The sequence below is a fragment of the Fictibacillus sp. B-59209 genome (genome assembly GCF_036216745.1).
GTDB lineage: Bacteria > Bacillota > Bacilli > Bacillales > Fictibacillaceae > Fictibacillus_C > Fictibacillus_C marinisediminis.
The window spans coordinates 172,077-227,102 of the sequence record NZ_JARMMC010000008.1 but is presented as its reverse complement, the minus strand read 5'-3'; the positions used below and the strand labels follow the sequence as shown (position 1 = coordinate 227,102).

65 protein-coding genes, 2 pseudogenes and 2 riboswitches (2 of these 69 running past the window's edge) are annotated in these 55,026 nt (G+C 43.6%); of the genes and pseudogenes, 21 read left to right on the top strand and 46 right to left on the bottom strand.

Annotation, left to right across the window (positions count from 1 at the left end; genetic code table 11):
- On the bottom strand, window positions 1–623 hold the 5' portion of the coding sequence (locus P4361_RS06520) for an aminotransferase (protein ID WP_328088680.1). Its footprint begins 550 nt before the window's first position; 623 of the gene's 1,173 nt are visible here — the first part of the coding sequence; the start codon lies at window positions 621–623; its stop codon lies off the left edge, out of view.
- The gene (locus P4361_RS06515; protein ID WP_091006006.1) at window positions 620–1,114 is read right to left on the bottom strand and encodes an Lrp/AsnC family transcriptional regulator; all 495 of its coding nucleotides are present in this window, start codon (window positions 1,112–1,114) and stop codon (window positions 620–622) included. The genes P4361_RS06520 and P4361_RS06515 overlap by 4 nt, the downstream gene beginning before the upstream one ends.
- A gap of 188 nt (window positions 1,115–1,302) precedes the next feature.
- Between P4361_RS06515 and P4361_RS06510 the strand changes: the two genes are divergently transcribed.
- From P4361_RS06510 to P4361_RS06495, 4 genes are all read left to right on the top strand, one after another.
- Entirely contained in the window at window positions 1,303–2,001 is a 699-nt protein-coding gene (locus tag P4361_RS06510; RefSeq protein ID WP_053355021.1) for a response regulator transcription factor, read from the top strand.
- A complete protein-coding gene (locus P4361_RS06505) occupies window positions 1,998–2,969 on the top strand; it encodes a sensor histidine kinase (protein ID WP_328088679.1) in 972 nt (323 codons plus the stop codon). The genes P4361_RS06510 and P4361_RS06505 overlap by 4 nt, the downstream gene beginning before the upstream one ends.
- A gap of 96 nt (window positions 2,970–3,065) precedes the next feature.
- Complete coding sequence (locus P4361_RS06500; RefSeq protein ID WP_256225371.1) at window positions 3,066–3,836, top strand: ABC transporter ATP-binding protein; 771 nt, start codon at window positions 3,066–3,068, stop codon at window positions 3,834–3,836.
- Complete coding sequence (locus P4361_RS06495) at window positions 3,811–5,715, top strand: ABC transporter permease (RefSeq protein ID WP_328088678.1); 1,905 nt, start codon at window positions 3,811–3,813, stop codon at window positions 5,713–5,715. The genes P4361_RS06500 and P4361_RS06495 overlap by 26 nt, the downstream gene beginning before the upstream one ends.
- A gap of 53 nt (window positions 5,716–5,768) precedes the next feature.
- Here P4361_RS06495 and P4361_RS06490 read toward each other — a convergent pair whose 3' ends face one another.
- Window positions 5,769–7,094 (bottom strand): GntP family permease, encoded by a 1,326-nt coding sequence (locus tag P4361_RS06490; protein ID WP_062239719.1) that lies wholly within the window; start codon window positions 7,092–7,094, stop codon window positions 5,769–5,771.
- 157 nt (window positions 7,095–7,251) lie between these two features.
- A complete protein-coding gene (locus tag P4361_RS06485) occupies window positions 7,252–7,851 on the bottom strand; it encodes a GNAT family protein (protein WP_328088677.1) in 600 nt (199 codons plus the stop codon).
- A 128-nt stretch (window positions 7,852–7,979) separates the two neighbouring features.
- On the opposite strand from P4361_RS06485, the gene P4361_RS06480 reads away from it, so the two are divergent.
- Window positions 7,980–8,882, top strand: a complete 903-nt coding sequence (locus P4361_RS06480; RefSeq protein ID WP_328088676.1) for a DMT family transporter — start codon at window positions 7,980–7,982, stop codon at window positions 8,880–8,882.
- Between the two features lie 149 nt (window positions 8,883–9,031).
- Here P4361_RS06480 and P4361_RS06475 read toward each other — a convergent pair whose 3' ends face one another.
- Window positions 9,032–9,655 (bottom strand): CatB-related O-acetyltransferase, encoded by a 624-nt coding sequence (locus tag P4361_RS06475; RefSeq protein ID WP_062239713.1) that lies wholly within the window; start codon window positions 9,653–9,655, stop codon window positions 9,032–9,034.
- 211 nt (window positions 9,656–9,866) lie between these two features.
- Between P4361_RS06475 and P4361_RS06470 the strand changes: the two genes are divergently transcribed.
- Window positions 9,867–10,403 carry a DinB family protein gene (locus P4361_RS06470; RefSeq protein WP_328088675.1) on the top strand — a complete coding sequence of 179 codons (537 nt, stop codon included), beginning with the start codon at window positions 9,867–9,869 and terminating at the stop codon, window positions 10,401–10,403.
- Window positions 10,404–10,454: 51 nt separating this feature from the next.
- Here P4361_RS06470 and P4361_RS06465 read toward each other — a convergent pair whose 3' ends face one another.
- The 6 genes from P4361_RS06465 to P4361_RS06440 form a co-directional block, all read right to left on the bottom strand.
- Window positions 10,455–10,625, bottom strand: a complete 171-nt coding sequence (locus tag P4361_RS06465; protein WP_328088674.1) for a hypothetical protein — start codon at window positions 10,623–10,625, stop codon at window positions 10,455–10,457.
- Window positions 10,579–10,749 carry a LysR substrate-binding domain-containing protein gene (locus P4361_RS06460; RefSeq protein WP_425590228.1) on the bottom strand — a complete coding sequence of 57 codons (171 nt, stop codon included), beginning with the start codon at window positions 10,747–10,749 and terminating at the stop codon, window positions 10,579–10,581. Before P4361_RS06460 ends, P4361_RS06465 begins: the two co-directional genes overlap by 47 nt.
- A 161-nt stretch (window positions 10,750–10,910) precedes the next feature.
- Window positions 10,911–11,417: a GNAT family N-acetyltransferase gene (locus P4361_RS06455; RefSeq protein ID WP_328088673.1), complete on the bottom strand. Its 507-nt coding sequence runs from the start codon at window positions 11,415–11,417 to the stop codon at window positions 10,911–10,913.
- A complete protein-coding gene (locus P4361_RS06450; protein ID WP_328088672.1) occupies window positions 11,383–11,625 on the bottom strand; it encodes a GNAT family N-acetyltransferase in 243 nt (80 codons plus the stop codon). Before P4361_RS06450 ends, P4361_RS06455 begins: the two co-directional genes overlap by 35 nt.
- A complete protein-coding gene (locus P4361_RS06445) occupies window positions 11,615–11,779 on the bottom strand; it encodes a hypothetical protein (protein WP_328088671.1) in 165 nt (54 codons plus the stop codon). Before P4361_RS06445 ends, P4361_RS06450 begins: the two co-directional genes overlap by 11 nt.
- 36 nt (window positions 11,780–11,815) lie before the next feature.
- Window positions 11,816–12,352 (bottom strand): DUF1697 domain-containing protein, encoded by a 537-nt coding sequence (locus P4361_RS06440; protein WP_328088670.1) that lies wholly within the window; start codon window positions 12,350–12,352, stop codon window positions 11,816–11,818.
- Between the two features lie 165 nt (window positions 12,353–12,517).
- Between P4361_RS06440 and P4361_RS06435 the strand changes: the two are divergent.
- A pseudogene (locus tag P4361_RS06435) lies at window positions 12,518–12,765 on the top strand (hypothetical protein); the annotation flags it as partial.
- A gap of 24 nt (window positions 12,766–12,789) precedes the next feature.
- Window positions 12,790–13,185: a competence protein ComJ gene (gene comJ / locus P4361_RS06430; RefSeq protein WP_091005990.1), complete on the top strand. Its 396-nt coding sequence runs from the start codon at window positions 12,790–12,792 to the stop codon at window positions 13,183–13,185.
- A 335-nt stretch (window positions 13,186–13,520) separates the two neighbouring features.
- Here comJ and P4361_RS06425 read toward each other — a convergent pair whose 3' ends face one another.
- From P4361_RS06425 to P4361_RS06390, 8 genes and pseudogenes are all read right to left on the bottom strand, one after another.
- Entirely contained in the window at window positions 13,521–13,709 is a 189-nt protein-coding gene (locus P4361_RS06425; protein WP_328088669.1) for a hypothetical protein, read from the bottom strand.
- A gap of 110 nt (window positions 13,710–13,819) precedes the next feature.
- Window positions 13,820–14,833: an alcohol dehydrogenase AdhP gene (gene adhP / locus P4361_RS06420; protein WP_328088668.1), complete on the bottom strand. Its 1,014-nt coding sequence runs from the start codon at window positions 14,831–14,833 to the stop codon at window positions 13,820–13,822.
- A gap of 25 nt (window positions 14,834–14,858) precedes the next feature.
- On the bottom strand, window positions 14,859–15,302 hold the full coding sequence (locus tag P4361_RS06415) for a universal stress protein (protein ID WP_328088667.1): 444 nt from the start codon (window positions 15,300–15,302) through the stop codon (window positions 14,859–14,861).
- A 262-nt stretch (window positions 15,303–15,564) separates the two neighbouring features.
- Window positions 15,565–16,530 carry an aldo/keto reductase gene (locus tag P4361_RS06410; RefSeq protein WP_328088666.1) on the bottom strand — a complete coding sequence of 322 codons (966 nt, stop codon included), beginning with the start codon at window positions 16,528–16,530 and terminating at the stop codon, window positions 15,565–15,567.
- A 45-nt stretch (window positions 16,531–16,575) separates the two neighbouring features.
- Window positions 16,576–17,437 (bottom strand): annotated as a pseudogene (locus P4361_RS06405) (pentapeptide repeat-containing protein).
- 40 nt (window positions 17,438–17,477) lie between these two features.
- Window positions 17,478–18,332 carry an aminoglycoside 6-adenylyltransferase gene (locus P4361_RS06400; protein WP_053355036.1) on the bottom strand — a complete coding sequence of 285 codons (855 nt, stop codon included), beginning with the start codon at window positions 18,330–18,332 and terminating at the stop codon, window positions 17,478–17,480.
- 24 nt (window positions 18,333–18,356) lie between these two features.
- Window positions 18,357–18,611, bottom strand: a complete 255-nt coding sequence (locus P4361_RS06395) for a hypothetical protein (RefSeq protein ID WP_053355037.1) — start codon at window positions 18,609–18,611, stop codon at window positions 18,357–18,359.
- A 77-nt stretch (window positions 18,612–18,688) separates the two neighbouring features.
- The gene (locus P4361_RS06390; protein ID WP_328088665.1) at window positions 18,689–19,939 is read right to left on the bottom strand and encodes an MFS transporter; all 1,251 of its coding nucleotides are present in this window, start codon (window positions 19,937–19,939) and stop codon (window positions 18,689–18,691) included.
- 328 nt (window positions 19,940–20,267) lie between these two features.
- Between P4361_RS06390 and P4361_RS06385 the strand changes: the two genes are divergently transcribed.
- Window positions 20,268–20,921, top strand: coding sequence for a glycosyltransferase (locus P4361_RS06385; RefSeq protein ID WP_328088664.1), 654 nt, complete (start codon window positions 20,268–20,270; stop codon window positions 20,919–20,921).
- A 235-nt stretch (window positions 20,922–21,156) separates the two neighbouring features.
- On the opposite strand, the gene P4361_RS06380 is transcribed toward P4361_RS06385, so the two are convergent.
- The 3 genes from P4361_RS06380 to P4361_RS06370 form a co-directional block, all read right to left on the bottom strand.
- On the bottom strand, window positions 21,157–21,555 hold the full coding sequence (locus P4361_RS06380; RefSeq protein WP_053355046.1) for a hypothetical protein: 399 nt from the start codon (window positions 21,553–21,555) through the stop codon (window positions 21,157–21,159).
- 83 nt (window positions 21,556–21,638) lie between these two features.
- On the bottom strand, window positions 21,639–21,977 hold the full coding sequence (locus P4361_RS06375) for a hypothetical protein (protein WP_062239654.1): 339 nt from the start codon (window positions 21,975–21,977) through the stop codon (window positions 21,639–21,641).
- 253 nt (window positions 21,978–22,230) lie between these two features.
- Window positions 22,231–22,359 carry a hypothetical protein gene (locus P4361_RS06370; protein WP_255357618.1) on the bottom strand — a complete coding sequence of 43 codons (129 nt, stop codon included), beginning with the start codon at window positions 22,357–22,359 and terminating at the stop codon, window positions 22,231–22,233.
- Window positions 22,360–22,551: 192 nt separating this feature from the next.
- On the opposite strand from P4361_RS06370, the gene P4361_RS06365 reads away from it, so the two are divergent.
- A complete protein-coding gene (locus P4361_RS06365) occupies window positions 22,552–23,004 on the top strand; it encodes an SgcJ/EcaC family oxidoreductase (RefSeq protein ID WP_328088663.1) in 453 nt (150 codons plus the stop codon).
- Between the two features lie 82 nt (window positions 23,005–23,086).
- Here the strand turns inward: P4361_RS06365 and P4361_RS06360 are convergent, their stop codons facing one another.
- From P4361_RS06360 to P4361_RS06350, 3 genes are all read right to left on the bottom strand, one after another.
- The gene (locus tag P4361_RS06360) at window positions 23,087–23,446 is read right to left on the bottom strand and encodes an SET domain-containing protein (protein WP_053355049.1); all 360 of its coding nucleotides are present in this window, start codon (window positions 23,444–23,446) and stop codon (window positions 23,087–23,089) included.
- A gap of 186 nt (window positions 23,447–23,632) precedes the next feature.
- Window positions 23,633–24,154, bottom strand: coding sequence for a competence protein ComK (locus P4361_RS06355; protein ID WP_053355050.1), 522 nt, complete (start codon window positions 24,152–24,154; stop codon window positions 23,633–23,635).
- 305 nt (window positions 24,155–24,459) lie between these two features.
- Window positions 24,460–24,669 (bottom strand): hypothetical protein, encoded by a 210-nt coding sequence (locus tag P4361_RS06350; RefSeq protein ID WP_091005960.1) that lies wholly within the window; start codon window positions 24,667–24,669, stop codon window positions 24,460–24,462.
- A gap of 178 nt (window positions 24,670–24,847) precedes the next feature.
- On the opposite strand from P4361_RS06350, the gene P4361_RS06345 reads away from it, so the two are divergent.
- Window positions 24,848–25,147 carry a DUF5316 domain-containing protein gene (locus P4361_RS06345; protein WP_256225337.1) on the top strand — a complete coding sequence of 100 codons (300 nt, stop codon included), beginning with the start codon at window positions 24,848–24,850 and terminating at the stop codon, window positions 25,145–25,147.
- Window positions 25,148–25,361: 214 nt separating this feature from the next.
- On the opposite strand, the gene lsrB is transcribed toward P4361_RS06345, so the two are convergent.
- Genes lsrB through P4361_RS06325 form a run of 4 tightly spaced genes read right to left on the bottom strand, consistent with a single transcriptional unit; the run spans window position 25,362 to window position 29,953 of the window.
- Window positions 25,362–26,417 (bottom strand): autoinducer 2 ABC transporter substrate-binding protein LsrB, encoded by a 1,056-nt coding sequence (gene lsrB / locus P4361_RS06340; RefSeq protein WP_328088662.1) that lies wholly within the window; start codon window positions 26,415–26,417, stop codon window positions 25,362–25,364.
- Complete coding sequence (locus tag P4361_RS06335) at window positions 26,414–27,424, bottom strand: ABC transporter permease (protein WP_425590234.1); 1,011 nt, start codon at window positions 27,422–27,424, stop codon at window positions 26,414–26,416. The genes lsrB and P4361_RS06335 overlap by 4 nt, the downstream gene beginning before the upstream one ends.
- On the bottom strand, window positions 27,408–28,448 hold the full coding sequence (locus tag P4361_RS06330) for an ABC transporter permease subunit (RefSeq protein ID WP_425590227.1): 1,041 nt from the start codon (window positions 28,446–28,448) through the stop codon (window positions 27,408–27,410). Before P4361_RS06330 ends, P4361_RS06335 begins: the two co-directional genes overlap by 17 nt.
- On the bottom strand, window positions 28,445–29,953 hold the full coding sequence (locus P4361_RS06325; protein WP_328088660.1) for a sugar ABC transporter ATP-binding protein: 1,509 nt from the start codon (window positions 29,951–29,953) through the stop codon (window positions 28,445–28,447). The genes P4361_RS06330 and P4361_RS06325 overlap by 4 nt, the downstream gene beginning before the upstream one ends.
- 195 nt (window positions 29,954–30,148) lie before the next feature.
- Here P4361_RS06325 and P4361_RS06320 point away from each other — a divergent pair, with 195 nt between their 5' ends.
- The 4 genes from P4361_RS06320 to lsrF are packed head-to-tail and all read left to right on the top strand — an operon-like array spanning window position 30,149 to window position 33,854.
- The gene (locus P4361_RS06320) at window positions 30,149–31,111 is read left to right on the top strand and encodes a sugar-binding transcriptional regulator (RefSeq protein ID WP_328088783.1); all 963 of its coding nucleotides are present in this window, start codon (window positions 30,149–30,151) and stop codon (window positions 31,109–31,111) included.
- Window positions 31,096–32,658, top strand: coding sequence for an autoinducer-2 kinase (gene lsrK, locus P4361_RS06315; protein WP_328088659.1), 1,563 nt, complete (start codon window positions 31,096–31,098; stop codon window positions 32,656–32,658). Before P4361_RS06320 ends, lsrK begins: the two co-directional genes overlap by 16 nt.
- A 34-nt stretch (window positions 32,659–32,692) precedes the next feature.
- Window positions 32,693–33,055 (top strand): cupin domain-containing protein, encoded by a 363-nt coding sequence (locus P4361_RS06310; protein ID WP_265408020.1) that lies wholly within the window; start codon window positions 32,693–32,695, stop codon window positions 33,053–33,055.
- Window positions 33,056–33,059: 4 nt separating this feature from the next.
- Complete coding sequence (lsrF, locus tag P4361_RS06305) at window positions 33,060–33,854, top strand: 3-hydroxy-5-phosphonooxypentane-2,4-dione thiolase (protein ID WP_328088658.1); 795 nt, start codon at window positions 33,060–33,062, stop codon at window positions 33,852–33,854.
- Between the two features lie 262 nt (window positions 33,855–34,116).
- On the opposite strand, the gene dnaN is transcribed toward lsrF, so the two are convergent.
- Window positions 34,117–35,247 (bottom strand): DNA polymerase III subunit beta, encoded by a 1,131-nt coding sequence (dnaN, locus tag P4361_RS06300; RefSeq protein ID WP_328088657.1) that lies wholly within the window; start codon window positions 35,245–35,247, stop codon window positions 34,117–34,119.
- 170 nt (window positions 35,248–35,417) lie between these two features.
- On the opposite strand from dnaN, the gene P4361_RS06295 reads away from it, so the two are divergent.
- Window positions 35,418–36,311, top strand: coding sequence for a diacylglycerol kinase family protein (locus P4361_RS06295; protein WP_328088656.1), 894 nt, complete (start codon window positions 35,418–35,420; stop codon window positions 36,309–36,311).
- A gap of 60 nt (window positions 36,312–36,371) precedes the next feature.
- Here P4361_RS06295 and P4361_RS06290 read toward each other — a convergent pair whose 3' ends face one another.
- Window positions 36,372–37,121, bottom strand: a complete 750-nt coding sequence (locus P4361_RS06290) for a gamma-glutamyl-gamma-aminobutyrate hydrolase family protein (protein WP_328088655.1) — start codon at window positions 37,119–37,121, stop codon at window positions 36,372–36,374.
- Between the two features lie 373 nt (window positions 37,122–37,494).
- The gene (locus P4361_RS06285) at window positions 37,495–38,253 is read right to left on the bottom strand and encodes a TrmB family transcriptional regulator (protein ID WP_091009115.1); all 759 of its coding nucleotides are present in this window, start codon (window positions 38,251–38,253) and stop codon (window positions 37,495–37,497) included.
- A 143-nt stretch (window positions 38,254–38,396) separates the two neighbouring features.
- On the opposite strand from P4361_RS06285, the gene P4361_RS06280 reads away from it, so the two are divergent.
- Window positions 38,397–39,569, top strand: coding sequence for an MFS transporter (locus tag P4361_RS06280; protein WP_328088654.1), 1,173 nt, complete (start codon window positions 38,397–38,399; stop codon window positions 39,567–39,569).
- 54 nt (window positions 39,570–39,623) lie between these two features.
- Here the strand turns inward: P4361_RS06280 and P4361_RS06275 are convergent, their stop codons facing one another.
- The gene (locus tag P4361_RS06275; protein ID WP_053355066.1) at window positions 39,624–41,447 is read right to left on the bottom strand and encodes an APC family permease; all 1,824 of its coding nucleotides are present in this window, start codon (window positions 41,445–41,447) and stop codon (window positions 39,624–39,626) included.
- 109 nt (window positions 41,448–41,556) lie between these two features.
- Window positions 41,557–41,700, bottom strand: a riboswitch (cyclic di-AMP (ydaO/yuaA leader).
- A 144-nt stretch (window positions 41,701–41,844) separates the two neighbouring features.
- On the opposite strand from P4361_RS06275, the gene P4361_RS06270 reads away from it, so the two are divergent.
- Entirely contained in the window at window positions 41,845–41,982 is a 138-nt protein-coding gene (locus P4361_RS06270; RefSeq protein ID WP_139223431.1) for a hypothetical protein, read from the top strand.
- A 201-nt stretch (window positions 41,983–42,183) separates the two neighbouring features.
- Entirely contained in the window at window positions 42,184–42,747 is a 564-nt protein-coding gene (locus P4361_RS06265; protein ID WP_328088653.1) for a hypothetical protein, read from the top strand.
- A gap of 1 nt (window position 42,748) precedes the next feature.
- Here the strand turns inward: P4361_RS06265 and P4361_RS06260 are convergent, their stop codons facing one another.
- The 5 genes from P4361_RS06260 to P4361_RS06240 all read right to left on the bottom strand — a co-directional run bounded on the left by P4361_RS06260 (window position 42,749) and on the right by P4361_RS06240 (window position 45,822).
- Complete coding sequence (locus P4361_RS06260) at window positions 42,749–43,339, bottom strand: hypothetical protein (protein ID WP_328088652.1); 591 nt, start codon at window positions 43,337–43,339, stop codon at window positions 42,749–42,751.
- Window positions 43,340–43,432: 93 nt separating this feature from the next.
- On the bottom strand, window positions 43,433–43,609 hold the full coding sequence (locus P4361_RS06255) for a hypothetical protein (RefSeq protein WP_139223430.1): 177 nt from the start codon (window positions 43,607–43,609) through the stop codon (window positions 43,433–43,435).
- Window positions 43,610–43,743: 134 nt separating this feature from the next.
- Window positions 43,744–44,310 (bottom strand): hydrolase, encoded by a 567-nt coding sequence (locus P4361_RS06250; RefSeq protein ID WP_328088651.1) that lies wholly within the window; start codon window positions 44,308–44,310, stop codon window positions 43,744–43,746.
- A gap of 3 nt (window positions 44,311–44,313) precedes the next feature.
- The gene (locus tag P4361_RS06245; RefSeq protein WP_328088782.1) at window positions 44,314–45,159 is read right to left on the bottom strand and encodes a 1,4-dihydroxy-6-naphthoate synthase; all 846 of its coding nucleotides are present in this window, start codon (window positions 45,157–45,159) and stop codon (window positions 44,314–44,316) included.
- Window positions 45,160–45,168: 9 nt separating this feature from the next.
- Window positions 45,169–45,822 carry a futalosine hydrolase gene (locus P4361_RS06240; protein ID WP_328088650.1) on the bottom strand — a complete coding sequence of 218 codons (654 nt, stop codon included), beginning with the start codon at window positions 45,820–45,822 and terminating at the stop codon, window positions 45,169–45,171.
- A 151-nt stretch (window positions 45,823–45,973) separates the two neighbouring features.
- Here P4361_RS06240 and P4361_RS06235 point away from each other — a divergent pair, with 151 nt between their 5' ends.
- Window positions 45,974–46,840: an MBL fold metallo-hydrolase gene (locus P4361_RS06235; protein ID WP_328088649.1), complete on the top strand. Its 867-nt coding sequence runs from the start codon at window positions 45,974–45,976 to the stop codon at window positions 46,838–46,840.
- A gap of 114 nt (window positions 46,841–46,954) precedes the next feature.
- On the opposite strand, the gene P4361_RS06230 is transcribed toward P4361_RS06235, so the two are convergent.
- From P4361_RS06230 to P4361_RS06195, 8 genes are all read right to left on the bottom strand, one after another.
- Window positions 46,955–48,172 (bottom strand): MFS transporter, encoded by a 1,218-nt coding sequence (locus P4361_RS06230; RefSeq protein WP_328088648.1) that lies wholly within the window; start codon window positions 48,170–48,172, stop codon window positions 46,955–46,957.
- Window positions 48,169–49,206: an ArsR/SmtB family transcription factor gene (locus P4361_RS06225; RefSeq protein WP_328088647.1), complete on the bottom strand. Its 1,038-nt coding sequence runs from the start codon at window positions 49,204–49,206 to the stop codon at window positions 48,169–48,171. Before P4361_RS06225 ends, P4361_RS06230 begins: the two co-directional genes overlap by 4 nt.
- Window positions 49,207–49,338: 132 nt before the next feature.
- The gene (locus P4361_RS06220; RefSeq protein ID WP_425590233.1) at window positions 49,339–51,072 is read right to left on the bottom strand and encodes an alkaline phosphatase D family protein; all 1,734 of its coding nucleotides are present in this window, start codon (window positions 51,070–51,072) and stop codon (window positions 49,339–49,341) included.
- Window positions 51,073–51,493: 421 nt separating this feature from the next.
- Window positions 51,494–52,240: a twin-arginine translocase subunit TatC gene (gene tatC / locus P4361_RS06215; RefSeq protein ID WP_062239586.1), complete on the bottom strand. Its 747-nt coding sequence runs from the start codon at window positions 52,238–52,240 to the stop codon at window positions 51,494–51,496.
- Between the two features lie 60 nt (window positions 52,241–52,300).
- Window positions 52,301–52,483 carry a twin-arginine translocase TatA/TatE family subunit gene (locus P4361_RS06210; RefSeq protein WP_062239581.1) on the bottom strand — a complete coding sequence of 61 codons (183 nt, stop codon included), beginning with the start codon at window positions 52,481–52,483 and terminating at the stop codon, window positions 52,301–52,303.
- A gap of 122 nt (window positions 52,484–52,605) precedes the next feature.
- Window positions 52,606–53,241 (bottom strand): DUF1345 domain-containing protein, encoded by a 636-nt coding sequence (locus P4361_RS06205; protein ID WP_328088645.1) that lies wholly within the window; start codon window positions 53,239–53,241, stop codon window positions 52,606–52,608.
- Window positions 53,242–53,367: 126 nt separating this feature from the next.
- Window positions 53,368–53,832, bottom strand: coding sequence for a DinB family protein (locus P4361_RS06200; RefSeq protein ID WP_328088644.1), 465 nt, complete (start codon window positions 53,830–53,832; stop codon window positions 53,368–53,370).
- Window positions 53,833–53,889: 57 nt separating this feature from the next.
- Complete coding sequence (locus P4361_RS06195) at window positions 53,890–54,078, bottom strand: hypothetical protein (protein ID WP_062239573.1); 189 nt, start codon at window positions 54,076–54,078, stop codon at window positions 53,890–53,892.
- A 324-nt stretch (window positions 54,079–54,402) separates the two neighbouring features.
- Window positions 54,403–54,517, top strand: a riboswitch (SAM riboswitch).
- A 119-nt stretch (window positions 54,518–54,636) separates the two neighbouring features.
- Between P4361_RS06195 and P4361_RS06190 the strand changes: the two genes are divergently transcribed.
- Window positions 54,637–55,026, top strand: the start of a protein-coding gene (locus P4361_RS06190) for a MetQ/NlpA family ABC transporter substrate-binding protein (RefSeq protein ID WP_062239571.1). Its footprint extends 444 nt past the window's final position; 390 of the gene's 834 nt are visible here — the first part of the coding sequence; it begins with the start codon at window positions 54,637–54,639; the stop codon falls past the right edge of the window.

The window sequence follows — 55,026 nt, the reverse complement described above, 5'->3', positions numbered from 1 at the left end:
ATTTCATCTGAGATGACGAGCAGATCATGCTTCTCTACCACTTCTGCAATTTTTACTAGATCACTTTTGGACAAAACGGTTCCTGTAGGATTGTTCGGGCTGCATAACAGGATGGCTTTCGTTCTTTCAGTGACCGCTGCCTCAATATGCTCAGGCTGCAGCTTGAACTCATCTTTACTGTATGTATGAACCGGAACGGGTACACCGCCAGCCAGCGTTACGGTTGGAGCATACGAAACGAAGCTCGGCTCAACGACAATGACTTCCTCACCGGGATTTACGACGGCACGCAGCGCAATGTCGATCGCCTGTGAGGCACCCACCGTAACAACCATTTCATCCTCTGAACTATAGGTAACGCCAAAACGCCTCCTCATGTAGCGGGAGATTTCCTTTCTCAACTCGAGCAGCCCTGCATTCGCCGTATACGCTGTGTATCCTTGTTCAAGAGAATGATAGCTCGCTTCAATGACATTCCAGGGCGTCACAAAGTCCGGTTCACCAACCCCCAATGAAATAACATTTTCCATGGATGAAGCAAGATCAAAAAAACGGCGGATACCGGATGGCTGGATTGCCTGCACGTTATTCGATAAATATTTTGACGTCTGTTCTGTAATCATGGCGACACCACAATTCGTTTATCTTCCTCATTCTCACTGAATACAAGTCCGTCATGCTTGTATTTTTTCAAGATAAAATGGGTGGTCGTGGAAATAACAGAATCGATGGTTGATAGTTTTTCAGAGACAAATCTTCCGACTTCAGCCATTGTTTTTCCTTCAATGGAAACTGACAAATCGTAGACACCTGACATGAGATAGACCGCTTTCACTTCTGGAAAACGGTAGATCCGTTCAGCCACTTTATCAAACCCTACTCCGCGCTTAGGTGTGACCTTGACGTCGATCATCGCGGTGACTGCTCCCTCATCTGTCCCCTTTGTCCAATTGATGATGGCTGAATATCCGAGAATGACTTTTTCGTTTTCAAGCTTTCCAATAATCTGTTTCGTTTCCTCTTCTGATATGCCCATCAGTTTGGCAATCGTTGATGTTTCCAGGCGGCCGCTTTTTTCAATAAGCTGCAGCAATTCACGTTCCTTCGCATCCATTCCAATCACTCACTTTACGTAGAATATGATGAACATTATAACAAATCCAAAGACCTTGGCCACCTGGAAATTTATTTTTTAATGCAGATGTAATTTCCTTGCGCCCCAAATCAGTGGTACAGAGAGTATTGGAATTATTTGTTTCTTCTAGTACACTTTAAACCAAAGATTACTTAAGGAGAGTACAAATGTTTAAAATCTTTATCGTAGAAGATGACAGCCGCCTTGTCGAATTACTGGAAAACTTTTTGCAGAAGTATGGATTTGTAACGTTCGCAGTCAAAAACTTTGATGCTGTGACAGCAGATTTTCAAGCGTTCGATCCCCATATCGTTCTGCTGGATATAAACCTTCCGAAGTTTGATGGCTTCTATTGGTGCAGACAGATTCGCGTGGTATCCACATGCCCTGTCCTGTTCGTATCAGCAAGAGAAGGAAAGATGGATCAGGTGATGGCGCTCGAAAACGGAGCCGATGATTATATTACTAAACCCTTTGACTATGAAATCGTACTGGCCAAAATCAACAGTCTGCTCAGACGAGCCTATGGAACTTATGCCTCAAATCAAAACGGCCGAAATATTAATGTTCACAATCTCATCCTGGATGTTGAACGTTTATGCATCAGTTACGGAGAACAGCAGGCAGACCTCAGTTATACAGAAGCCAAAATTCTCGATGAGCTGATGAGAAAATCTGAACATGTCGTAAGCCGTGACCGTCTGCTTGAAAAGATATGGGACGACCAATCCTTTGTAGACGATAACACGCTTAATGTGTATGTTACGAGAGTTCGAAAAAAACTGGCTCAGCTTAAGATCACGGATGCCATTCAAACCGTCCGCGGACAGGGATACCGGCTGATGCCGAACTGGAGCAGCAGATGAAGCTTTTTATTCGTGAACAACTGCCGCTTGCTTTGATTTACATTCTTCAGCTTCTGGTCATTCTGTTAATCTATCGTTTGGACGGGCATACCGATTGGAAAATCAGCCTGTATGCGTGTCTTCTGAGCTCCTGTCTATTCGGTGGATATCTGGTTTACAGATATATAACCAACCGTTCTTTTTATCAAAAATTAACTACACCCCTTTCATCGTTGAATGATTTAAAGTTCAGCCCGCAGGATGCTCCTTTGCCTGAAAGCCTGGAACAGTTTCAAAAGGAGCTCATCCGGCATTATACAATGGACATCTACAATTACAAGCATAAGCTTGACCACCATATTCAGTTCATCAACCAATGGGTGCATCAGATGAAAACGCCGCTGTCGGTCATTCACCTTATGGTTCAGGACCGGGACGATGAATTTTCGCAGTCGGTGGAAGACGAATTGGACCGGCTGAAAAAAGGATTGGAAATGGTGTTATATACTGCACGGCTTGATACGTTTGACCGTGACTTTTATGCAGAGACCCTCGATCTTTCAGAACTCGTAAAAAAAGTGACGTCCAGTCAGAAGCGGCTGTTCATCCGTAACCGGATTTATCCGGAGCTGGCAATTGAAAAAGGCAGCAGCATTACCTCTGATGAAAAATGGGTTTCTTTCCTCATCACCCAGCTTATTACCAATGCGGTTCGCTACACAGAAACCCCTGGAGAAAAGGTAGTTTTCCGCTCCTTTATACAGGATGGAAAAACGGGATTGGAAGTGATCGATCATGGAGTAGGAATTCCTAAAAGCGATCTTCCAAGGGTGTTTGATCCTTATTTTACGGGTGAGAACGGCCGTCATTTTCAGGAATCTACAGGAATGGGCCTGTTTCTTGCCAAGCAGATCTGCGATAGACTTGGCCATCGGATTTTCATCGACTCGGTTTCCGGTTCAGGCACGACCGTCAGAATTCTCTTCTAACCTTACAAAACTGTAAGCTTTCTGTAAGATAACCGCATGGCAGCATCTCACATCTCCAAGCTACAATAAAGTTAGAAATAGACAGGAGTGATATAGATGCCCATCTTGAACGTAAAACACCTTACCAAAGTATACGACGGCAAAGCCTCCCATAAAGCATTGGAAAACATAAACTTTTCCATTGAAAAAGGAGAATTCGCAGGAATCATGGGACCTTCAGGCAGCGGTAAAACTACGCTGCTGAACCTCATTGCTACCATTGACTCTCCGACGTCCGGAGAAGTTATCATCAACAATCGCAATCCTCATCAATTAAACCGTAAAGAAACCTCACTCTTCAGGCGTCACGAGCTAGGTTTTGTATTTCAAAACTTTAATTTGCTCGATACGCTGACAGTGGAAGAAAACATTGTTCTCCCGCTTACCCTTGATGGTGAACCGGTAAAAGTGATGGAACAAAAACTGATGGCGGTAACAAAAAAATTAGGAATCGACTCCATCCTAAAAAAGAGAACGTATGAAATTTCAGGAGGACAGATGCAGCGGACGGCCATCGCCCGGGCGATCATTCACGAGCCTTCACTCATTTTGGCGGATGAGCCGACAGGAAATCTGGATTCCAAATCGTCTCGGGATGTGATGGAAACTCTCTCTGCTATCAACAAGAATGAAGGAGCCACCGCGTTAATGGTCACACATGATGCCGTTGCCGCAAGTTATTGCCATAGAGTCATCTTTATCAAGGATGGCCAGCTGTATAATGAGATCTACCGTGGTGATAACCGTCAGGCGTTCTTCCAGAAGATCATTGATATGCTTGCTTTGCTTGGAGGTGACAGCCATGACCTTTCCACAGTTCGCCTTTAAAAATGTGCTTCGTAACAAAAGAACCTATGCTGCCTATTTTCTGAGCAGTGCCTTTTCTGTCATGATTTTCTTTGTTTATGCCCTTTTTATCTTTCACCCAGGCATTAAAAAAGGCATCACTCAGAGCCTGGCGATTCAATTAATGATCACCGCCGAATTTGTCATGTACTTTTTCGCCTTTTTCTTTGTACTGTACTCCGTCAGTACGTTCCTTAAAACACGAAAAAGGGAATTCGGTATTCTGATGATGCACGGTATGACGAAAACTCAGCTCAACACGATGGTCTTTTTGGAAAACATGATCATCGGTTCAGGCGCAATCCTGATTGGAATCGGAGCTGGTATCCTGACTGCTAAATTATTTTTTATGATCGCTGCTCATTTGCTTGATATTCATTCACTTCCATTCTACATGTCATGGAAAGCGATCGCGTTGACGGTCGCGGCATTTCTCGGACTTTTCCTTGTGATCTCAATATTTACCGCTTTTCTAGTCCGGACAAACTCGCTTCTCAGCTTGTTTCAATCGGGTCAAAAGCCGAAGAAGGAACCTAAAGTATCCGTTCTCCTCTCTTTGTTGTCTGCGGTTCTGCTGCTTGCAAGCTATTATCTAGCAGGAACGGCTACTTTGAATTCCTTGTTGATCCGAATGCTGCCTGTTATCGCAATGACCATTGTGGGAACATACTTTTTCTTCTCGCAGCTTTCCGTCTTTATCATGAGAGCACTTCAGAAAAATCGCTTTCTGTTCTGGAAAAAAACCAACATCATTACCATTTCCAGCTTAGCCTACCGGCTGAAAGACAATGCCAGAATGTTTTTTATGGTTTGTATCGTCTCCACTGTGGCCTTTTGTGCTGTTGGATCTCTCTCATCGATGAAAATACTGTCAAAGCAATTTAATGAGGACTATGCCGCTGAAATCAGTTATATTGCCAGAGATCAGCAGCCCCTGCACCATGATAATCTAAATGAAATAAAAGATGAATTAAAGAAAAAGCAGCTCAAGTATTCTACCTACAGAACAACCCTTAAAATCTTGGATGTAAAAACATCCAATGATCGATTTTCACCCAAAACCATGCCGGTAATGTCTTTCAGTGCTTATAGAACTATTATTCAAAAAGCTGGCGGCAAAATCACCGAGCAGCCGCTCACCGGTATACAGGTGCTCAAGATGAAAACGTCTTCCACTGAAACGTTCTCCCCCCATATGTACATGTTTAAGCAAGGAAAACTTAGTGTGAATGCAGATGTCTCTACAGAGCACGTCGCCATGCCAAGGGAATTAATTGATAGTGAGGGAATCGTTGTCAGTGACGAACTTTTTAAAAATATTAGACCAGCATCCACACTAGAATTTACAGGCTTTTTTACTTCCCCTATGGAAGCAACGAACGGAATGCTAGATGAACTCGCTAAGGATGGAATTGTAAGATATTACGAAAAGACACCATACATGATGGCGGTAAGCGGAACACTGGCTGATCAAATGATGAAGCTGTACAGTGCGCTGCTATTTGTAGCCTTGCTGATCGGTGCCGTCTTTTTCGTGGCAGCAGGAAGTTTCCTGTATTTCCGGCTTTACGCAGATCTCGATTATGACACCCGCCTTTATTTAACCATTAAAAAAGTAGGTTTGACGGACAAAGAACTCAGCCGCATTGTTACAAGGCAGCTAGCTTTGCTTTTCTTCGTTCCGATCGCAGTGGCGTTCGTCCATAGTGCGTTTGCCTTCTCTGCCCTGCAAAGTTTTTTCACACTCTCAATTGCTGGACAGGTATCCATTGTACTTGCAGGCTTTCTTGTTGCTCAGGTGCTCTACTTTCTTTTCATCAGGCAGCGATATTTGCGCAACTTAAGAAAATCACTGATCTAAAAAAATCCAGTAAAAAAAGCATCGGAAAATCATTCCGATGCTTTTTTGCCATCTTATACAAACATATTCAGTATCAGTGCTCCCCCGAAAGCAGTGAAGGACAGGATAGTTTCAAGCACAGTCCATGTTTTAAAGGTCTCATTTACTGTTAAGCCAAGATATTCTTTTACCATCCAGAATCCGGCATCATTGACATGAGAGAACATAAGAGAGCCGGCACCCGTTGCAATAACAAGAAGTTCAAGGTTAACGCCAGACATATGTTCAATAATTGGAGAAACGATGCCAGCCGCTGTTGTTAAAGCGACGGTTGCAGACCCTGTTGCGATCCGGATCAGACCCGCAATTAAAAAGGCTAGGACGAGTGGAGAAAGCGATAAGTGCTGAGACATCTGCCCAATCGTATTCCCTACGCCGCTGTCAATTAGGATTTGCTTGAAACCTCCGCCAGCACCGATGATGAGTATGATGGAGCCAACAGGAAGCAGGCTTTCTTCAGAGAATTTTTTCAGCATATTCCTGTCCATTCCTTGACGGATACCAAGGAAATAAAATGCAGCAAACACCGCGATCAGCAAGGCAATAATCGGACTTCCGATAAACGCCATAATCTTTTCTGCCCCTTTGGAAATCGCCATATAAGGTGCGACTGCTGCCAATACCATCAATAGGACAGGCAATAAAATAATAAAGAATGAAAGTCCTGTATGAGGAAGTTTTTTATAATTGGTATTGAAGCGGATCAGCTCAGGCTCCCCCTGAGGCACAACACGTTTATGAACCCATTTTGCAAAAAGCGGTCCTGCAATTATGGCAGCTGGAATAGCGATGATCAGAGAGTAGATCAATACTGTACCCAGGTTCGCCTTGTAAATGCTAATCGCTGTCAATGCTCCAGGGTGCGGAGGCACAAGTCCGTGCACGATAGATAATCCTGCAATAACAGGCAACGCGATCAATAAGATATTTTGTTTTGTTGTCTTATGAATAGAAATAACAAGCGGCAATACGATCAGGATTCCGACTTCAAAGAATACAGGTATACCGATGATGAAACCTGAGAAAAGCATCGCCCATGGCAATTTCTTCACACCGAACTTTCGAACGAAGAAATCAGCAACCTGCATTCCAGCACCTGATTCAGCCATCATTTTTCCTAAAATTGTGCCTAGAGCCAGAATACCGACTAAATGGCCTAAGACTCCGCCGACCCCTGTTTCGTAGGCGCTTACAATTTTGTCAAGAGACAAACCTGTAGCGATGGCCAGAAATAAACTGGCCACAAGTAAACTAATAAAAGCATGCCACTTTAACCATGATACGCCAAGAATAACGATTACAATGGCTAGTAACGTGACGAGAAGCAAATAAGCGTCCAAAATCGTTCCACCTTTCTAGAAAACCCTTTCATTTACATTAAACATTATGCTGCTTGTTTCACAAGAAAGAAGCAACACTTAAAATTTAACACGCTTAATTTTATCAAAAAATTGCACAGTTTGCACAACTATTTGCTTATGGTCTTTTTTACCATTATCATGCCAAAGTTCCCTGCTGCTTAGCGTTCCTAAAATAAACAAGATGATCGGTCCATTCCCCAAACTCAAAAATAAAATCTCTCCTTACACATTCGAATTCCATACCAACAGATTCAGCCAATTTTATAGAGGCAGTATTGTCCATATTAATGTGGGCTTCAATCCTGTGGTATCCTAGCTGGGTAAAGGCCATATCCAGTACAGCTTTGACTGCTTCTTTTCCATAGCCATGCTCCCAGTATGTATTTAATATCGTATAGCCGATCCTTCCCCATTGAAATTCATTCCGCATCAAGGTTGATAGATCGATAACGCCGACATGTGCTCCATCGTCTTTTCTGAACACACCGAGGATATAGGCTACATCCTTATCCATTAATTGCTGGTGTTTGTTTACCATTTCATCAAACCAGGCTTCGGTATAATCAGACAAATCGATTTTGCCTTCATCAAACTTATTGCGCGCTGGATAACAATGAGAATAGTGAGTGTACCAATTTCTATAATCATTGGTTATATAAGGTCTGATCACAAGCCGTTCTGTTATTTCTTCAAGTTTTATTAAACGAACCATGGTCTTCAGCTCCAACCTTTTCATTGTAAACTCTTCCAAATTATAGTAACAAACGTTCTTGGAATCGGAAAGAGGAAAGAGACCTTTCCTTTTTCCGTCATTTGCATTACGATAAATGAATTGAAACCGTTTATGAGAAAGAAGGAAAAAACATGATTCGTTTATATGGTGCACTTGCGGGCTTAAGCCTTATTTGGGGACTATCTTTCGTGTTTATGAAATGGCTGCTTGAGCCTGCTGGCGTATGGGGAGTCGTATTTTTACGGACACTGGCGAGAGCACTTATTCTTTTACCAGTTATTTGGAGCAAGAGAAAAGAGATAAAAAACAAGCTTCCCATTAAATGGCTGATCATTACCGGAATTTTCAACTGCGGTTTAGCTTGGGGACTGATCTCATTAAGTGAGACAGTCATCCAGTCCAATACGGCTTCCATCCTAAATGCGACGACACCGATCTGGACCGGTTTAATTGGTTTCTTTTTGTTTTCCTACAGGTTAAACAAGCAGCAGTGGATCGGAATTCTCATTGGATTTTTCGGCATACTGGTTCTTATGGACTTTCAATTCGGCCATTTGTTTGGAACTCAGTTCGTAGGAATCGGCACGATGCTTCTTGCAGCCGTCTGTTACGGCCTCTCTGGACAGCTCACCAAAAGATATTTGTCAGGAGTCGGCGTTGCCGGCATTACATTTTTCACCTTACTGACTGGTGCAGCCGTCGGCCTAATCGGCGTACTTTTTACCGAGCCTGTTCATTTCCAGCAACTTCTTCATCCTAAGCCGTTGTTTGCCTTGATCGGCCTCGGTTGTTTTGGTTCCGGTCTGGGCCAGCTTATCTATTTTTACTTGAATAAAAACGGAAGCCCTGAGTTCGCAGCTACAGTCACCTACCTGATCCCCGCCAGCGCCATGATTTGGGGATATGTCCTTTTGAGAGAGCCTGTTACCCCCAACTTGGTTATCGGCCTCCTCATCATCTTTGCCGGGGTTTATCTCTCATCGAAAAAACCCAGAACAAACAAAGCAGGAGTGAAACTGAAGAAATCTTCTTGAGTTAAGTGGAATACGCGCCGATTGAGCACCTTTACGCGCCGAACTCACAAAAATACGCGCCGCTTCCAGAAAAATACGCGCCAATCTTCAACAAATACGCACCAATTCAAAAAAGAGGCACTCCATTTTTAATCGGGTGCCTCTTTCAATTATCCTCGTATGTGCTCTTTATATAGTTCTTTTATTCTCCCAGAACAGAGGAGTTTCATATATCTCTTTATTTTCTCTTCTGGCCAGCCCCACCATCTCATCTCCATCAGCATACTGATCTGAGTATCAGTAAACCTCTTCTTAATCACTTTGGCAGGGTTTCCGCCTACGATCGTGTAAGGTCCGACGTCTTTTGTAACCACTGCCCTCGCCGCAATAACCGCTCCATCACCGATTCGTACACCGGGCATAATCATTGACTCCGTTCCGATCCACACGTCATTGCCTATTACTGTATCACCTGAAGGTCTGTATCCGTCACAGCTCCCTCCCCAGTCATCATCTGTATAAAAGAAAGGATAGGTTGTCGTCCAGTCGTACCGATGACCTTGGTTTCCTGACATGATAAAGACAGCACCTGAACCGATCGAACAAAATTTGCCGATGATCAGCTGGTCTTCACCCTTTTTCTCAGAAAGGTATCGAACACAATAATCTTGAAAATGTTCCTTGTGATAAAAACCAGAATAATAGGTATATTCCCCGACTACAAGATTCGGATTGGTTACATGCGCCTTCAGCATATGGCTTTTTTTCCAGCTTTCAAACTCGTTCTTTTCCATTGTTTTTCCCTCCTGAAAAGTATTGACTATTCTTTTGCAGGAGGGTTATTTCACTGTTTTCACCATCTCTTTCACCCCAAACTTAATTATCCCTAAATTCCATATACATCCATTCTAACTTTAACCTCCATTCTGATGCCAGACAATTTTGTTTATTCTTTTTAAGGTTCATATTATAGTTACAATAAAACGATTAGAGGGGGATATTGCATTGCGAAGCAAACCAGATACCAATGAGTATAATTCCTATTACGAGAAATACATAAAGGCTCTGCCTGAACAGGACATCGTCAATCTATTAGAAGAACAGGCTGAAGAAACGCGGCAGTTGGTACAAAACCTTACCGAACAGCAAGGACTGTTTAGATATGGGCCTTACAAGTGGAGCATAAAAGAAGTCATCGGGCATATGACGGATACGGAACGAATTATGGGGTTTCGGCTGCTTTCGATCGCACGAGGCGATAAAGGGATGCTTCCTGGTTTTGATGAAAATGCCTATGTGGAACAGACCTACTTTGACAGACAGCCGCTTTCTGAGTTATTACAGCAAGCACAAGTTGTCCGCCAGTCTACGATACTGTTAATAAAAAGCATAGATGTGGAAACATGGACCCGAAGAGGGAATGCAAATGGTTCAGACGTTACTGTCAGGGCTATTGCTTTTATTATCGCAGGCCATGAGAAACATCATCTTGGGATTTTAAAGGAACGTTATTTTAGCAGCGAAGATTTTCCAAGGCAATAAGAAAACAAGCTCTCATCCCCTTTAATGGGTGTAATGAGAGCCTGTTTTTTATTAAAGTGATCTTCTCAAAATATCCATCACAGATTCCGGATCGAGCTCTTTATAAGTGCCCACTCCAGGTTTGATAAACGTTTTTTCGCCGATGCTGTCAAATTGGCAGTCGTCTATGCCATAGTCACGAAGCGTACTTGGTGCACCAAGGATGGATGTTATCATCTTCAAATGGAATCTTTTGCAGTTTTCCAGAAGCCAATTCCCTTTGGACTGCGATTTCGGGTACAAGGGCTATACCCAGGTCATCAGCTACACACTGCTTAATGGCTTCCAGGCTGCTGAAAGAAATCACGGATGCTGCCCCACTTCGCCACTTCCTTAAACGTATAAAAATAGTTTAAATCCATAAAAACCTCCGTCGCCATCTTCTCATCTTCCGTTATTTTACCATGGAAGCAGGAGGATTAGTCTTTTGCAGAAAAGAGTTGAGATGGTCAGCAGCTTAGATTACCGTTATTTCACAAACAGTTCCATATGGTCCTCATCATAAAAAACGCCGTCGACCTGCATTGCCCTTGTTTCCGTTCCATACGATGCAAAGCCCAAGCTGGTATACAGCTTTTTTGCGCTTTCGTTGCTTGAAACGACGGTCAGGTTGATCTTCTCGATTTCTTCCATATCCTTTGCTTTTTGGATCGCAGCTTCCATTAAAGCTGTTCCTGCACCTTTTCCCCTGCTGCGGGAGGTCACATACATGGCAAAGATATTGGCTTTATGGCTCATTTTCCTATGGCTTTCTTGTATGAGTGTGACGATGCCGACCATGTCTCCATCTAAAAAGGCGCCGAATGTATGGCTCCCATCAGCACTGAAATTTTCTTTTACTTGTTCAATCGGATTCTTCCGCTTAACCGCTTCCTCATAACTCGTTGCAAATGCCTCAGGAGAAAGCATCAATGCCTCCAGCCTTAGTGTCCAATATTCCTCAGCGTCCGCTGCTGCCAGTTCTCTGACTTCCATTTGAACTCCTCCTATTTTTCCAGCGATTTGTAAAACCCTGCCCTGTCTCTTCAAAACCTCTGTTTTTATAAAAGAGATGGGACTCCACTCTCCGTTTTCCGGTATTCACAGCCAGCTTTCGAACGCCCTGTCTGCCTGCCCACCCTTCTGCCTGTTCGAGCAGCTGCTGGCCGATCTTTCGATTACGAACCTCTTCTTTAACAACCAACGCAATAATTTTCTGCTACAATTGTGTGGTAATCAGGATGAACTGCGATTTTAGTAAACCGCTCCTCCATCGCTTTTGTTTCTGTCGGATACCCTAGTTCTCCCATCAAATCTGCAAGTTCAGGGATATCCTTCTCGGCTTCTCTCAATAACATATTTCTTCTTCCTTTCTATGGATCCATCTCTTCTTTCTATTCGTCGATGGTTTTCCCCAAGGCTGCCATCTTATTGACGGTGTTCCAATTTCTCATTGTGCCGGGAATCTTCAATTTCTGAACAGGAAATTTTATGTCTCTAAGGCTTTTACGGTATAAAAGATAAAGTTCCCGGTTCCTGACCACAAAATCCAGGTCCTCATTTTTATAGGGCTTCAGTATTTCAATGGCTGATTCCGCTGGCTCCTCCGGAAAGAAGATAACGTGAATCATTTCACCCTCTTTTAATTCATAGACATCAAATGGAACGGAGGAGATCGCTTCCTCTAACTCATGCTGAGTTCTCAGCATGACGGTTACGTCAAAACCGAATTCCTCAAGAATTTTGTCTTCTATTTTTTTCTGAAGTGTCTTCTCCTCTTCATCAGCTTGAAAAATGACATTCCCGCTCTGAATGTATGTTTTAACCTTTTGAAGCCCCATCGATTCCAAAAGTCCACGCAAAGTTTCCATCTTTATCTTTTTATGGCCGCCTACATTAATTCCCCTCAGCCATGCAATATAGGTTTTCATAGCTCTTCCTCCTTTTGCTTTATTTTAATAACACGCCAGCTTAGGGCAGCCTTCCTAGTTTTTCATTAAAAAAAGCGTCAATTCTACAATGGTCCTATCAACCGACAAAATGACTTAACATTCCAGTAAAACCAATTTAATGATATAGCACTATAATTTAAGAGTACAATAAGTAGCGGGGGTGCCGATCAGCGCAGAGAAAAGTCGCTTAAAGGCATTCCTACCAAGTCGGACTACGATCGTGATGAGTGCCGTATGACGATGTGCGAAGAAGCCGGATACGGGGCAGACATCCGGTATGTAACTCCACCGATAATCGTGGTGCAGGATCTTGGGTCGGCAACCAGCTGGAAGACTATCCTGATGGAACTAATTGTTCATCGTTCAATAAGGTAAACATGAAGAGCGTTTAACTTTTCAAAAGGAGGCACACCGATTTGATAAGTGAGCTAACCGTTTCCTATTCCCAATTAATTGTATACAACAAAGGAATCAAAAAACCCTTTTTAGACTGGACAGATGCCGATATCAAACGTGGCTACATCCTGAGGGACGGAGTCATTTCTTTCGAGGCAGTGTCGGACTACAAATGTGAGATTGCTGTCTCTTCACCTCTCCATTATGACGAAAACGTGAATTCCACGCGCACGTTTTCTCTTCCTTTCAAGGTTGAAGCAGAAGGAATTATGGTATCAAGCGTTGGTGCCAACAGCTTGGAGTTCACCGTTGAACCAGGTGAATATACACTCTATGCTGATACCGTTCCACTGGGGCAGCCGAAAGCGAACGGCCTGTATAAAGTGCGCTATGAACTGCAGTTTGTACCAAATTAAAACGAAGTGAAGTGAGGAAGGGGCTGTCCAAGAAGTCTGTAAGCTGTTGATTTCCGTTCCAGGCTGCTCGCTTTCCGCGGGGCGTGCGGTGAGCCTTACCGGCGTGAACGCCTACTTTTTGGTGCAAGCACCGGCGGGAGTCTCACCTGTCACGCTAGTCCCGCAGGACAAGGAAGGCTCCGGCAGCGTTTTATCGCACGAAGAAAATGTGAAGTTCATTTTCGAGGNNTTTCTGGACAGCCCCTTTTTTGCATTTGGAAAAATAAACTGAAAAACAATGCCGCACGAATATTACACCCAAGTGCTAGAAAGCGCTCAATGCACTAATAAAGCTTTCAAAGTTCCTTTCTGTTTGCACTTCGGGGATCATTGACAAGTGTTCCGCTGTGAAACTTGTGATTCATGGCGTTATCCCGCCATGCTTTAGTAGAATCATAGTACTCCTGGTTCAGGTCGACGGTTGAGATCAAGATCCCTGCTCTATTCTTTGCAAGTCTTCCTGTCGTAATACCATCCGGCCTCATCCCTCCCCGCTTTTCTTTTGTATTCGGTCTCTTTAGCAGAATTCCTACTTTGAGCTTTTCAGTACGTAAAAAGAAAAAAAGGACAGACTTTAAAACTGCCCTCTTTACAATCAATCTATTTTTAGAACGATTCTGCCATTAATCGTTCCGTTTTCCATTCGCTCAAAAACTTCATTGATTTTTTCAAGCGGCTGTACTTCAATCATGGTTTTAACTTTTCCCTCTGCTGCAAATTGCAGCGCCTCTTGAAGATCTTTGCGTGTTCCAACGATGGAACCGACCACTTTAACTCCATTTAAGACTGTATCAAAAATAGGAATCGGCAATTCTTCCGGCGGAAGGCCAACCGCAACGAGAGTTCCTCCTCGTTTAACAGACTGATAGGCTTGGCTAAAGGCCGTTTTCGATACAGCGGTACAAATAGAGGCCTTGACACCTTCCAGTTGTTTTTGAATGATGGCTGCAGCATCCTCTTTAACTGCATTTACAGTAAGTTCAGCTCCTAAATCCTTTGCAAGTTCTAATTTATCATCACTCGTATCCACTGCCACAATATGAAATCCCATGGCTTTAGCATATTGGACGGCTACATGGCCAAGACCCCCGACTCCGAATATCGCTACCCAATCACCAGGTTTAGCTTCACTTACACTTAAAGCTTTATAGGTGGTAACACCTGCACAAAAAATGGGTGCAACTTCTTCAAAAGATAAAGATTCTGGTACTTTAATCACATAATCAGCATCTGCTTTGCAATATTGAGCATAACCGCCATCTACTGAATAACCGGCATTCTTCTGATCTTTACAGAGTGTTTCCTGACCGCTCAAACAATACTCACAATGTCCGCATGCTGAATACAGCCATGGAATACCTACACGATCTCCAACTTTCAGATGGTGAACGCCAGGGCCTACTTGTTCAATCACACCAACACCCTCATGGCCCGGAATAAGAGGCAGCTTCGGCTTAACAGGCCAGTCGCCATGAGCGGCATGCAGATCGGTATGACAGACGCCGCATGCTTTAATCTTAACAAGAACTTCCCCGTGTTCGATTACGGGTGTCGGCATATCTTTTACTTCTAAGGATTGTTTAAATTCATTTACTACAGCAGCTTTCATTAGAATTCCTCCTCATAGACTGGTGTTATTGATCATTTCTTACGATCAGCACATCGCATCTCGCATAGCGAGTCGTATGCTCAGATACACTTCCCATGAACACCCTGTCTACCGCATTCATACCCGTCGCTCCACAAACTATAAGATCGGCTTTAACGTCGGGAGCAATGGATTTAGCGAGCGTCACTTTCGGTGAACCCAACTGCATTACTTTGTTTACGTACGGTACCCCGGCGTTTTCTGCTTTATGTGCAAAATCGATTAACAGTTCATCGCCGTATTCTTGTGCTTTTTCAGCCATAGCTGTATACCAGTCGTAAGCTGAGAAACTTCTTGTATCCACGACATGTGCTAGTGTTAATGTTTCTGCTTCATGTTCGAGCACCATTTCTACTGCCCGTTTAAATGCCTTTTCTGAAGCTTCAGAACCATCCAATCCAACCAGTACATGTTTGTAGCGTTTAGCCATAACGCATTCCTCCCGAATATTCGTCTGCCTGCTCAACACACGCTTTGTTCCTGCTCTCTTAGTACACCTTGATTGTAATGGATTTACTTGCGGGAGTATGTGATGAACTTCACATATAAAACTAAAAAAAGACAGACCAGCGGCCCGTCCCCAAGACTTATTTACTTCCCTTTATCCAATCCGGCTTTAATAATGAGTACACACGCTGATCCCAAATTTCATCATCTGCTAATCCCTTCTGCTTTTGAACGGAGTGAGCCACTTAAACTACTATTTCATTCACTTTCTGCAGCAACTCTTCACTCCATCGCCAATCGCTGATCTTTACAGCATCTGTGACATGATGCACTTTGCTTGCCCCAACGATGGCTGAAGTGACTTCAGGCTGATTTAAAACCCAGGAAAGAGCGAACTGAGAGAGGCTCACCTCGTTTTTCTCAGCCAGTTGGCGATACTGGCTGACAAGTTCAAAATTTTTGGGAGTGAAATAATTTTGAATGAGCCGCTCTCCCTTTGCCGCCCGGCTTTCTGCTGGAACATCTCCGGCACTCTTATATTTTCCGGATAACATTCCTCTGCCTAATGGACTGTATACCATTACACCAACCCCTTCAGACTCACAAAAAGGCAGCAGCTCCTGTTCAATTTCTCTGGATAACAGGTTGTATTGAGGCTGTACGGAAACATACTTCTCAAGATTCATCCTCTCACTGATTCCATGAGATTTCATGATCTGCCAGGCCGCATAGTTGGAACAGCCGATATACCTTACTTTACCGCTGCGGACGAGATCATCAAGCGTCCGAAGAGTTTCTTCCAAAAGTGTATTGTTATCAAAAAAATGAACCTGGTACAAATCAATATAATCGGTTTGCAGCCGGCTTAAAGATCGGTCAATTTCTTTCATGATATGTGCTCTTGAAAGTCCAGACTCATTCTTGCCGTGGCCCATGCGTATTCCTACTTTGGTTGCTAGCACGACGTTATCTCTTTTACCTTTCAATGCCCGGCCGATTATTTCTTCGGACTCACCTGTACCATACGGAGTTTCCGTATCCTGTCCTTTTCCATAATAATTGGCGGTGTCTATAAAATTGATGCCCTGTTCCATTGCATGGTCTAAGATTGAACGCGAGTCCTCTTCGTCAATCCACCGTCCAAATGCCATGGTTCCTAAACAAATGGATGAAACATCCAATCCTGTCCTCCCCAGCTTTTTATATTGCATGCTATCACCTCTTAACTACAGTTCTACCACACCTTTTCAGAATGTTTAAATTTTTCGGCTTCCATGTACCCAATGTGCTGGCTTTATAAGAAGTCGCGGCAGCTTTGTCCGGGCATCTCCTTTTGCTGCATTCACTTGGGCTTGGGTGAGGAAAATGCTTCCCGTCAGATCAGCGCCTCTAAGATCAGCATCCCGGAAATCTGCTCCGATAAGGTCTGCCCCCCTAAGATCGGCTTCTCTCAGATCGGAAGCAATAAAATAAGCCCCTCTTAAGCTGGCTCCTCTAAAATTTTCGTAAAGCAGCTCCCATAAAGTCCACTCCCCGGCCAAAGCTTTTCTTATGATGTTGGGAGTGAATATGCTTTCGATACAATTCACTGACTTTTAAAAGAAGAGCATTAACAACTGCCCGGTGTGCCGGTATATCCAGTTCAACAATATCCTTAGGATCAAGCAGCGTAAGCCGTTCTGTCTTACTGAACACTGATCTCAGATCATCACGAATTGGAAGCGAGGTCTCCAATGTCAGTGCTTCATCCAAATACCAAAGCATTTCTTGAAGCTGCTGCATTTTAGGAAAGACGGTAAACATCAGATCTGCCCTGACTGAATCTGTTCGCCAGTCTTTGCCCTCGAACGTTACTTTTGAAACTTTTTGCCCCGCTCCAAAACAGTCATATACGGAACAGCCTCTGAACCCTTCCTGTCTTAAATTTTGATGGATCGAGCATTTAAAATCCAGTGTTAAATTGGAGCAAGGAACCCCACCGTCTTTATCGACTGGGAAATCTGCCGATGAAGCAAAAGGCAGTGCCGTACAGCACAATCCGAAGCAACTCTCACAATCAGCACGTAAATCATTTCGGTTTGTTCGTAGCTGGCTTGTACCATTGGCAGTATTAGACAATACGTACACCCTCTTTGTTTAAATTTTTATCGTTTCAGTTTCAATACATCCTGTTCGTATCTGCAGGCAGGTGACGGATATATTTTAAATGTGCGGTTACTTTTTGGTCTTCCTCATAGGGATAACTGAATCCCAAGCAGTCTGCAAGTTCAAAGGCTGCCTTCCGGAAAAGGCTGCCCATCTCGAAAAGGGCTTCCCACATATTCTCATACTCACCGTCCGTATAGGTTTTAACGAACTGATCATACTGCTCAGGCTTAAGCAAGAACATGAAATACTTGCCGTGCTTTCCGGAATCTACAGAAAAGTCGTGCCTCATTCCAATATGCCATTTCAGCATAAGTACGAGCATATCGCGGACTGGCCCGTCAAACATCGCTTTGGCATATGGAAGTTCACGCCTCCATAATCCTTTGGCAATATAGGTACTCACCCACCAGAACTCGTTGCAGCAATCCGAAAAATCTTTTTCTGAAGGACGATTTGTTATGTAGTCTCGATTACTTGATTCAGGCAAATCAGGAAAAATCCCGTCCTTGTCCAGAACCACCTTACTCAAGCTGTCATGCACCATGTCTTGGACCTTTTCTTCAGAATAAAAAGTAAGATCGATGCGTTCACCATCCATAAACTGCATCAGATACGTAAACTTTTCGTTCGTTCCCCATAACTCCCGCGTCCCCATGGCATCAGGGGTCTGCATGATCATGATTTCACCGAATGATGAAATCCAGCTTCGGTTTTTAATATAGTACGGTACATCTTTTGTAACAAAAAGAACATCGTAGTCTTGAAAAATATCCGGCGGCACGTTCGGATTTACACGAGAACCATTCAAAATAACAGCTCGAATCCGTTTTTCCTTCTTTGCAAACTCTCCTATTTTTCCAAGCATGTTTTCCTTCTCCCCCCTTTACTGCTACATTCCTTTTCTTCGGCTTTTTTTCTTTTTTAATTCGTAAATGCTGGTTACATTGTCCTTATGTTTTTTGGAAGAATTTCCGGACCCCGGGTACATTGCTGTGGCTGCGACCATACTGAACAGCAGCAGTACGGACCATAGCACTTTTTTTATCCAGGCCACATCAATCCAGACGGTCAGCAGTCCAATGAAAATGGTCAACACGAACAAACCGATCCATACTTTATATAAAGAATCGCCCTTCTGCTTCATATACTCTCTCCTTCAACCAATGCTTACATTAATGTATGAAAAAAACGCCCGGCTCTATAACCAGGCGTTCATTCATTCTATACTTCTCCCCTAATCTCCTGCTTTACCCCACTCTTTTTCATAAGCGGCAGCAAGGTGGCCACTCCGACAAAAAGGAGGAGTGCCGCCACTTCATAGATCAGAACGATCGATAAGTGCGATTTCATCCAGCCTGCGACCGACATGGTAATCACCATCGCTCCCATAAAGAGCGGATTTAAGATGCCGTTGACACGCCCAATGAATGCCTCTTCTGTATTTTGCAGAATCATTGTATTGATCCCAATATGGATGCATGGCATAAAGAGACCGGAAAAGAATTGAGCTGCAAGTGTGAACCATAGTACAGTTGAGAATCCCATTCCGATAAAACCAATCGCGCTAGCCGCCAATCCCATCGCTAATAGCACCTGTGGCATGATTTTTTTAGACATGGAGATGGTCAATCCTCCCCCAAGAATCATACCACTTCCAAAGGCCGCCATCAGCCATTGCAGCTGTTCTTTAGGAAGTCCGAGCCGTTCAGTTATCAAAAAGACACCGAGCGGCTGAGTCAGGCCGATCGCGAGCCCGGCAGCTGCAAAACAGCCCCCAAGCAAGGTTAAAGGCTTGCTGCCTAACACATAACGAAAGCCATCCTTCATTTCCTGCATTAATGTCGTGGTTGCTTTTTCTTCATCATCTACACGGTCCGCAGGCAGCATAAGAAGGGTACCCGCTGATAATAAGAACGCCACGCCCATGACACCAATCGCTGCCATGATGCCGAAATGCTGATACACGAATGTACCGATAATCGGTCCAAGAATCATAAACAGAGCAAATACCGTTTGATACATCGACATCCCCATTTGGACAAGTTCTGCCGGGACATGAAGCTTAAAGAGCTTCATTCCTGACGGCTGTGAAAACTGAGAAAGGATGGAAGATACGAGGGTCGCAAAGAAAATGATCTTCCAGCTTCCTAGTATCAAGGTTAAAAGAACCACAAATACTGATATTGCACTTAAAAGATCGCACCATACCATCGTCCGCTTCGGTCTCCAGCGGTCTGCAAACGTCCCGCCAATAAAGGAAAACAGAAAGATTGGCGCGAATTCCGCTACCGAGATGAGGGAAACGGCCACTGGATTTTCGTTTGTTTTTTCAATAACGTACAGCAGGATGGAATAGTTCCTTACCCAAATGCCAATCTGCAGAAAAAAAACAGAAAGCAATATCGTCCGGATAAACCGGTTCTGGAATAATGCACCCATGCTTACTTTTGGTTGAGATGTTGTTTCGTTCATAAAAAATAACCTCCTGATCCATCATTCTGGACAGGAGGCTCTTGTTACGCCGCAAAAAAGACAGAGAACATGCGCGCAATTCGGGCATGATTCTAATTGGGCTGAATCAAAAGGCTGTACTAATCCTATCCAGAAAAAAATGATCGCAATTGTTTATACGAATGTTTTTCTAAGAAATAAGATTAGTTGTTCATCGCCCTTTGTTCACCCTTCCGATTTTTATTACTTTCATACTACTTCATTATAGATAGAAACTCAATAAGTATTCATAAAAACAGGCATTTTTTCCAAAAATAAAACAGCACGAAAAGAAAAGGAGAAAAACAGCATGAAAAAACATCTTTTAAAATTTTCAATGCCGGTGCTTGCTGCCTGCTTAATCTTCTCACCTTTAAGCGCACAAGCTAAAACAGCACCCCGTGTCCAGCAGCAGTGCCTGAGCGTTTCGGCCGTTAAACTTCAGGGCGACCTGCGAAAGCTATGGATCGACCATACCATCTGGACAAGAAGCTATATTGTCAGTGCAGTCGCAGGATTAAAGGACCAGGATCAAGTCCTGGCGAGGCTTTTAAAGAACCAAAAAGACATAGGAAATGCCATCAAACCTTACTACGGAGAGGCAGCAGGCAATAAATTGGGCGAGCTGCTGACCGAGCACATCGTTCTTGCAGGAAAATTAACAGCGGCCGCTAAAACAGGAAATCAGGCAGACTTCAAAAAATACAACACCGCCTGGTACAGGAACGCAGACGATATTGCACGATTTTTAAGCTCTGCCAATCCGAACTGGCCGGAGAAGGAACTGAAAGAGCTTCTGTACATGCACCTTCAATTTGTTACCGATCAGGTTGTTGCGCGGCTTAAGCAGGATTGGAACGGCGATATTAGAGCGTATGATCTTGGTGAAGACCATATCATTAAGATGGCGGATAAATTCACTGATGGCATTGTAAAGCAGTTTCCAAACCAATTTCAACAATAGGAAAAGGAAGGCAGCCCATTGAGGGCGCCTTCCTTTTTACTACTATCTTTTTAATCATTTTGTTGATCTTCCCTCATATAAAGCTGAGTTTGTGAAGCAAATGAAGCGAGTCTGACCAAATCACTAAAAAATTTCTTTGCTTCCTGGAAAGGTTCAAAAATATGAAGAAATGAAGAAATTAAAAAGCAAACAAACTAAAAACGGAACACCTCTAAGAGGCCTTCCGTTTTTGTCTTCATTTGAGCTGCCACCAGCGTTTTTTTGAAGCCTCTACAAGCTGTGCTATCGCTTCTTTCGTCTCAGAGATCTGTTCTTTAATGGCAACCAATTCTTCCTTCAGCTCAATATTTTGATGGGTGAGATCATGCAGCTGCCGTGACAGCCACTCCAGCTCACTATTTTGCTGTTCATCTTCGACGATAGCATCGGAGGCTTGAGCAAAACCTAAGTTTCCAAGAAGGCCATCGTCTTTTAACAAGTTTGCAGCCATCATCATCATGCTGCTAAGATCAATGGAATCATCGTCTTTGTTGAGAATGCTTCCTGCTAAATTCATTATGCCGTTAACATCCAAAGCCTCTCTGCCGCTAACCTCTTCACTCTCTTGTTCTTGAATGTCATTTTTTTCTGTCATACTATCCGCTCCCCCTGTATGCATCGTAGGCAAATACCCATAAACATCGTATGCACCGCAAAGGAATTTTGTTAAAAAAACTTTTAGTATTCGTTTGAAGCGATAGTACCCACCTGTTTTAAGAGAGGCGATGGATTTTGCACCATGCTGTTTACCATATTCATGAGTTCAGGAACAAAATGAACATCACCTTGTTCCCACCGCACACTCCATTCTCTCAAATTTTCTTGAGCGGACTGAATTTGCTCCTGTTTTTCTTCTTGCAGCAATTCAATGACATGCAATAGGACATTAATATGATTGACTGACAGCAGATCGGTCCTGTAACACTCTTTATTGGCATATTCTGCAGCATCTTTAATGATGTGAGCAACGTCTGTAGGATCCGGCTTATTGGGTTCAAATGTTAGGATGCGTTTCATGGTGATCCCTCCTGCATCTGAATTTTAAAAGTAGGAATTCTCCTACACGCTTTATCTTTGACATTAGGAAAGCCAGTCCTGCTTTTTCTTTTCGTATTTTTTCGAAAGTTTCCGATTGATTTATGGAAATTGGAAGAAAATCTTAGGGGAATACGGCGATAATATTCAGAACGTGCAGAATTGCAATAAAAAATCTCCGGAAACATGAGCTTCCGGAGATTTTTCTCATAAGGGGATCTAGTTTCTATGCTGATTAAGCACTAAGAATCGCAATGATCGCATCCCGGATAATTGTTTGCTGCTCTGGTGTACCAAGAAGTACCGCTACGAGCAATGCAACCAAAAGGAGTAATGCAAGAACAATTGTGACTAGAGTAATCATTCCCTCACCTCCTTATAAAGAGGATACAAAGGGAAACCCTTATGAAACTAGTATATGCGAGTCTATCAATCCCGATTGGTGCAGCTATCCCTAGAAATAAAAAGAGGCTGTCCAATTTGATAGAAAGCAGGACTTGACGATAGACTTGTATAAGGCCAAGCTATAAGTATACTGTACTTGGAGGGATATTCTATGGGTTCTACTGCTCTTGAAGATGTAATGCAGCTATACCGCCAGTTGATTGAAGCCTGGAACGAACGAAACAGTGCCGGCATGGCGGAACTGTTTCTGACAGGGGGAGAATTAATCGGATTTGACGGCAGCCACGTCATCGGAAATAAAGAAATTTTTTCTCACCTTGAGCCGATTTTTGCAAATCATCCGACTCCCGCCTATGTCTTTAAAGTTAAAGGCATTAAGCTATTAAGCAATGAAAGTGCCCTTTTACGGTCGATCGTCGGAATGGTGCCGGACGGGAAAGATGATTTGAACCCCGACCTTAACGCTCATCAGACCCTCGTTGCCGTTCAAACGAATGGAATGTGGAGAATCGAACTCTTTCAAAATACACCTGCTCAATTTCATGGCCGGCCTGAACTCGTCAGGGAAATGACAGAGGAATTAAAGAACAGCTTTTTTGAGTGAATGACCTTCAGATACAAAAAGGAGTCCAATCGGGTATGATTGAAACTCCTTTTTTTATGTCCCAGTTAGGCGGATACCGCCTTCATATCGGTTTAAACCATAGTTCTCTGTCATCCTCAGGATCCCCATTATAATTCACCAGAATTTCTTCATCCGCATTAATGTCTTTATACGCGTAAAAATCAATCATTAACTCACTTTTTTTAAGTTTATACTTGGCATTTGGGGAATAGGAATGATTAAACAGCGATCCGTAACCCAGTGCGATGGCATACCCATCACCCCAGTTAAAAACATAGTCCGCCAAGACCGTTTTAATCATATATTTGCATTCTTCTTTAGGACTCGCTATAACGGGAGCTCTATGGATCAGCTCTCCTTTTTTTATGCTGCGGGTAGCAAAGATGCCTCTGCCAAACCGCGATGGCCTTATTTCAAACATGAATACACAACCTTTCTTTCTTCGATTGTTATATTCATCGTATTCAAAGTTCACAAGCCCTGTACTGGATAAAATAAAAAAGGGCACATGGTGCCTGGCACCTTTAATCAATAAGTCCCAGTCAATCTCTTTAGATACAATAAAACCCTGGCGCGCAGAGCAACCAGGGTCTTCATTTGGTTAAATTTAAGGCCGGAAAAAACGATGTGCATAAATCGTTTTTTTCTCATTGATCCGCAGTTCCAAAATAAAACGATAATGTGACGCCCGATGGATTTTAGCTTCAAGCGTACTTTTAGCCTGGTTGACTGAAATGAAGGTATCGTTCGAAAAAATGATGTCTGATGTGTCGGAGGAGGTTGCCTTGACCTGTTTTACATGGGCCTGAGCAATCCAGATGCATGTGTCATTGTTCGGAGATTCAAGAGGAATGAAAAAGATGCCCAGCTGCTCACTGATAACAATTGGAGCCCGAGACCGGATTCCCATTATATGAGAAGCCCCATCCTTCCGGCCCTTATAGCTTGACCCATAATAACCGCAGCTAAAAGTGATAACAGACTTGGGTTTTCCGCAAACACACAACGTTCTGTTTCTTTCAAGAACCTTCGTATGTAACTTGCCATACTCATCGCAGAAAGGCAGTAATGCCATGGTGTCTACATTGATTTCATATTGTTTATTTGGAACCATCACCTTATTTGTCATTAACCACTTACCCCTCTCAATTGAAAGATCCCCAGCCCCCTGGGTGATATAGACACTGCATTTTACCTCAATAACATTCCTCCTTCTGTGAACCAATCAGTTACACATCTTAATTATATCAAAAATTCTGAACTTTTCTACAATATTTTACAAAATAATCCTTTTATCTGTGAAAAAAGACTCAGTTCGACAAGAATCTATTGCAACTTCAGATCCTCTTCCTCCACATCCCGCAGCTGCACGCCGTGTACCATTCATTGTGGTATCCGCTATGTCTTGCCTCCTCTTCTTTTATAGCCAGCCAGCTATTTCTGCTCCATGGTCTCCGCCCTTTTTATCCGGTCCCACTGCTTTCTGGCATCTTCTTTTAACTTTTGGTTGGTACTGCTGTTCAGATCCCGAGCTGTCGCCCTTACCAAGCGCTTACCCTGAAAATCCATAAACTGAATGATAATCTCATTGGTAACGGCCATTCTTTCCTTATACATAAAATGATACCGAATTTGCTCATCCAATTTAATCACCTCAATATAACGAACGTTTGTTCTTATTATAAATTGTCAGCCTGCCATTTTCAATGGAATTTTTAGTAAATATACAACATTTACAGACTGGATATAAATGGTATTATTGTAGTAATGGAAAAATAAAAGATGTGATCAGTATATCCAAAAGACACAGGAGGCTGATTTTATGAAAAAGTTTTTTATTGCGGGGTTGATTGTCGGTGCTGCTGTTTTATTAAGTGCATTTATTTTGAATGACTGGAGCTTGCTGCTCAATGTGTCTGGCAGCATTGGCCTGGTTTCGCTATTAGCTGCGGGTCTTTTCACTGGGGCTTTTATTGACGGTGACCGGTTCCGGGCAAATTACTTCAGTGAGACCAAAGAGAATCGCCAAGACAGAATACGCTATTCCACCCTCTTACTATTGTTCGCTTTGCCAAACCTGATCGTTGCAGTCAGCTATTACGTAGTACAGAATTACCTTTAATAAAAAGAAGAGACTCAGATTTGAGTCTCTTCTTTTATTTGGCTGAATTAGTGGGTCGCTAGTTTACCATAACCCGGTTTTGGCGGGTAAATGCTCTGTTTTCGCGGGTATTTTTTTATTTTGGCGGGTATTACATCCGTTTCGGCGGGTAAATCACTTGTTTGGAGGGTAAACGGTAATTTTGCCACACTCCCTCCAAATCCTAACTGCAGAATTAAAATTTGTACTTATCAATATTATCTTTCGTGAATATGACGCGTTCAGGGAGCAAGATAATGCCACTGTCTTTGGATTGATAATCATAGCCCTGAATGGTATTTGGCTCAATTTTTACTTTTCCTATACCCGGCACTTCAAACGAGTCTCCTACTTTGAGAGTTTTGCCTTTGACCGTCATCAGGTAGGAAACGTAGGTAGCGAGTGCTCCCTGCTGTTTAACATCCCATAAGCCGAATTGTTTTACAGTACCGCGTTTAACAAAATCACGCATGACATTTGGTGTTGAAAATCCAGTGACAGTTACCTTTCCGGCTTTTTTGAGGTTTTCAGCGGCTTGTGCCATGGCCGGCAGAGCAGTAGCATCCGGACAGATGACCGCATCCACATCAGGATAGGTTTTCAAGATTCCCTCACCCACGGATAATGATTTCTGCGCGTTGTTTTCACCGTATTGAGTTGTGACTATCTCCCATCCTGGATATTTTTTTGCGATAATGGCTTTCGCTTCCTTTACCCATTGATTTTGATCAGTAACCGTAGGACTGGAATAGAAGAAAGCTACTTTCCCTTTATCGCCAATCTGAGAAGCCGTCATATCGATGAGAAGCTGGCCAAGCTGCTGCGGTGTTCCCTGATTGATATAGAACGATCGGTCCTTTGGATTAACATCTGAATCCCAAGTCAGTACCTTCACTCCTTTTTGCTTTGCACGCTTTAATGTTTGAGAGAGGCCGTCAACTGAGGTTGAAGACACCATGATCGCATCATAACCCTGGTTCACAAAACTGTTAATGTATTTTACTTGCCCGGAAACAGTAGCTTCTGAAGGTCCGTCGTATTTCAGTTTGACGCCAAGTTTGTCAGCCATTTCCTTGGCCCCTTCACCACCAGACGTGAAGAACCCTACACCTGTCAGCTTCGGGATGAACGCCAGCTTAACATCCTTGGCCTCTTTTGTCTTCGGTTTACTGTCACCGCTGCTGCAGGCAGCCATCAATGAAATCATTAATGCAAAAATAAGGAACAAAGATAAGGCACTTCTTCTTTTCATCTCATTTCCCCCTTGTACGTAAGATCAGAAGAATTTGTTTTACTTTGCCTGAACCATTGATTGACTTTCTGATAGGAACTTTGCCTTGCCATGACTGAAATAATCAGCATAGCCCCAATTACAATACTCGCCTGTTCACTCGTCAGACCGATCATTTGAAGGCCATATTGCATAAAGCCGATTACAATACTGGCAATCACGGTACCTGCAATCGACCCTTTGCCGCCGATGATGCTCGTTCCACCCAGAACCACTGCAGTAATGACAGGCAATACAGCTTCAGAACCTAAATCTGCTCGAGCTGAACTGAAGTAAGATGTTAGCAGTACGCCGCCTAAACCACCTCCCAATCCAGATAAGATATACGTGCTTAGCGATATCCACTTGATTCGCAAACCGCTATAGAATGCAGCCTTGCTGTTAATACCGACAAGATACACACTTCTTCCGTATTTCGTAAAATGGAGCAATGTACAAAAGACAGCTGTCATACCGATCAAGAACCAGAGCGGATTGGGAATACCTATGAAACTCCCATTGCCAAACTGTACGAAGGCATCTGGAAAACCACTGATACCCTCATACCCTGATGCCTTTGATCCGCCGGAAATAACAAGCGCTAATCCAGAAAAAAGAAACATACTGCCTAATGTCACCACGAGCGGCTCTACTCTGCTATATAGAATGATCAGTCCATTAAGAAGACCTGCAGCCAATCCGCAGGAGATTGCAATCAATACCGCCAGCCACACATTCACTCCGTGAGACCAGGAGACTCCCAGAATAATAGAGCAAAGACCCATGATAGAACCGATCGAAACATCAATTCCCCCTGAAATAATGACGAATGTCATTGGAATGGCTGCAATGCTGATAAACATGAAATCATTCATACTGAACAACAGATTGTTCACATTGAAAAAACCTGGGCTAAGCCATCCGAAAATGCCGATTTCCACAATGAATATAAGCAAGAGGAAGAACTCCCATCTATAGAACCACTTTATCTTCATATCCGCCCTCTCCTGACTTCGGTAGTTTAGAACGGCTCATATTTTCCTGTTCTTGCTGTTTCTTTTTCCCATTGCTTTGCAGCCAGAGCTGTAACCTGCTGTCTCCTGTTACGATCAAAAGCAGAAGAAATCCGGATATGGCGTTGTTCCAGTAGGCAGGAACCTTCAGAAAGACCAAAGAATTATTGATCACCTCAAGAAAGATGGCTCCAAGACCTGCACCAAACAAAGAACCCTGGCCTCCTGAAAGACTTACACCTCCAAGGACGGCTGCCGCAATGACCTGCAATTCAATTCCTGTACCGGTTTGATTCGGCACAAAACCGATGTTCATGACAAACAGACAGGCGGCAATCGATGCCGATAAACCGGAGAAAGTAAACGCCAGCACGGTAATGGATTTAACAGGAAGACCGATTAACCTTGCTCCTGCCTCATTATCCCCTACCGCGTAAAAGTAACGGCCCACTGAGGATCTAGTAAGAAAGAGGTAGGCCATTACAGCGGCTATGATTCCAATCCAAACCGGAAGTTGAATCCCGAGAAATGCTGCTGATGACAGTTTTTTAAAATAGAATGGAATATCCTCAATCCATTTACCCTCTGTATAAAACAGCATATATCCTCTTACAATTCCCAGAGTCCCTAATGTCATGATGATTGACGGGATACGAAAGAACGAAACGCCTAAACCATTGGCAGCCCCAATACATGAACCGATAAGCAAAGCAGCGGCGACTGAAAGAGATCCTGACACCCCATGAGTAAGCATCATCCCGCAGACCGCTGCAGAAAGTCCCATAGTAGAACCAACTGATACGTCAATATTTGCGGTTATTAAGACAAACGATTGGCCGACTGCCAAAACGAGAAGAATCATACTGGACTTCAAAATCAAACCGAGGGATTCCCCACTTGTAAATGCAGGATTTACAAGGCCTATACAGCCTACAAATAAAAAAATGAACAAAAAGATAGATGCCTCTCGGATTTGCATCAATCTCAATAGGAGTTTCATGGAGCAGTTACCTCCTCTTCCACACCAAAGGAAGCACTCGTAATCTGATCCAGTGTAATGGCATCGTCCTCCAGTTTTTTGACCAGCTTTCCTTCGTGCATCACCCAAACATGGTCACTCAACGCCATAATTTCTTCTGGATCCGATGAAATGAGAACGATACTGATTCCCTCTTTCTTCAGCTCTGAAATCAATTCATAGATATCCAGCCGTGCACTCGCATCTATTCCTCTAGTAGGCTCATCAAACAAGATTACCTTTGGCCTGGCAGCCAGATACTTTCCTAATACAATTTTCTGCTGATTTCCTCCTGATAAGGACTCGGCAGACTGGCGGCAATTTAACGCCTTCACATTAAGCTGGCTGATGTACTGTTCCGCTATCTTTTGTTCTTGCTTAAAGGGAAGGATCCATCCTTTTCCCTTATGAAGTATGGCTGAGGTTAAATTTCCTTTTAACGATGCAATTGAAAATATACCGTGTGCATATCGATCCTCCGGTATATAAACGAGGCCTCTGTCGATCCGCTTTCCGACAGATAAAGTTGAAATATCTTCGCCTTCAAGACAAACTTCTCCTGAAGCACACTGTGATATGCCAAAAATCGCTTCAGCTAGTTCAGTTCTCCCTGCCCCAACGATTCCTGCTATTCCTACCACTTCACCCTTGCAAACAGTGAACGACACAGAATGAAACCGCTTACCAAAAAGATTTTTTACAGACAAAATTGGAGTTTTGTCCTCTGCCTTTCCTTCCTGTCTACAAGGACTGACTGATGCTTTTGAATCAAATGTTTTTCCTTCAGGCATAAGGTTCTGAACCAGCTTTTCATAGGAAAACTGAGAAACAGGGCCTGAAGCACTGATCACTCCGTCACGCAAAACGGATATATGATGGGCAAGCTCGAAGATTTCCGAAAAGCGGTGAGTAATATATACAATTCCCTTTCCGCTGCTTGCCAGCTGTTTAACAATCCTGAACAGGCTTGATATTTCATGGTGGGTTAGTGTGGAGGTCGGCTCATCCAGAATCAGCAGCTCAGCATCACGCATAAGGCCTCTCAGCAATTCAACCAGCTGCTGCTCGGCAATGGAGAGCGTCGATGCCAATCGAGAAAGATCCAAATTCCAGCCAAGTCTAGTATTAAGTTCCCTAATCTTTTGTTTAACGTTCTTTTTCGGCTGTTTGAGGCCAATCGAAATGTTTTCCTCCACTGACATATTCGGAAAGATTAAAGGTTCTTGCGGAACGAGATAAATGCCTTTCTTATGTGCTTCTGCCGGAGAGTTGAAATGGACCTGCTCCCCTTTCATCAGCAATTGCCCGGAATCTGCTTGATAAAGCCCGGTTATGATTTTCATTAGAGTAGACTTTCCTGCTCCATTTCCACCAATCAAAGCATGAATTTGTCCGGATAATACACTCATGTCCACGCCTTTCAAAACCAGATTCTCAGAAAACTGCTTTTTGATCTCAGACATTTGTAACAGGGATTCTTCACCCATTGGATTCACCTGCCTTTCAATCAAACAATTTTTATTGCCGCTAATTTTTGTTGGGAAAGAATAAGTGGTATTTGTAGCATTTTATCTTAGCGAATGATTCCTTAGAACCAATTTTCACACGTTGAATAGCGGGCATAATCATTTTTGGAGGAACATATGTTGAAGCAACGGTCATATGTGGAAAGGATGAAACTCATGAAAAGGTCCACTTATGAGGAGAATTTAATCGTAAAAGTAGCCTGGCACTACTATAAAAACAATCTGACACAAAATGAAATTGCCGAACTGCTGGATCTTTCCCGAAACAAGATCGTCCGTATGCTGGAAAAAGCCCGTTCTGACGGAATTGTTCAATTTAACATTCGAGGGAACGGAATCAACTGTTTGAGCACCGAAAGAGATGTTATAGAAACATTTGGACTCTCCGATGCCTTCATTATTCCAACTCCTGCTTCCAACCTGTCAGACTCCTTAGCAAAAGCGGCAGCACAATACCTTGAAAGCACCTTGACTTCCGAACAGCTTCTCGGGATTGGCTGGGGTGAAGCCGTTACCCGTACACTGCAGCACCTGTCACTTGACCCGGCAGCCAATGTATCCATTGTTACGCTGACTGGCGGAGTAAACTATTATTTTCAAAAGAAAAATTATTCTCTTGATGGCGGGCTTAGCAAATTTCAGGGCGGGTTTCATATTATCCCGGCACCATTTCTTGCCTCCTCTCAACAAATGGCCTCAAGCATTCTTTCCGAGCCTGCTGTGAGCGATATCCTCGAGCTTGCAGGTGTTTCTTCTGTCATGCTCGTCGGAATAGGCGGATTGTCATCAGATGCCACCATTATTAAAGAAGAAAAAATAACCTTGAAAGAAATGACGACAATCAAGAAACAGAATGGAGTCGGCGATATCCTCGGCCAATTTTACAATGCTGCCGGAGAACTCCTCACTCTCCCTCACCATGAACGCAGAATTGGAATACCCATCTCTAAACTAAAAGGAATGAAAAATGCGGTCGGAGTAGCAGGAGGACAAACGAAAATCGATGCCATTTACGGAGCATTGAAAGGCGGATATGTTCAAACTTTAATCACGGATGAAGAAAGTGCTATTCAATTAATGCAGAAGGAGGCGACAAAAAAAGAATGGATGCCATCCTAGCACTTGATGCAGGAACGGGTAGTATTCGTGCGATTTTATTCGATACGAAAGGCAATCAACTTTCATTGTCACAGCAGGAATGGGATCATCCGGCAGATCCGCGCTTTCCCGGCTCTATGAATTTTGATGTAAAAGAGAACTGGAGAATAGCTGTGGAATGCATAAAAGATGCCGTGCAACAAGCCGAAATAACGCCTCAGTGTATAAAAGGAATCAGTGCAACAAGCATGCGGGAAGGTTTTGTTCTTTACAACAAAGAAGGCCAGGAAATTTGGGCATGCGCCAATGTGGACTCCCGTGCTTCAGAAGAAGTAACAGACTTGAAACAGCTGCGCCCACTTATTGAAGAGGACCTGTACAGCCTTTCGGGCCAAACCTTTGCGCTGGGAGCATTGCCTCGTCTTTTATGGATCAAGAAAAATCAGCCTGAAATCTATAAGGAGACATCAGCCATCACGATGCTTAATGATTGGCTCCTCTATAAGCTTTGCGGAAAACTGCAAGCCGACCCTTCCAATGGCTGCACAAGCGGCATCTTTAATATAAAAGAACGCACTTGGGATAAGCAGATTACCAAGGAATGCGGAATGAAGAGCAGCCTATTCCCACCTGTCCATGAAGCAGGAACATTACTTGGGCATGTTACAGCTGAAACTGCAAAGTTCACCGGATTGGCTGAAGGTACAGCCGTATTTTCAGGTGGAGGTGATGCTCAGCTCGCCTCCGTAGGTGTTGGAGTAGTGAAGGAAGGTCAGACCCTTGTTTCCGGAGGAAGCTTTTGGCAGCAAGAAGTTAACGTGACTGCCCCTGTCCCCGATCCTAAACAGCGCATACGAATCAATTGTCATGCAGTGTCCCATCTTTGGCAGTATGAAACCATAGTCTTCTTCCCTGGCCTCGTCATGCGCTGGTTTCGGGATGCCTTTTGTACAGAAGAAAAGAATCGTGCAAGAGAGCTTGGAAGAGACCCCTATGAATTGCTGGAAGAACAGGCAGCTGAAGTTCCTGTGGGCTCTTATGGCATCATGCCTATTTTTTCAGATGTAATGAACTTTATTTCCTGGCGCCACGCCTCCCCTTCTTTTACTAATCTTTCTCTCGATCCCGAGCGCTGCGGCAAAAAGGAATTGTTCCGGGCGATTGAAGAAAATGCAGCCCTGGTGACGCTGGGAAACTTAAAAATGATACAGGAGCACACCGGCTACTATCCTGATGAAGTCATTTTTGCCGGAGGAGCTTCTAAAGGCAAGCTTTGGTGCCAGATCCTTTCTGACGTGCTCGGAGTCAAGGTGAAGGTTCCGCTTGTGAAGGAAGCTGCCGCCCTCGGAACAGCGATCGTCGCTGGTTATGGAGCGGGCATTTACTCATCCATTGAAAAAGCTGCCCTTGAAATCGTTCAATGGGAGAACACATATGAACCAAATAAAGAAAATCATAGCCTTTATGCGAAGATTTTTGAGAATTGGCAGGCCGTATACAAGGAGCATCTGGCACTCTCTGACCAAGGGCTGACCCATCATATGTGGAAAGCACCTGGTTCTGTTTGACCGTCATAAATACAGAGGAAAAGGGGTGGCTGTTTTGCTGAAAGTGAATGAGGCAGAAAATGAATTCCGCTTCGGAGATCATGGCCCTAAATATTTAACGAAAGGTCCAAATGTAGACCTTGGTGTTGTCGTGCTGAAGCCTGGCCAGGACTTCCCAAATCACTATCATACGACATGCGAAGAAATTTTTTATGTACTAGAAGGTTCCATAGATTTCTATATTGATGGTGTGCGAGTGCCTGCCAAAACTGGTGACATGCTTCAAGTCCGGCCAAACGAAGCTCACTATCTCATCAATCAATCTCAACAAAATTTTAAAGCTGTATTTATTAAATCACCGCATATACAAGAAAAAGATTCTGTTGTTGTAGACAATCCAGATCTTGAGAAGGAGTGATCATATGAGTTGGGGATTAAAAAACCGAATGAATCAAATACTGCCTGAGGGAAAAGCAGTAATGCTCGCCATTGATCACGGTTATTTCCTGGGTCCAATTCACGGGCTAGAGAAACCGGGAGAAACCGTAAAAGAGCTGCTCCCCTATACAGATTCCTTATTTGCGACAAGAGGAGCCCTCTCTGCCTGCATACCTGAAAACTGTGAAAGACCAGTGTTAATGAGGGTATCAGGCGGCCCTAGTGTAGTGGGCAAGGATTTGGCTAATGAACATATTGTCACTCCGATGAAAGAAGCTATCCGCCATAATGCCGTAGGCGTTGGTGTTTCGATCTTTGTGGGCTCAGACTATGAAACTCAAACCGTTTCAAACCTGGCCTCTGTTGTAACCGAAGCTCACGACTACGGCATACCTGTCCTTGCGATTACTGCTGTTGCAAAGGAACTGCAAAAACGCGAAGCACGCTTCCTGGCCCTTGCCTCTCGAATTGGTGCAGAAATGGGCGCTGATATTATTAAAACCTATTACTGCGAAAACTTTGAAAAAGTAACGGGCACTTGCCCAGTTCCAGTAGTCATCGCTGGCGGACCTAAGCTGGATACCATGAAGGATGCATTAAATCTGACGTATAATGCCATGCAGGAAGGCGCAGCCGGCGTTGATATGGGCAGAAACATCTGGCAGTCAGAGCATCCAGCCGCCATGATTCAGGCGATCCATGAGATTGTCCGTAAGAATGCGAGTGTAAAAGAAGCTCTGGAAGTTTACGAGAATGCTGCTAATGTGAAAGTGAAATAAGCGGAAAAAGCACCGGGAGCGAAGTGACCCCCAAAAGTTAAGTTTTTTCTCTAACTTTTGGGATGCAGTATAGAGCGCCGGTGCTTTTTGTATTGATTATCCGCTAATTTACTATAAGGTTTTGGCGGGTAAACGTCCTATTTTCGCGGGTATTTTTTTATTTTGGCGGGTATTTGCTTCGTTTCGGCGGGTAAATCACTTGTTTTAGCGGGTAAACGACAATCCGCCTTCCAAACCTCCAGAGCAAACCTTCTTCTCCCCATCAATACGCTCTCACGGGTGAAATAAGATGCTGATAAGGCGAATCAGAAACAGATTCGATCAAAACAGGCTTCATGGACCCGCTGAAACTGATTTTAATTTCTTCATCTTTTATTCCGCGCAGAGCTTCCGTCAGAAATTTCCCATCAAGAGAAATACTGAGTTCTTCCTCGCCTTCTAAACTGTTAATGTTCTGGATCTCATGGATGGTGCCTGATTCCATAGATCGGGAAGAGATCCCGAGCTTTTTCCCCTCCAGAAGAGTTAGATTCACATTATTATTTTTCCACTCCCCGGCAAACAATGCTGCCCGGTCAATTCCTTTTAAGAAATCACTGGCCTGCAATGTAATAACCGTTTTAAATTCGTTCGGAATCAAGGAAGCCGTGTTCGGATACTTTCCGGCAATAAGCCTCGAATAAAAAGAAAAAACATCGGTTGAAAACTCGATATAGCTTTCAGTAAGCTTTAAGGTGACTTCACCCGTGTAGCTCCCCATTAGCTTTAAAAACTCATTCAGAGCAGGCTGAGGCACGATAAATGAGCCGGTCAAACTGGCGCCAATATTGCGTTTATAGGTTGCCAGTCTCAGAGAGTCGGTAGCGGTGCTGCAGAAAAAATTTTGATCAAAGACAAAATGCACACCAGTCAGGACAGGCCGTGCTCCATTTTTACTGACAGCAAACATCGTTCGTTTGATCATATCAGCTAGGACGGTGCCTGGTAACTGATGGCTGGCTTCAGGCTGGGACATCGTGAGGCGAGGAAACTCCCCTGCATGAAATCCTTTTAGTGATACAACAATATCTTCTGATTGAATGGATACCGAATGATTTTCCCCAACCTTAACCAGCAGATCACCCGGCAGTTTTTTGATAAGGTCATTTAAATATTTTGCAGAAACAACTATACTTCCGGTTTTATGTACTGCCATCATACTCTCACCTTGCACATCGGAATGCAGCACACGCTCAATCACGATCTCAGCATTGCTTCCTGTAAGCGTAAGGCGGCCATGGTCAGCAGCCATCTTAATACCCGACAGGATTGGTAATGTCGTCCGTGCGGATACAGCTTTACTGACATCCGAAACCGCTTGGCTCAAATACTCTTTATTTATGGTAAATTCCATGTGATACTCCCTTTCGACATCCACTACCTTCTATCATTCGACAGAGAACATCTTTTTCCTTTGATGAAAGGGACTGTAAAGCACGAAAGCTTTACTGCCCCTGCAAGTTAGAAATCAACCCGTAACGGGTACTCTCTTATTTAGGAATACAGTAAAAAAAGGGGGGGGCTATGAAAAAGGCGATGATTATCTTGAATCCTTCTTCTGGAAAGGAACAAGCGAAGGATCTTCTTCCGGAGGCGGAACGAACACTTCAAAAATTTCATGAGGAAGTGACCGTTTGTGAAACAAGAAAAGAAGGCGACGCTGAGGAGTTTGCAAGAAAAGCATGTGAACTTCACTATGATACCGTAGTATCCATGGGAGGGGATGGTACAGTTAGTGAGGCAGTCAACGGACTCGCTGAACAAGAGCATCGTCCTGATTTTGGAATTATTCCGCTCGGTACGGTCAACGATTTCGCAAGAGCGCTGAACATTCCGCTTGACCCTTCTGAAGCTATAAAGATTCTTCCTTCCCAGCACTATAAAAAAGCAGATATCGGTAAGATCAATGACAGACACTTTATGAATGTTCTGGCGGTGGGAGCCATTGCCGAAGCCTCCTACAACGTGAGTACAGAGCAAAAAACACTGCTCGGGCCGTTTGCTTATTTTGTGGAGGGAATGAAGGCTATCATTAATAAAACACCATTTTCATTGACCATCTCGCATGATCAAGGCGAATGGGAGGGAAAAGCGTATTTATTAATTACCGCACTTACCAATTCCGTAGGAGGTTTTGAAAAGCTTGCGCCACATGCGAAGGTGAATGACGGGATCTTTCATATTTACGTGGTCAAAAACATTTCTTTTCCTGGTACGTTAAACATCATTCCAAAACTGATCAAGGGTGAGCTAAAAGAACACAATGATGTGGAATATATCAAGTCGGCTTCACTGAAGGTTTCCGCTTCAGAACAGCTTGTGGTCAATATTGATGGAGATGAAGGCGAGCCTCTTCCGTTTCAAGCAAATGTGCTGAAACAACATCTCTCACTGTTCGTCCCCCCTGAAGGAAACTAAAAAAAGAGCTGATGAACAGCTCTTTTTTTATGACCTGATTTCCTATTAATACATTACTGATTAGAGAGCGGGCTGTTCCTTCTCCAACAACTCATGGCATTTTTGCACAAAATGAACAAACAATTGATGCATTTCATCACTTACTTCTGTCATATCTTCCGGATGCCATTGAACTGCTAGCACCCAGCTTTTCTCTAGATCCGTGCCTTCTAAAGCTTCAATCACTCCGTCTGAAGCATAGGCCGCAGCTTTTAAGCCCGGTGCCACTTCATCTACTGCCCCATGATGGAAACTATTAACCGATATATCCTCAGTTCCAAGAATTTCGGATAAAAGCGTACCTTTTTCTACGCTGATGGAATGAGTAGCAGCCGAACGCGCACCGTCCTGATAATGTTTAATGACATCCCCTCTCTCTTCATTTAGATCCTGCACCAGCGTTCCACCCAAAGCTCCGTTCAATACCTGAATTCCCCGGCAGATCGCAAAGATAGGAATATTATTATTCTGTGCATAGTTGATGAGGTTGATTTCTGTTTCGTCTCGTTCCGGAATGACTTTTCCAAGATTAGGATGCGGTTCTGCTCCAATTTGCTGTGGATCCATGTCCTCTCCCCCGCTAAGCAATATGCCATCACACAGGGCTGCCCATTCTTTCACCGTTTCTTTGTCACCCATAGGAAGTATGACTGGAACACCACCCGCCTTCATAACGGAAGTAGCATAGCTATAGTGCAAATAGGCCGTTTCCTGACCTCCTATGTCCTTTGTTGAGCATGTAATCCCGATCACTGGCTTCTGATTCTCCAAAATAACATCTCCTGTCTGATTTTCTTTATAGGAGTCTTTACCCTATTTGGGACATTTTCAATTCGTTAAATTTCTCCAAATAAATAGCCCCTGCTATGCAGGAGCTATTATTCTTATTATATCTTGGCTTTGCAAAAGCATATTGTTGATTTTCAATCTTAATGGGCTTCGCAAACTGATGCTTAAAAGAGTCCCTCAAGTTTTTTCTCCAATAATAAGGGGTGATAGCAGGCGATGATAAGAGCCTGCTGATTTGTGAAACAAATGAAGCGCCAGAAAAGCAGACGGGAAAAAAGCTTGCTTTTACCCGTCTGTTTTTCCAAAGGCGGTTCAATCACACCCCACCAGAAATCAACAACATTGCCTAACAGAGCTAATATCTTAAGTTCAACAGAACATTCCTTACAGCTTCATCCTTCATGACGGTGTCTTTGTATTTTCTTGTGATTTCTGTTAGTGCCACATCATGATAAAAGAATTCCGCGAAGAATTTGACGAGAGGACGTGATTTCGTCCGAATGGCTTGCCAGGCCGTATCTTCCATCCCAGCAAAGAGCATCTCTTCTTCGTCCACGATCAGGATCCGGCTTCTTTCCAACGTTCCGTGCTGCGTATCTGGTATTAAGGTTGAGACGTCCGGAATTTCCGTGGAGAGTTCACCGATCACATGAATTTTTACTGAAAGCCCGTTTTTATATTTCTCTTCCAGTAATGGGAGATAGCCTGTTAAGTCATCCGCCCACCCAGAAATGATAATGGATTGTTCCGCTCCCTGCAGCAGACCTTGCAGGACAGATTGGATGGACTGATTGTCTTTCAGCGTCCACACCCGGTCGTCGGTTACTGTTTTTTTTATCTGTGCTTCTCTGAGCTGCTGTACATTGGTCTCAAAGTCGGCTTTGAGCTTTTTAATCGTTGCCTCGATCGGCAGTGCGGTATACAGCCGCTTTTTTTCCACAGTTGATTCCATGATCATTCCTTTTTCCGCCAGACGGTGAAGCACCTCATACACTTTGGAACGGGGAACTCCAGAACGTTTGACAATACCGGTAGCATCCAGCGGCTGATCCTCGGTGATTAAGGATTGATACACCTGGCTTTCATATTGAGTAAATCCGAATTGCTGCAGCATGTTTTTGACTCCTTGACTTTAATCACTATGTAAATCATAACACAGTCCTTTCCAATTTATGTACAAACAAACTTTTATCTTGTTTTTCTTTTTATAAATGTTACTATTACAGTGGTAACTTTTTCACAAAAGGATGAATAGCTATGAATAAACGTGTTTACTTATTGACCATCGTATCTTTTGTTGTAGGTATGGTTGAATTGATCATTGGCGGAATACTTGATCTCGTGGCGGAAGACTTACATGTCAGCATCGGCCATGCCGGTTTTCTGATCACAGCATTTTCGCTTGTTTTTGCGGTCGCCTCACCTCTTCTTCTTATGATGACATCTAAAGTAGAAAGAAAACGCCTTACCCTGCTGACACTGCTCGTGTTTTTTGCCGGAAACGGCATTGCGATCTTCAGCCCGACATACAGTGTGCTCTTGATTGCTCGAATCCTATCAGCGGCAAGCGGCTCTCTGCTGGTTGTTCTGTGCATCACAATCGCATCTAATATCGTATCTGAACAATATCGTGCTCGTGCCATCGGTGTCGTTTTCATGGGAATCAGTGCCTCGCTCGTGCTTGGAGTTCCGATCGGATTAATGCTTGGAAATGCATTCGGCTGGCGTGCTCCTTTTATTTTGATCGCCGGATTGACGCTGCTTTCCATGGCTGGGGTTTACTTTTTTATGGAGCAAATGGCTTCAAAACCTGCTGTTTCCCTTATGATACAGATAAAGACGCTGAAAAACCGAAAGCTTCTGTTCGGCCAGTTAACGTCCTTCCTCTTTTTGGCCGGCCACTTGACGCTTTATGGATATTTAACGCCCTTCTTAAAAACAGCCCTTGGCCTGAACGGAACGTGGGTAAGCATTGTCTATCTCGTCTTTGGCTGTGCGGCGGTAGCTGGCGGAGGTGTTGGAGGTTTTCTTGCTGACCGTTTGGGTACGAAACGCTCTATTATTGGATTTATCATCCTTTTCGGGTTTACGATGTTCGTTATTCCTTATACAACGTTTTCCCTTCCGCTTTTCTTGAGCGTGATGATTATCTGGAGCATGCTGAGCTGGGCCATTACACCCGCTATGCAAAGCTATCTTATCGAATCCTCCACTGCTGAAACGTCAGATATCCAGCAAAGCCTGAATAACACGGCGCTTCACTTTGGTATTGCATTCGGTTCTGCCATCGGCGGTTTTGTGATTGAGCAATCTACCGTAGAATCCAATGCAACCGTCGGCGGATGTTTCATTATTATCGCCCTGGCTACCGCTTTGATTTCAATGTCGGAACGCAAACGGAGCTTATCAGCCTTACGAAATCCATCCTAAAACAGAAAAAACACTTCCGTGAGGTAAAATCTTCGGAAGTGTTTTTTTCATCAACTATTTTTTAAAACGGTAAGGCACGGTCGCAATGACCACATCTCGTTTAAAGAGCAAATACGCTCGAATCAGTAAGCTTGACTGGTTATGAAGAATATTATGCCAGCTTTTCTTCGTAATGAACTGAGGTATCAATACGGTTACTTGATAGTTATTTTCATTGGCTTTATGCTGCACCGTGTCAATAAATTTCGTCAATGGCTGGATAATGCTTCGATAATGGGAATGCAGCGTAACGAGGCGAACATTCGGCTGCCATTTCTTCCATTTTTCTTCGAATATTCTTTCGTCCTCACGCTCAAATGCAACATATACCGCTATGACCTGATCTGTAAGAGAGGTAGCAAAGTTGATGGAGTTTTCAACAACTTGTGTAATTCCTGCTACAGGTACGATAATGACGTTGCCTTCAATCGTCTTCGGCTGCTGATCCGGTTTAATTCTTAATTGTTCTCCTACTAATTCATAATGTGTTTTGATCTTATGAAAAATGATGACGATGATCGGCAAGAAGATTAATACCGGCCAAACCTGTGGAAATTTAGTAAAGAAGAACATCAGGGTTACCGTTAAACTGATGAGAGCTCCGGTTGCATTGATAATAAGCTTTGATACCCATCCCTTTGGTTTTTCCCTGATCCATTTCACGATCATGCCTGACTGAGACAAGGTGAAAGGGATAAACACCCCGACGGCATAAAGCGGAATAAGATGCTCTGTCTGTCCTTTAAACAGGATGATCAGGATAATCGCGCTGACTCCCAATGTAATGATTCCATTTGAGTAACCAAGCCTGTCACCCCTAATGGTAAACATCCGCATGATAAATTTATCTTTTGCAAGGTTAACTGCGAGCAACGGGAAAGCGGAATATCCTGTGTTTGCCGCCAAAATTAGAATTAATGCTGTTGTTCCCTGAATAAAATAATACATATAGTTTCTTCCAAATGTATGGTCGGCAATTTGAGAAACCACTGTCTCCTTTACACTTGGAGTAATTCCATAATAATAAGCCAAATAAACAATTCCTGAAAATAGTAAAGCCAATAATCCGCCCATGGCCATCAACGTCTTTGACGCATTATTGGGGGCAGGATCCTTGAAATTCGGTATAGCATTGGAAATGGCTTCTACACCTGTTAACGCTGAGCTGCCTGAAGCAAAGGCCTTCAACAATAAAAACAGACTGATTCCGGCAACTGGTGTTCCAACAGACGTATGTAAGTCAGCAGGCACCTGGCCCGTTGAAATTTGATACAATCCAACACCTATCAAGATAAATAAAGCTAGGACAAACAGATAAACGGGATAAGCTAAAATCGAAGCAGATTCTGTTACCCCACGCAAATTTAAAGTTGTAAGGAACAAAACAAACACAATCGCAATCGGTACAGTATAAGAATGCAGCGCCGGGAAAGCAGACGTAATAGCATCTGTACCCGCTGACACACTAACTGCCACGGTTAAAATATAATCAACCAGCAGCGAGCCGCCTGCGATTAATCCAGGATTCACTCCCAAATTATCTCTTGAAACAACATAAGCCCCACCGCCATGTGGATAGGCAAAGATGATCTGCCGATAGGATAAAATAAGGGCAGTTAAAAGAATAAGTACACCAACCGCAATGGGAATGGAATACCAGAAAGCCGCAGCACCAACCGTAACTAAGACGATCAAGATCTGCTCCGGTCCATACGCAACAGATGATAACGCATCTGAGGAAAGAATGGCTAAAGCTTTTGTTTTGTTAAGCTTCTGCTCCCCCAGCTCATTTGATTTGAGCGGTCTTCCGATTAATAGTCTCTTTAAATAAGAAAACACTGTTTTTCCTCCGCCGATAAAAAATTTGTGTATAGATGCACATGAAAAAAGCCCCCAAGCCAATTTTAATAGACCTGCGGACGTTTGTTTACCAGTCTCACAAGCTTCATTTCCTTCTCATTAACGCTTACGAGGTTAGCTGTCGGATTCGGGCCATTGAGTAGCCCTACCTACTTAAGGATTCACCCCCAGGACTTTTTAAAAAAGACCATTATGGTTCCCCCGCACCAATTGGTTTAAGCGATTTAAGAATTTGAAACTTAGATAATAATACTCCTCTCTTAAAAAAATGTAAATACAAAGATTAAAAACTTTACTTAAAGGTAATTTTAAAGATATGGGTAATATTTAATATACAAAGAAATTTTGAACTTCCCGAAAAAAAGGAGGATTTAAAATGTCTAAAAAAGAAGGGCACTTATTCTCAGATGAGTTCCTGGAGCAACTAGCTAAAGAGATCAACGAGCAATACGGCGGACCGGAATTTAACAAAAGCGACGAAGAACCAGATATAGAAACAGAAGAAATGATATAAATCGTCATGAATGATGAAGAGCCGGGAGCGTTGAAATCCCCGGCTCTTTCAATCCTCCATCGTGGTTATTCATAACATCCTCGTTTGAAGTGCCCGTTTACGGTAAACCTTCATATAAAAATAGGTAAAAATAGGAATGCCCCTTACGTTCAGGACTATATTGATATAGTCACGTAAAAAAATGAATGGCAGGAGGCTTCTATGTACCTTTTTAAAAGAATGGATCGCCTTGTTGAAATGGCAGCATACTCTGTTCAGAACCGCTTTTCTAAAACTGCATTACTCGTAATGACTTCCATTGCTTCTGCAGTGACTGCACTCCTGCAATCTGCTGGAGGTACTCTGCCGATGATCGGACCCATCATCAGCCCCCTTTCCACTCTTCCTGTTGTTTTGATCACCATCATCTCTCCGCTTCTTGGGTTTTACTCCTTCGTTTTAACATGTCTGCTCCTTGTTATTGTGCAGCCTAGTGAATTATTGATTTTTATTTTTACAACCGGTTTGCTTGGATTGGGATTGGGCCATGGCTTTACTTTTTTTAAAAGACGTATTTTGATTGTAACCACTGGTTCCATTTGTCTTATTTCTGGAATTTGCATCATGCTGATCGGATTTCAATTTCCTTTATTCGGGCCCGCATTCCACAGTATCGGCAACTTTTATCTTTGGCTGTACCTATTGCTTTTCACGTGGGGATATAGTTTGGCCTGGCTGGAAATCACATGGTTTATTCTAAAAAAATATGTGAGGAGACGGCTATAATCTAAACTTTAAAGTTTTTTCCGTTCAACGTAATATCCTGGCCCGGATAATCATGAAAATACCTGAACACCTTCAACCATCCTGAGTCTTTCCCGACTACTCCTGAATTGGTAGCCGTTCCTTGCCCAAAATACATTTTATCGTCTCTTCCAAAAACCACTTTATTATTGTGATGATCTCCGTGGCTTGGCAAGCCAGTCAGGATATCCTCTTTTTCTCCATCTATCGTAACGGCCGTAATTTTTCCTCTATGCGAAACATAGATTTTGCTTCCATATTGATTGATGCCAGTAAGCGGAGGTTCAAATCCCTCTGCGATGACCTTATTTCCCTGTCTAGTTACTTCTATCACTCTGCCATAACCTGTTACCACACCTGCTTCCCCGACAATAAGCCTTCCACTTGCCGTAAATAATAAACTGATTGGATGCTGAAACCCTTTTACTGCCGCTTCGATTCGATAGCCTTCTTTCAGGGCAATATCACCCGGATTGGTCGTTCCTTCTCGGTCCATAGATTCTCTCTCTCTCGTTATACAGTATGGATATTCATCACGTACAGGTCTTATTCTTGAACGATCGTTACCTTTCATCTTGAGCTTCATCTATTACATATTTTTGGATCATTCTCATGACATCGGCAAAAGGGAGCTAACCTTTCAGGGTAAAAACGCTCTGTTGCTTTTCTATGAACCACCACCGTCAGTATATTTATTATCTCCCATCATATAATTAGTGCTTTCTCCTGGCTTAGCACCAGGGTTTATTGGAGGTCGAGAATTGTTGTTGTTTTTTTTGCGTCTCCAGTCTAAAAACAAAGCAAACGCTATTATTCCTAAAATTAAGACCAATAGCCAAGTCATTTTTATACCTCCTTTCAATTTTTTCCATGTTATCTTTTAATATATAATTACACAACCCTTTATATTCAATTAGCAACAAAGGTTACGAAAACAGCCATTAAAAAAGAAGGAAGGACCGAAATCCTTCCTTCTGTTTAGTTCACGTGAATGTGTTTCAAAAATTCCTCCAGCGTCCTTACCTTACCGATTTTCGGAAAAATAAAGCGGCAGGATGCGTCATGCTCTTCCTGGCTGAGCGCAACCATCGCGTCCGTTATGAAAACTTGGTTGTATCCAAACTGGAAGGCTTCTCTCGCCGTACTTTCAACACCGATGTTGGTGGCAATCCCGCAGAGCACAATGGTGTCAATTCCGCGCCGCCTGAGCTGAAGATCAAGATCCGTACCGAAAAAAGCTCCCCATTGGCGCTTCGTGACGACGTAATCATTGTCCGTAACACCAAGTTCAGGTGCAAACTCAGCCCAATCGGCAGGCCGTTCAGCAGAAGACGCAGGCTGGTCAGTGGCTGGTTTCAATGCATCTTTTCCATCATGAAACTCTACGTTCACGAATGATATAAATCCCTCTTTTTGACGGAACAGCTTCACCAATTCAGCAGCTTTCTCAACTACCTCTTGTCCGCCAGGGAATTTGACGATCCCTTTTTGAAGATCGATAATGACGAAGGCTGTTTTATGAAAATCGATGTTTAGTGAATTCATAACTTAGTCCTCCATTTTTAAAAGTGTGGAATAGTCTCTTTCCGGTACAAGACCTTCTTTGGCCGCGCGATTAAGCAAAGAAATGATCGCTTCATAGCCCTTTTCCCCTAAATCAGCGGTAAATTCATTCACATAGAGGTTGATGTGCTGCTGAGCTACATCGAGTGATAGTTCGCTCGCATGCTGCATGACATATTCTCTTGACGCTTCTGGAAATTCCCACGCATAGGCAACTGAGGAACGAATCCATTTCGTGATTGATTCAATATTCATCGACTTGCGGGCAATAATCGCACCGAGCGGTATCGGCAGCCCAGTGTCCTCTTCCCACCAGTTACCCATATCGGCCAACAGGTTCAAGCCATAATTTTGATAGGTAAAACGGGCTTCATGAATGACGAGGCCAGCATCAATCTTACCTTCTTTAACAGCCGGCATGATTTGGTCAAACGGCATTACGACTGTTTCTCCAATTCCGCCTGGTACATTTTGAGCTGCCCATAGACGGAACAGCAAATAAGCCGTAGAACGTTCGCTCGGCACGGCAACCCTTTTTCCTGACAGCATGTCCGGACTTACTTCGCCGTCTTGATTCAGAAGAACAAGCGGGCCGCAGCCTCGTCCAAGTGCTCCTCCGCAAGGAATCAAATCATAATGATCCAGCACCCAAGGAAGTGCAGCATACGAAATCTTTAGTATATCTGGCCCCTCCTGTCGGGCAGCCAATCCGTTTGTAATGTCAATATCGGCATAGGTCACATCAAATTCCGGGGTGCCTGGCACCATTCCATGGACCAATGCATGAAACACAAACGTATCATTCGGGCATGGTGAAAAGGCGATGCTCATTTTACTCATTTATAATACCTCCATTAAAACTTTACTTGCTGATTCAAGGGATATCAGCGCATCTTTTATCCGCCATCCCCCACGATCACGAGGACCTACCCTATTGGAGATCGCCCGGATTTCAAGCACCGGCAGATTATACTCCTGTGCCGCCAATGCCACACCGTATCCTTCCATCGCTTCAGCTGCGGCTTCCGGTTCCCGTTCCATTAATTCTTCAGTCGTTTCTGTGGTCCCTGTCACCTTTGAAAGAGTAAGAATGGGTGCTGTTTGTGCGATTAGACCAGCTTTTGACAGTGCAGATGATATAGCCAGTACGAAGCTTTCATCCACTCCAACTCTAGTTGAAGAACCAAATCCCAGCTCGTCCAGACTGAGGAAGCCATCGGGAGATTCAGCACCTAAATCGGCACAGACAATTTCATTTGCGATCACCAGTGAACCAATGTCAGCTCTATTGGCAAAACCACCGGCAATTCCTGCATTAATGACAAGATTATATGTATTGGCGTTTAATGCCTTCATCGTATTGATGGCTGATGCCACAGGTCCGACACCTGCCAGTACAACATCCACTCGGGGATCATGCCATCCGCGAAGAACGGCTTCTTTTTCCGCCTGTACGGATGTCATAATCAGTATCCGTCCTTTTAACTTATTCATGTTCAGTCCTCCTGTTCCCTCTTCAAAGGTAGCATTTATTCTGCTGTTTTTTCCACTTTCATGCTCTTGACAATAAGGGATTCCCGCATAAATTATACCGTATTGAAAACCCTATACGAGTAGAGAAAAAATGGAACGGAGGGTCTTCAGTATGGATCATGTGGAGGGCAGTGCTTCTACGAATAAATACATTCCAGTCAGCTCGGTCACTTCTGGTGAAGGAATAGAACTCGCACCCGATATTTACAGCTATACCAACCAGATCGTTAATCTTTGTTTTATCGGAAAGCCTGAAAACGGGCAAGATTGGGTACTGGTCGATGCCGGTATGCCTGATTCGGCCGAAAAGATCATCTATGAGGCTGAAGAGCGCTTCGGAAAAGGTTCACGGCCGAAAGTCATCATTCTCACGCATGCCCATTTCGATCATATCGGCGGCATCATTGGCCTTTTGAAAAAGTGGGATGTCCCTGTCTATGCCCACCGGCTTGAGCTGCCTTATGTCACTGGGAAGAAAGATTATCAAGAGCCAGATCCTTCTGTGGAAGGTGGTATGGTGGCAAAAATGTCCTTTCTTTTCCCGCACGAATCGATTGACCTGGATCAACGAGTAACCGCTCTCCCTGAAGATGGATCTGTTCCCGAAATGCCTGGTTGGCGCTGGATTCATACACCTGGCCATACTGACGGCCATATTTCCTTGTTTCGGGATTCTGACAAGGCATTGATCGCCGGGGATGCTTTCATCACCGTAAAACAAGAGGACCTATACAGCGTCATCATACAGGAACTGGAGATCAGCGGACCACCCCGCTATTTTACCCCTGACTGGATGACAGCCTGGCAATCAGTGAAAAAACTGGAGTCGTTGCACCCCGCAATGGCGGTTACAGGACATGGGCGCCCAGTTAAAGGAGAATGGCTCTCACAAAATCTCACAAGATTAGCACGAGATTTTGATAAGATTGCCATTCCCGATTATGGTAAATATGTGGGGGATCAGCTGCCAGAGCAATAAATGGGGCTGTCCAAGAAGTNNGTCCCGCAGGAGTCTCGCATCTTCCACTTCAATCAACTTTTCATTGAAGATTTTTCACGTCAAAGGAGCTGCCTGAAGGTCAATTTTCGACTTTCAGGACAGCCCCTTTTGTTTATTTAAAAAATGTATCCTTCCACTTTCCTTGATCAGAAAAAATAAACCGGGCAAGACAATAACCGTTCCAATCACACCAAAAGTCTGGCGTATGGAGAGATGAAGGAATGCTGAAGAAGCAAATAAGATCCCCAAAGGCATCGTGGCTCTCATGAACAGCAAGCGGACGGCACTTAACTGGGCCAATCGCTCTCGGGGAGCTTCCTTCTGGAAATTAGCAGCGCTTTGAGCGTTGAACAGCGGGAATACCATTCCACCAAACAACTCGCACATCCATGCCCCTGGAATCGACGTCACCACGAAAAGAAGAAGGAAGGAAATTCCTCCGCCTACGAGTCCAAAATACATCGTCCATGGCGATTTTGGAATTCGCTTTATTAGGACGGTCCCCAGCGCATAGCCGATCGGAAAAGCTCCTGAAAAAACAGCATACTCCCACCGTTCTCCATTGAGTTCACTCCGAATCAGAGGAACACTTAAGACCATGGCAGCTCCTACAGCAAATTGGACACTTGATGAAAGAAGGGTCAGCCTCAAGAGATATGGATACTGAAAAAAGTTCTGATACCCCTGCTTCATCTCTGACCACCAAAATCGTTTAGTCCACACCGCTGCTCTTTTCGTTTCAAGCGGCGGTATTCGTGAAAGGGCATAATAGCTAACGAGAAACAAGAAAGAAGAAAGTGCGTAAATAAGAGGCACAGGACTGATCAGCAGCAATAATGAAGTTACGCCAGGCGCAAGAAAACTCATCAGCCGTATCATTCCATCAAGCAATCCATTCGCTTCTGCCAGCTCCTCCTTTTTGCAGATTTCAGGCAAAAGAGAAAACGACAGACTGGCATAGATCGGCTGCAGCAAGCCTAAACAGCATTGCAGAATGGCAAGTCCAAAAATGGTCCCCGCATGCGAATGGAGCAGTGATCCGATCAGCGGCAGCAAGTATGCACCCATGCGGATGAGCTGAATGTTTCGGAGCACTTTTTCTTTTATCACGTGATTTAAAAAAGGAGCACTGATTCCCTGCAGCACTAGAGAAGGTAGAAAGTAAACCAGCCACAATGCTCCCATCCATTCTTTTGAGCCGGTCAGTTCATACAGAAGCAATCCGTTGACAATGCCCCCTGCTGCTCCTCCAAATTCAGATACCATCTCTCCGGTCCAAAGCGCTTTAAACGACCTCGAGTAGCTTTTCATTCTTCTTTTCCCAAGTACTGGATTAATCTTTCCGAAAAAGACTGGATCTGTTTCACATTTGCCGAATAGATCCCTTTTTCAACACTAACGAACTTCGCGGCTTTTAAAAGGGAAAGCTGATGGTGAAGTGTCGTTTTTGACATGTGAAACTGTCCGCTCAATTCCTGCAGTGATAATGGACCTTTTTGAAGCAGAAAAAGAAGTTTCAATCGAAACTCGTCTCCGAGCGCTTTATGCCCCCGGATCAGCTCTATGGACGGAACCCCTGGCTCGGTTAAATATTCTTCGTTTACCGGATAAAAGAAAAGCATGGTGTCAGGTGTCCGTAATTGCAGAACCCATGGCCGGTAAGAAACATGGGGAACAAGCTTTATGTACCACACTGATGGTTCAGGAATATACTTAACGCCGCCTGTAATTCGTTCAATCTCTTCCAATGGCTCTTCATATTTCACGGATTGTCTCGTTTCATGGGCAAGTGCCTGCATCCATTTTTCCCAAACTGGCTTTGCACTTATAAAGCCATGCCACTCTTCCATCGCGGATAACATCAGCGAACTTAACTCAACACGAGGCTGCTCTCCCAGCAATCGAACATAGCCTTCCAAGTATTCGTGCCCTTCAAAGTACGAAGTATATTCTGTAAAGCGGTTCTTATGGCCAAAGTTTAGGGCGGTCTCCTTTCGAGTTGCTTCGGCTTCTCGGTTTTTATAGGGCAGGAGCATTTCATAAAATTCTTCCTCTGTCATGTTCTGCAGTTGATTCGAAAATTCTTGAAGAGTGTTCGCGTTCCAACGGTTTTGCAGCAGGAGCATTCCGTACCACAAGTTCGTTTCTTGGATTTGTTTCAGATGCTCAATAAGCGTACTGTTCATTTCCCCTTTCCAATCTTTCCATTGCTCGTCCAAATCAAAGGAATGCCTTAATTGAGCGTAGGTATAACCGGCAATACCAAGTATGACTTCCCATACAGATGAAGATTCTAGTGCCACTTGGACTTTTTCTGCGGGCTGTGCGGATAAAAGGTGTTTCAAGACTTTACATCCCCCTTTTATAGTTTCTTACTATATATTCTAAATTTAACGAACTATTTATTCAATATATTTCGAATAAATATTCAAAAAAAACACAAAAGCAACTTTACGCTTTTGTGTTTCTGAGCCCATTTACTGTTTTACTTTCTCCTTTATTTGACCCATCTGCTTGTTATGAGCATGCGTATGAGCCGTAAAGCGGTCGTCCTCTACCTGTTCTGAAATTTTAAGACCCTGTGGGACAATGGAAGCCGATACCCGCTTCAGCCCGAGTTGATCTTTTTGGTAAACATAGGACGCTCGTGTAGATACTGCGGCACCTGGCTCTGTTACGAAAGGGACAACACGATAGTCAGCCTGCCATTGTTCAGGTGTCACCTTACAGCGGACATAGCCGCGGTAGTCATTAAAAAATTTGATATGCGAATTTTGTTCCAAAATATGATCGGTATCTTTTCGCTTATCCGCACCATTTCCACCGGAAGTGATGGAAGTTCCAACAAATTCAGCACCGAAGATTGGTGACTTCGGATTATCAAAATCCATCAGCAGGTTGGAAGCCCAGCTCGCGTGAACATCCCCTGTTAATACAATCAGATTGTTCATGTTTTTACTTTTTACAAAGTCTAAAACCCGCTGGCGCTGTGCCGGATAGCCATCCCAGGAATCCATGCTGTAAACAGGGGCAGTGCTTGTCCCAAAGTTCCATGGAGCAAAGAAGATCTGCTGAGCCAGTACATTCCAGTGTGCCTTGGAAGCACTCAGATTGTTAAATAGCCAGCTTTCCTGCTCCTTCCCCATAAGAGTACGGCGAGGATCCATTGATTCAGGGGACTGTGGTTTGTTTCCGTCTCCGTTGGCTTGATCCGACCGGTACTGGCGCGTGTCGAGTACATTGAACGAAGCGAGGTTTCCGTATGTGAAATTTCGGTATAAACGCATGTCCGGCCCGTTTGGCAGCGATGTTTTACGAAGCGGCATATGCTCATAATACGCTTGGTAAGCGGCAGCCCGGCGAATGATGAAAGCTTCTACAGACTGTCCTTTTTCAGGAATCTTATCCGCATAGTTGTTTTCAACTTCATGGTCATCCCAGGTGACAACCCATGGGAAAGCAGCATGAGCAGCCTTCAGGTTCGCATCAGAACGATACTGGGCATGACGGTTGCGGTAATCATCCAGCGACATGACCTCTGCACTGCTGTGCGTACGGACATTTCCGGTTGCCGCGATATACTCGTTCGGGCCATATTCGTAAATATAATCACCCAGATGGAACACAAGATCCAGATCCTCTTCAGCCATATGCTTATAGGCCGTATAGAATCCGTGTTCATACTGCTGGCAGGAGGCAAAGGCAAACTTTAATTCTTTCACGGCTGATCCAGCCGCCGGCAAGGTTTTCGTTCTGCCGATTGGACTCAGTTCATAACCGCTTTTAAAACGATAATAATAGACTTCGTTAGGTTTTAACCCGCTCACTTCAACATGCACGGAATGCGCGAGGTCAGGCCTTGCCAACTCTGTTCCGTGCTGAACGATGTTGCGAAAACGTTCATCTCTGGCAATCTCCCATTTTACCGGAACAGCTTGTGCAGGCATCCCGCCCCCATTCAGCGGATCTGGGGCAAGACGTGTCCACAGCACGACGCCATCGGAAAGTGGATCACCAGACGCAACACCAAGGGTAAAAGGGTAGCTATGAAACTTTGGAGCCGCGTTAACCTCAAAGCCCCCTATGGACTGAGCCAGCACCATACCTAGAGATAATCCCGCGATCTTACCGGTTCCTTTTAGAAAGCTTCGACGATCGAACCTCTTGTCCTCATTACTCTTATCGGTTAAATTCTTAATCCAATCCTCCATATGCCTCTCATCTGCCATGCTGATTCCCCTCTCATTGAAATAGTAGCGTACGAGGCTCAGTATATAACCTGTTTGTGAATCTACCGTAAAGATATGTAAAGGCCGGTTTAAGAGAATAAAAGGAGAAGGCCATTCTTCTCAGGACTTTTATCATCCCCTGTATCTTTTTTCAACATATTTCAATGCGTGAAGGGACAAATTCAGTCAACCCTCAACAAACGAAAAGGACTTTCGCCCAGGTGAATTTTAACATTTGCTTTAAAAAATCCTAACAATTGGAAGTTTAAAAAAGAGTGAGGGGAGCACTCTTTTTTGATTGGCGCGTATTTGTGTGAGATTGGATCGTATTTTGGGGAGATTGGATCGTAAAACGAGAAGATTCGCGCGTATTTCAGCCCAATCGGCGCGTATTCCTTCAAACTCACGAAGGCTTCCTCAGCTCCACAACATTATCCTCCTGCTTAGCCAGCTTTTTACGGTAAACAATCTTGGATAACGTGATGCTGAACTCATACAGAACCAAAAGTGGAATTGTGACAAGAAAATCGGACATGAAATCTGGCGGCGTAATAACAATCGCAATCAGTACTAAAACAAAATAAGCGATTCTCCGTGCTTTTGATAGAAGTTTTGGATTTACGAGGCCGATAGATGTCAGAAACATGATGACGAGAGGAATCTCGAACAAAAAGCCAAACGGCAGCGTGAGATTCATCATAAACCTGAAATATTTTTCTGATGTAAAGAAGGTCTGAAACTGTCCATCTGAAAGCGAGAGCAGGAAATCCAGCACCATCGGGTAAACAACAAAATAGCCAAAGGCAAGGCCGGTGATAAACAGCAGAAATAAAGCCGGTATGTAGGACAATGCCGTTTTGGCTTCGTGTTTAGAGAGTGCCGGTTTCACAAACATCCAGATCTGGTGAGCCGCCACCGGAATCGTCAGTGCGATGGAGATGATGCCCGATATCATAAAATACACCCACAGAATATCACTTGGCCCGAGAACCGCAAGCTTCTCGTCCAAATCCCTGATCAGCCAGTGATAGATGTCCTGAACATAAATAAAGGAAACGATGAAAAATAGAGCAAATGTAACCAAGGTAATGATCAGTCGTTTTCGAAGCTCGCTTAGATGATCCACTAGGAGCATTTCTACATCCTTCATAATTTTTCACCTCTGCTAAATAAGAGGAAGGAGATGACGAATGGTCACCCCCTTCTTCTATTATTTCTGTTCTGCTCTCTCTTCCTTTTCATCCGAACTCATCAAATCTTTGGCAGAGTTTTTAAATTCTCTGAGTGTGCTGCCAAATGCCCGTCCAATCTCAGGAAGTTTAGAAGGCCCGAAGATAATTAACGCGATCACTAACATGATAACCAAGCCGGGTATACCGATATTTTGTAACATTGGAATTCCTCCTTAAGGATGGCGTTATCGCTCACCTCCTACGATAAATAAGTATTGTTGAGGAACTGTGAAGAAAAATTTAACATTTTATAAACTTAAAAAAGGATGGCATTCACCATCCCTTACACGATATTAATTGCCCGTTCCGCCAGTACAACGAGCGCAACAAGTGAGATCACCGATTGTGTCATCATCAGGAGTTTCGCCCGCCGGGAAAATACAGCCGTATCCGCCGGACTGAAAGCAACACTTGTGTTAAAGGCTACAAATAAGTAATCTAGGAAATTAGGCTTCCACCCTTCCCACTCTGGCAGAGAGGACATCATCTGAGGAAAACCAAATTCAGGCTTCCCTGGATTTTTTGAATTTCTCCGGATTGGCCCCCCTCTGTCGATCTCCCAATACCAGATCGCAAAAATCAGCACGTTCGCTGCCCACAATAGACCAGCACTTTGAAATAATTCACTGGCACTCGGCATGCCAAAAAATAAAGAATACACCAAGTCCACCATGCTGCTCATCAAGGCAAAAGTAAGAACTAAAACCCGAAGAATCGCAAATTTCCTCGACCATAGATCATGTTCAGAACTAACTGCGTAAAGCATAGGAATATAAAGGATAAAAGCAATGACAAAGACCGGCCAGTTCGGGCCGATTGTCACCATATTGGATAAAAGTTTAAATAGTACTCCGATGATGACGATAGCAACATCAGACGGCCAGCGGTAATCTTTTTTCGTACTCTTTTTCAATTTCATAAAACCGCCAACTTAAAAAGGGTAGTCAATGCAAGAAGAAATGCTCGTCCTCATACACCGCTACCTTATGATATGTTATTGAAAATGGAATGGTGAGTTTATCTTTCCAGGCGAATTAAAGATTGGTTATTCAAACAGTTGAATTTTCGGGTCTCTGCTATTTATGGCGAGTACCGTCTGCAGCTGACCTCTATGGTGATAGACATGTCCGAGAATTTCCAGCATCCATTCGTATCTTGAATAGGACACTCCCCACCACGAGGTTGTAACAACAGACCAATCTTCATTCGAAAAACACACCGTCTTTTCTTTTAAAAAAGCAAAATGATGAAGAAGCATCTCCTTTATTTCCGCAATGGTCTGGGGGTGATGCTTTTCATAGAACTCCTCCATCTCCTGCTGAGTGGCCCCATTCAAGATCATAAAGTCCGCTTTATAGATCACGGCTAGATGGGCTAACAGTTCCCGTAACGTTCTTTTCTCCGCTCCCAGCGAAAGTTCCAGGTCGCTTTCTTCCATGATTTCTAAAATTTTTAAAATGTAATGGTTGGCTACCTCCAGCTGGTGAAAAATTGGTTTTATTATATTCATGAGGACTCCTTTCTCAGTAAACAAAAAAACCCTCATATAAGGGTTTCATAGTCAAAATTAAACGCCAGTGCGACGGTGCTGGTTGTTGGCCTTTTTCGTCTGCTGGCTTTTCATTTGTTTGGTTGATTTAACCGGGTTTGTAGAAAGCTTTCCGTTAGCCTGCTGCTGCTTTTTTTCAGCCAGCTTTTGCTTGATCGCTTCCTGATAGCTCAGCTTTTTAGGCTGCCCATTATTTTCAGATGACATATTTCGTACCTCCTTATGCCGTGTAGATCATACTTTAATGATATCTTCTTCCACATGTTTTGTCTGCATTTTTTTACAAATAGGGCAACTTAATTGGAGAACATGCCCCAATTTCGCTATGATAGATGGCAGAAACAAGGAAAGGAACGCTGCACATGGTGGATTTTGAATTGGATACAGTGGATTGCGAGAGGTTCGCTTTTTCTTGAAGAGCTCCGACACAAACACCTATAAATATATTTATACAATGGCTCTGTAAGAAAAAAAGGAATTGACATTATTTTGAATCCCTGCCATAATACAAAGTAATTTGATATGAGTACACTCTTATTAAGAGCAGGTGGAGGGAATTAGCCCTATGAAGCCCGGCAACCATTCATGCTGAATCACCAGTATGGAAACGGTGCTAAATCTAACAGCGAAAGCTGAGAGATGAGAGGTCAACGGATTTATTCGGAAGCCCTCTGTCTCTTTTGAGATTGAGGGCTTTTGGTTTAAATCCATGCTCTCAAGACAGTGTAGTACTATCAAAAAATGAAAATGGGGGTTGGGGAATCAATGAAATTAAAAAAATGGGGATTATTATTACTGGGAGTATTGATCGCAGCAGCATTATCGGCATGCGGATCATCTAGCACGAGCGGCGATGGGAAAAAGATAGAAAAATTAACTGTCGGTGCCTCTAATGTACCGCACGCTGTCATTCTAAAAGAAGCGGTTCCTTTGCTGAAGAAAAAAGGAATTGACCTGAAGATCGTCAAATTCCAAGATTACGTTCTGCCAAACAAAGCGCTGGCCAATAAAGAGATCGATGCTAACTACTTCCAGCACATTCCATACCTGGAGCAGCAATTGAAAGAAAATCCAAACTATAAATTCGAAAACGCCGGAGCCATTCACATTGAACCAATGGGCGTTTACTCTAAAAAATACAAATCACTAAAAGAT

What these genes read in the sequence shown, in the direction of transcription:
- P4361_RS06445 (WP_328088671.1), bottom strand. Translation starts at nt 11,779, where the DNA reads ATGTTATTGAGAGAAGCCGAGAAGGATATCCCTGAACTTGCAGATTTG.
- P4361_RS06210 (WP_062239581.1), bottom strand. Translation starts at nt 52,483, where the DNA reads ATGTTACAAAATATCGGTATACCCGGCTTGGTTATCATGTTAGTGATC.
- P4361_RS06285 (WP_091009115.1), bottom strand. Translation starts at nt 38,253, where the DNA reads ATGCTGCAGCAATTCGGATTTACTCAATATGAAAGCCAGGTGTATCAA.
- P4361_RS06505 (WP_328088679.1), top strand. Translation starts at nt 1,998, where the DNA reads ATGAAGCTTTTTATTCGTGAACAACTGCCGCTTGCTTTGATTTACATT.
- adhP (WP_328088668.1), bottom strand. Translation starts at nt 14,833, where the DNA reads ATGAAAGCTGCTGTAGTAAATGAATTTAAACAATCCTTAGAAGTAAAA.
- P4361_RS06515 (WP_091006006.1), bottom strand. Translation starts at nt 1,114, where the DNA reads ATGGATGCGAAGGAACGTGAATTGCTGCAGCTTATTGAAAAAAGCGGC.
- P4361_RS06220 (WP_425590233.1), bottom strand. Translation starts at nt 51,072, where the DNA reads ATGGAGGATTGGATTAAGAATTTAACCGATAAGAGTAATGAGGACAAG.
- P4361_RS06195 (WP_062239573.1), bottom strand. Translation starts at nt 54,078, where the DNA reads ATGTCATCTGAAAATAATGGGCAGCCTAAAAAGCTGAGCTATCAGGAA.
- tatC (WP_062239586.1), bottom strand. Translation starts at nt 52,240, where the DNA reads ATGAAGGATGTAGAAATGCTCCTAGTGGATCATCTAAGCGAGCTTCGA.
- P4361_RS06235 (WP_328088649.1), top strand. Translation starts at nt 45,974, where the DNA reads ATGGATCATGTGGAGGGCAGTGCTTCTACGAATAAATACATTCCAGTC.
- P4361_RS06410 (WP_328088666.1), bottom strand. Translation starts at nt 16,530, where the DNA reads ATGCAATATAAAAAGCTGGGGAGGACAGGATTGGATGTTTCATCCATT.
- P4361_RS06230 (WP_328088648.1), bottom strand. Translation starts at nt 48,172, where the DNA reads ATGAAAAGCTACTCGAGGTCGTTTAAAGCGCTTTGGACCGGAGAGATG.
- P4361_RS06250 (WP_328088651.1), bottom strand. Translation starts at nt 44,310, where the DNA reads ATGAATTCACTAAACATCGATTTTCATAAAACAGCCTTCGTCATTATC.
- P4361_RS06345 (WP_256225337.1), top strand. Translation starts at nt 24,848, where the DNA reads ATGAAAAAGTTTTTTATTGCGGGGTTGATTGTCGGTGCTGCTGTTTTA.
- P4361_RS06415 (WP_328088667.1), bottom strand. Translation starts at nt 15,302, where the DNA reads ATGGCTAAACGCTACAAACATGTACTGGTTGGATTGGATGGTTCTGAA.
- P4361_RS06455 (WP_328088673.1), bottom strand. Translation starts at nt 11,417, where the DNA reads ATGGAAGTCAGAGAACTGGCAGCAGCGGACGCTGAGGAATATTGGACA.
- P4361_RS06320 (WP_328088783.1), top strand. Translation starts at nt 30,149, where the DNA reads ATGAAAAGGTCCACTTATGAGGAGAATTTAATCGTAAAAGTAGCCTGG.
- P4361_RS06440 (WP_328088670.1), bottom strand. Translation starts at nt 12,352, where the DNA reads ATGAAAACCTATATTGCATGGCTGAGGGGAATTAATGTAGGCGGCCAT.
- P4361_RS06330 (WP_425590227.1), bottom strand. Translation starts at nt 28,448, where the DNA reads ATGAAACTCCTATTGAGATTGATGCAAATCCGAGAGGCATCTATCTTT.
- P4361_RS06375 (WP_062239654.1), bottom strand. Translation starts at nt 21,977, where the DNA reads ATGAAACGCATCCTAACATTTGAACCCAATAAGCCGGATCCTACAGAC.
- P4361_RS06200 (WP_328088644.1), bottom strand. Translation starts at nt 53,832, where the DNA reads ATGAATATAATAAAACCAATTTTTCACCAGCTGGAGGTAGCCAACCAT.
- P4361_RS06360 (WP_053355049.1), bottom strand. Translation starts at nt 23,446, where the DNA reads ATGTTTGAAATAAGGCCATCGCGGTTTGGCAGAGGCATCTTTGCTACC.
- dnaN (WP_328088657.1), bottom strand. Translation starts at nt 35,247, where the DNA reads ATGGAATTTACCATAAATAAAGAGTATTTGAGCCAAGCGGTTTCGGAT.
- P4361_RS06500 (WP_256225371.1), top strand. Translation starts at nt 3,066, where the DNA reads ATGCCCATCTTGAACGTAAAACACCTTACCAAAGTATACGACGGCAAA.
- lsrF (WP_328088658.1), top strand. Translation starts at nt 33,060, where the DNA reads ATGAGTTGGGGATTAAAAAACCGAATGAATCAAATACTGCCTGAGGGA.
- lsrB (WP_328088662.1), bottom strand. Translation starts at nt 26,417, where the DNA reads ATGAAAAGAAGAAGTGCCTTATCTTTGTTCCTTATTTTTGCATTAATG.
- P4361_RS06425 (WP_328088669.1), bottom strand. Translation starts at nt 13,709, where the DNA reads ATGAGGCCGGATGGTATTACGACAGGAAGACTTGCAAAGAATAGAGCA.
- P4361_RS06280 (WP_328088654.1), top strand. Translation starts at nt 38,397, where the DNA reads ATGAATAAACGTGTTTACTTATTGACCATCGTATCTTTTGTTGTAGGT.
- P4361_RS06245 (WP_328088782.1), bottom strand. Translation starts at nt 45,159, where the DNA reads ATGAGCATCGCCTTTTCACCATGCCCGAATGATACGTTTGTGTTTCAT.
- P4361_RS06370 (WP_255357618.1), bottom strand. Translation starts at nt 22,359, where the DNA reads ATGATTACTCTAGTCACAATTGTTCTTGCATTACTCCTTTTGGTTGCA.
- P4361_RS06480 (WP_328088676.1), top strand. Translation starts at nt 7,980, where the DNA reads ATGATTCGTTTATATGGTGCACTTGCGGGCTTAAGCCTTATTTGGGGA.
- P4361_RS06495 (WP_328088678.1), top strand. Translation starts at nt 3,811, where the DNA reads ATGACCTTTCCACAGTTCGCCTTTAAAAATGTGCTTCGTAACAAAAGA.
- P4361_RS06255 (WP_139223430.1), bottom strand. Translation starts at nt 43,609, where the DNA reads ATGACTTGGCTATTGGTCTTAATTTTAGGAATAATAGCGTTTGCTTTG.
- lsrK (WP_328088659.1), top strand. Translation starts at nt 31,096, where the DNA reads ATGGATGCCATCCTAGCACTTGATGCAGGAACGGGTAGTATTCGTGCG.
- P4361_RS06400 (WP_053355036.1), bottom strand. Translation starts at nt 18,332, where the DNA reads ATGCTTGGAAAAATAGGAGAGTTTGCAAAGAAGGAAAAACGGATTCGA.
- P4361_RS06295 (WP_328088656.1), top strand. Translation starts at nt 35,418, where the DNA reads ATGAAAAAGGCGATGATTATCTTGAATCCTTCTTCTGGAAAGGAACAA.
- P4361_RS06390 (WP_328088665.1), bottom strand. Translation starts at nt 19,939, where the DNA reads ATGAACGAAACAACATCTCAACCAAAAGTAAGCATGGGTGCATTATTC.
- P4361_RS06260 (WP_328088652.1), bottom strand. Translation starts at nt 43,339, where the DNA reads ATGAAAGGTAACGATCGTTCAAGAATAAGACCTGTACGTGATGAATAT.
- P4361_RS06380 (WP_053355046.1), bottom strand. Translation starts at nt 21,555, where the DNA reads ATGACAGAAAAAAATGACATTCAAGAACAAGAGAGTGAAGAGGTTAGC.
- P4361_RS06385 (WP_328088664.1), top strand. Translation starts at nt 20,268, where the DNA reads ATGAAAAAACATCTTTTAAAATTTTCAATGCCGGTGCTTGCTGCCTGC.
- P4361_RS06265 (WP_328088653.1), top strand. Translation starts at nt 42,184, where the DNA reads ATGTACCTTTTTAAAAGAATGGATCGCCTTGTTGAAATGGCAGCATAC.
- P4361_RS06365 (WP_328088663.1), top strand. Translation starts at nt 22,552, where the DNA reads ATGGGTTCTACTGCTCTTGAAGATGTAATGCAGCTATACCGCCAGTTG.
- P4361_RS06325 (WP_328088660.1), bottom strand. Translation starts at nt 29,953, where the DNA reads ATGGGTGAAGAATCCCTGTTACAAATGTCTGAGATCAAAAAGCAGTTT.
- P4361_RS06240 (WP_328088650.1), bottom strand. Translation starts at nt 45,822, where the DNA reads ATGAATAAGTTAAAAGGACGGATACTGATTATGACATCCGTACAGGCG.
- P4361_RS06395 (WP_053355037.1), bottom strand. Translation starts at nt 18,611, where the DNA reads ATGAAGCAGAAGGGCGATTCTTTATATAAAGTATGGATCGGTTTGTTC.
- P4361_RS06510 (WP_053355021.1), top strand. Translation starts at nt 1,303, where the DNA reads ATGTTTAAAATCTTTATCGTAGAAGATGACAGCCGCCTTGTCGAATTA.
- P4361_RS06270 (WP_139223431.1), top strand. Translation starts at nt 41,845, where the DNA reads ATGTCTAAAAAAGAAGGGCACTTATTCTCAGATGAGTTCCTGGAGCAA.
- P4361_RS06205 (WP_328088645.1), bottom strand. Translation starts at nt 53,241, where the DNA reads ATGAAATTGAAAAAGAGTACGAAAAAAGATTACCGCTGGCCGTCTGAT.
- P4361_RS06485 (WP_328088677.1), bottom strand. Translation starts at nt 7,851, where the DNA reads ATGAAAAGGTTGGAGCTGAAGACCATGGTTCGTTTAATAAAACTTGAA.
- P4361_RS06355 (WP_053355050.1), bottom strand. Translation starts at nt 24,154, where the DNA reads ATGACAAATAAGGTGATGGTTCCAAATAAACAATATGAAATCAATGTA.
- P4361_RS06475 (WP_062239713.1), bottom strand. Translation starts at nt 9,655, where the DNA reads ATGGAAAAGAACGAGTTTGAAAGCTGGAAAAAAAGCCATATGCTGAAG.